55 protein-coding genes (1 of these 55 only partly in view) are annotated in these 56,499 nt (G+C 61.6%); 36 read left to right on the top strand and 19 right to left on the bottom strand.

Going from position 1 to position 56,499, the window contains the following annotated elements; translation table 11 throughout:
* The 17 genes from rpsN to FHS81_RS14145 form a co-directional block, all read left to right on the top strand.
* Window positions 1-126, top strand: partial view of a 30S ribosomal protein S14 gene (rpsN, locus tag FHS81_RS14225; protein ID WP_183754087.1) — the final stretch only. 180 nt of this gene lie to the left of the window's left edge; 126 of the gene's 306 nt are visible here — the last part of the coding sequence; the start codon falls outside the window, past its left edge; it ends in the stop codon at window positions 124-126.
* A gap of 13 nt (window positions 127-139) precedes the next feature.
* The gene (gene rpsH, locus FHS81_RS14220; protein WP_183754085.1) at window positions 140-538 is read left to right on the top strand and encodes a 30S ribosomal protein S8; all 399 of its coding nucleotides are present in this window, start codon (window positions 140-142) and stop codon (window positions 536-538) included.
* Between the two features lie 60 nt (window positions 539-598).
* Entirely contained in the window at window positions 599-1,132 is a 534-nt protein-coding gene (gene rplF / locus FHS81_RS14215) for a 50S ribosomal protein L6 (RefSeq protein ID WP_183754083.1), read from the top strand.
* A gap of 12 nt (window positions 1,133-1,144) precedes the next feature.
* On the top strand, window positions 1,145-1,507 hold the full coding sequence (rplR, locus tag FHS81_RS14210; protein WP_183754081.1) for a 50S ribosomal protein L18: 363 nt from the start codon (window positions 1,145-1,147) through the stop codon (window positions 1,505-1,507).
* A gap of 89 nt (window positions 1,508-1,596) precedes the next feature.
* A complete protein-coding gene (gene rpsE, locus FHS81_RS14205; protein ID WP_183754079.1) occupies window positions 1,597-2,166 on the top strand; it encodes a 30S ribosomal protein S5 in 570 nt (189 codons plus the stop codon).
* A gap of 11 nt (window positions 2,167-2,177) precedes the next feature.
* On the top strand, window positions 2,178-2,390 hold the full coding sequence (gene rpmD, locus FHS81_RS14200; protein WP_183754077.1) for a 50S ribosomal protein L30: 213 nt from the start codon (window positions 2,178-2,180) through the stop codon (window positions 2,388-2,390).
* 10 nt (window positions 2,391-2,400) lie between these two features.
* Window positions 2,401-2,880: a 50S ribosomal protein L15 gene (rplO, locus tag FHS81_RS14195; protein WP_183754075.1), complete on the top strand. Its 480-nt coding sequence runs from the start codon at window positions 2,401-2,403 to the stop codon at window positions 2,878-2,880.
* A 129-nt stretch (window positions 2,881-3,009) separates the two neighbouring features.
* A complete protein-coding gene (secY, locus tag FHS81_RS14190) occupies window positions 3,010-4,347 on the top strand; it encodes a preprotein translocase subunit SecY (RefSeq protein ID WP_183754073.1) in 1,338 nt (445 codons plus the stop codon).
* Window positions 4,344-4,940: an adenylate kinase gene (locus FHS81_RS14185; RefSeq protein ID WP_183754071.1), complete on the top strand. Its 597-nt coding sequence runs from the start codon at window positions 4,344-4,346 to the stop codon at window positions 4,938-4,940. The genes secY and FHS81_RS14185 overlap by 4 nt, the downstream gene beginning before the upstream one ends.
* Window positions 4,941-5,116: 176 nt before the next feature.
* On the top strand, window positions 5,117-5,485 hold the full coding sequence (rpsM, locus tag FHS81_RS14180; RefSeq protein ID WP_183754268.1) for a 30S ribosomal protein S13: 369 nt from the start codon (window positions 5,117-5,119) through the stop codon (window positions 5,483-5,485).
* 120 nt (window positions 5,486-5,605) lie between these two features.
* Entirely contained in the window at window positions 5,606-5,995 is a 390-nt protein-coding gene (gene rpsK / locus FHS81_RS14175; protein ID WP_183754069.1) for a 30S ribosomal protein S11, read from the top strand.
* 52 nt (window positions 5,996-6,047) lie between these two features.
* Window positions 6,048-7,121, top strand: a complete 1,074-nt coding sequence (locus FHS81_RS14170; RefSeq protein ID WP_343052498.1) for a DNA-directed RNA polymerase subunit alpha — start codon at window positions 6,048-6,050, stop codon at window positions 7,119-7,121.
* Window positions 7,122-7,270: 149 nt separating this feature from the next.
* Window positions 7,271-7,687 (top strand): 50S ribosomal protein L17, encoded by a 417-nt coding sequence (gene rplQ / locus FHS81_RS14165; protein WP_183754065.1) that lies wholly within the window; start codon window positions 7,271-7,273, stop codon window positions 7,685-7,687.
* A gap of 296 nt (window positions 7,688-7,983) precedes the next feature.
* Entirely contained in the window at window positions 7,984-9,420 is a 1,437-nt protein-coding gene (locus FHS81_RS14160) for a Do family serine endopeptidase (RefSeq protein WP_183754063.1), read from the top strand.
* 170 nt (window positions 9,421-9,590) lie between these two features.
* Window positions 9,591-10,904 (top strand): replication-associated recombination protein A, encoded by a 1,314-nt coding sequence (locus FHS81_RS14155; protein WP_183754061.1) that lies wholly within the window; start codon window positions 9,591-9,593, stop codon window positions 10,902-10,904.
* On the top strand, window positions 10,901-11,290 hold the full coding sequence (gene crcB / locus FHS81_RS14150; RefSeq protein ID WP_183754059.1) for a fluoride efflux transporter CrcB: 390 nt from the start codon (window positions 10,901-10,903) through the stop codon (window positions 11,288-11,290). Before FHS81_RS14155 ends, crcB begins: the two co-directional genes overlap by 4 nt.
* A gap of 311 nt (window positions 11,291-11,601) precedes the next feature.
* Window positions 11,602-12,813, top strand: coding sequence for an RluA family pseudouridine synthase (locus FHS81_RS14145; protein ID WP_183754057.1), 1,212 nt, complete (start codon window positions 11,602-11,604; stop codon window positions 12,811-12,813).
* A 63-nt stretch (window positions 12,814-12,876) separates the two neighbouring features.
* Here the strand turns inward: FHS81_RS14145 and metC are convergent, their stop codons facing one another.
* Window positions 12,877-14,070: a cystathionine beta-lyase gene (metC, locus tag FHS81_RS14140; RefSeq protein WP_183754055.1), complete on the bottom strand. Its 1,194-nt coding sequence runs from the start codon at window positions 14,068-14,070 to the stop codon at window positions 12,877-12,879.
* Window positions 14,071-14,332: 262 nt separating this feature from the next.
* Here metC and FHS81_RS14135 point away from each other — a divergent pair, with 262 nt between their 5' ends.
* Together FHS81_RS14135 and FHS81_RS14130 are read left to right on the top strand one after the other, a co-directional pair.
* The gene (locus FHS81_RS14135) at window positions 14,333-15,049 is read left to right on the top strand and encodes an amino acid ABC transporter ATP-binding protein (RefSeq protein ID WP_428982458.1); all 717 of its coding nucleotides are present in this window, start codon (window positions 14,333-14,335) and stop codon (window positions 15,047-15,049) included.
* Between the two features lie 101 nt (window positions 15,050-15,150).
* Window positions 15,151-15,657 carry a hypothetical protein gene (locus tag FHS81_RS14130; protein WP_183754051.1) on the top strand — a complete coding sequence of 169 codons (507 nt, stop codon included), beginning with the start codon at window positions 15,151-15,153 and terminating at the stop codon, window positions 15,655-15,657.
* 82 nt (window positions 15,658-15,739) lie between these two features.
* On the opposite strand, the gene FHS81_RS14125 is transcribed toward FHS81_RS14130, so the two are convergent.
* Window positions 15,740-16,726, bottom strand: a complete 987-nt coding sequence (locus FHS81_RS14125) for a lysylphosphatidylglycerol synthase transmembrane domain-containing protein (RefSeq protein WP_183754049.1) — start codon at window positions 16,724-16,726, stop codon at window positions 15,740-15,742.
* A gap of 585 nt (window positions 16,727-17,311) precedes the next feature.
* On the opposite strand from FHS81_RS14125, the gene FHS81_RS14120 reads away from it, so the two are divergent.
* The 8 genes from FHS81_RS14120 (at window position 17,312) to FHS81_RS14085 (ending at window position 25,244) form a co-directional block, all read left to right on the top strand.
* Window positions 17,312-18,226 carry an ABC transporter permease subunit gene (locus tag FHS81_RS14120; RefSeq protein WP_183754047.1) on the top strand — a complete coding sequence of 305 codons (915 nt, stop codon included), beginning with the start codon at window positions 17,312-17,314 and terminating at the stop codon, window positions 18,224-18,226.
* 164 nt (window positions 18,227-18,390) lie between these two features.
* On the top strand, window positions 18,391-19,527 hold the full coding sequence (locus FHS81_RS14115; protein WP_246375034.1) for an ABC transporter substrate-binding protein: 1,137 nt from the start codon (window positions 18,391-18,393) through the stop codon (window positions 19,525-19,527).
* Window positions 19,528-19,694: 167 nt separating this feature from the next.
* A complete protein-coding gene (gene livM / locus FHS81_RS14110; protein WP_281374514.1) occupies window positions 19,695-21,050 on the top strand; it encodes a high-affinity branched-chain amino acid ABC transporter permease LivM in 1,356 nt (451 codons plus the stop codon).
* A 59-nt stretch (window positions 21,051-21,109) separates the two neighbouring features.
* Window positions 21,110-22,078, top strand: coding sequence for an ABC transporter substrate-binding protein (locus tag FHS81_RS14105; protein ID WP_428982457.1), 969 nt, complete (start codon window positions 21,110-21,112; stop codon window positions 22,076-22,078).
* 114 nt (window positions 22,079-22,192) lie between these two features.
* Window positions 22,193-23,083, top strand: coding sequence for an ABC transporter permease (locus tag FHS81_RS14100; RefSeq protein WP_183754045.1), 891 nt, complete (start codon window positions 22,193-22,195; stop codon window positions 23,081-23,083).
* On the top strand, window positions 23,080-23,874 hold the full coding sequence (locus FHS81_RS14095; protein ID WP_183754043.1) for an ABC transporter ATP-binding protein: 795 nt from the start codon (window positions 23,080-23,082) through the stop codon (window positions 23,872-23,874). Before FHS81_RS14100 ends, FHS81_RS14095 begins: the two co-directional genes overlap by 4 nt.
* Entirely contained in the window at window positions 23,874-24,956 is a 1,083-nt protein-coding gene (locus tag FHS81_RS14090) for an acyltransferase family protein (protein ID WP_183754042.1), read from the top strand. Before FHS81_RS14095 ends, FHS81_RS14090 begins: the two co-directional genes overlap by 1 nt.
* On the top strand, window positions 24,957-25,244 hold the full coding sequence (locus FHS81_RS14085) for a hypothetical protein (protein WP_183754041.1): 288 nt from the start codon (window positions 24,957-24,959) through the stop codon (window positions 25,242-25,244). It begins immediately after the preceding gene.
* Here the strand turns inward: FHS81_RS14085 and FHS81_RS14080 are convergent.
* Window positions 25,237-26,124, bottom strand: a complete 888-nt coding sequence (locus FHS81_RS14080) for a metallophosphoesterase family protein (RefSeq protein ID WP_183754040.1) — start codon at window positions 26,122-26,124, stop codon at window positions 25,237-25,239. The genes FHS81_RS14085 and FHS81_RS14080 overlap by 8 nt on opposite strands.
* 357 nt (window positions 26,125-26,481) lie before the next feature.
* Between FHS81_RS14080 and FHS81_RS14075 the strand changes: the two genes are divergently transcribed.
* Entirely contained in the window at window positions 26,482-26,997 is a 516-nt protein-coding gene (locus FHS81_RS14075) for a GNAT family N-acetyltransferase (RefSeq protein WP_183754039.1), read from the top strand.
* A 22-nt stretch (window positions 26,998-27,019) separates the two neighbouring features.
* Here FHS81_RS14075 and FHS81_RS14070 read toward each other — a convergent pair whose 3' ends face one another.
* The 4 genes from FHS81_RS14070 to FHS81_RS14055 all read right to left on the bottom strand — a co-directional run bounded on the left by FHS81_RS14070 (window position 27,020) and on the right by FHS81_RS14055 (window position 34,012).
* A complete protein-coding gene (locus FHS81_RS14070) occupies window positions 27,020-29,104 on the bottom strand; it encodes a hypothetical protein (protein ID WP_183754261.1) in 2,085 nt (694 codons plus the stop codon).
* A 33-nt stretch (window positions 29,105-29,137) separates the two neighbouring features.
* The gene (locus FHS81_RS14065; RefSeq protein WP_246375033.1) at window positions 29,138-31,993 is read right to left on the bottom strand and encodes a DUF4159 domain-containing protein; all 2,856 of its coding nucleotides are present in this window, start codon (window positions 31,991-31,993) and stop codon (window positions 29,138-29,140) included.
* Between the two features lie 2 nt (window positions 31,994-31,995).
* Entirely contained in the window at window positions 31,996-32,913 is a 918-nt protein-coding gene (locus FHS81_RS14060) for a DUF58 domain-containing protein (protein ID WP_183754038.1), read from the bottom strand.
* A 73-nt stretch (window positions 32,914-32,986) separates the two neighbouring features.
* On the bottom strand, window positions 32,987-34,012 hold the full coding sequence (locus FHS81_RS14055; RefSeq protein ID WP_183754027.1) for an AAA family ATPase: 1,026 nt from the start codon (window positions 34,010-34,012) through the stop codon (window positions 32,987-32,989).
* Between the two features lie 310 nt (window positions 34,013-34,322).
* Between FHS81_RS14055 and FHS81_RS14050 the strand changes: the two genes are divergently transcribed.
* Genes FHS81_RS14050 through FHS81_RS14035 form a run of 4 tightly spaced genes read left to right on the top strand, consistent with a single transcriptional unit; the run spans window position 34,323 to window position 37,042 of the window.
* Window positions 34,323-34,868 carry a DUF1285 domain-containing protein gene (locus tag FHS81_RS14050; RefSeq protein WP_246375041.1) on the top strand — a complete coding sequence of 182 codons (546 nt, stop codon included), beginning with the start codon at window positions 34,323-34,325 and terminating at the stop codon, window positions 34,866-34,868.
* Window positions 34,865-35,515, top strand: coding sequence for a CoA pyrophosphatase (locus FHS81_RS14045; protein WP_343052496.1), 651 nt, complete (start codon window positions 34,865-34,867; stop codon window positions 35,513-35,515). Before FHS81_RS14050 ends, FHS81_RS14045 begins: the two co-directional genes overlap by 4 nt.
* A gap of 28 nt (window positions 35,516-35,543) precedes the next feature.
* Window positions 35,544-35,801, top strand: a complete 258-nt coding sequence (locus FHS81_RS14040; protein WP_183754025.1) for a DUF6111 family protein — start codon at window positions 35,544-35,546, stop codon at window positions 35,799-35,801.
* The gene (locus tag FHS81_RS14035) at window positions 35,798-37,042 is read left to right on the top strand and encodes a CCA tRNA nucleotidyltransferase (protein ID WP_246375032.1); all 1,245 of its coding nucleotides are present in this window, start codon (window positions 35,798-35,800) and stop codon (window positions 37,040-37,042) included. The genes FHS81_RS14040 and FHS81_RS14035 overlap by 4 nt, the downstream gene beginning before the upstream one ends.
* Here the strand turns inward: FHS81_RS14035 and FHS81_RS14030 are convergent.
* The 4 genes from FHS81_RS14030 to FHS81_RS14015 all read right to left on the bottom strand — a co-directional run bounded on the left by FHS81_RS14030 (window position 37,026) and on the right by FHS81_RS14015 (window position 41,447).
* Entirely contained in the window at window positions 37,026-38,186 is a 1,161-nt protein-coding gene (locus FHS81_RS14030) for an MFS transporter (protein WP_183754023.1), read from the bottom strand. The genes FHS81_RS14035 and FHS81_RS14030 overlap by 17 nt on opposite strands.
* A 192-nt stretch (window positions 38,187-38,378) precedes the next feature.
* Window positions 38,379-39,026 (bottom strand): TetR/AcrR family transcriptional regulator C-terminal domain-containing protein, encoded by a 648-nt coding sequence (locus FHS81_RS14025; RefSeq protein WP_183754021.1) that lies wholly within the window; start codon window positions 39,024-39,026, stop codon window positions 38,379-38,381.
* A 29-nt stretch (window positions 39,027-39,055) separates the two neighbouring features.
* On the bottom strand, window positions 39,056-40,009 hold the full coding sequence (locus tag FHS81_RS14020) for a cation diffusion facilitator family transporter (RefSeq protein ID WP_183754019.1): 954 nt from the start codon (window positions 40,007-40,009) through the stop codon (window positions 39,056-39,058).
* 25 nt (window positions 40,010-40,034) lie between these two features.
* A complete protein-coding gene (locus FHS81_RS14015) occupies window positions 40,035-41,447 on the bottom strand; it encodes an NAD(P)/FAD-dependent oxidoreductase (protein WP_183754018.1) in 1,413 nt (470 codons plus the stop codon).
* Between the two features lie 242 nt (window positions 41,448-41,689).
* Here FHS81_RS14015 and FHS81_RS14010 point away from each other — a divergent pair, with 242 nt between their 5' ends.
* The 4 genes from FHS81_RS14010 to FHS81_RS13995 all read left to right on the top strand — a co-directional run bounded on the left by FHS81_RS14010 (window position 41,690) and on the right by FHS81_RS13995 (window position 45,579).
* Complete coding sequence (locus FHS81_RS14010) at window positions 41,690-43,126, top strand: gamma-aminobutyraldehyde dehydrogenase (protein ID WP_183754015.1); 1,437 nt, start codon at window positions 41,690-41,692, stop codon at window positions 43,124-43,126.
* A gap of 14 nt (window positions 43,127-43,140) precedes the next feature.
* On the top strand, window positions 43,141-43,911 hold the full coding sequence (locus tag FHS81_RS14005) for a nuclear transport factor 2 family protein (RefSeq protein WP_183754013.1): 771 nt from the start codon (window positions 43,141-43,143) through the stop codon (window positions 43,909-43,911).
* Window positions 43,912-43,988: 77 nt separating this feature from the next.
* The gene (locus FHS81_RS14000; RefSeq protein ID WP_183754011.1) at window positions 43,989-44,732 is read left to right on the top strand and encodes a FadR/GntR family transcriptional regulator; all 744 of its coding nucleotides are present in this window, start codon (window positions 43,989-43,991) and stop codon (window positions 44,730-44,732) included.
* A 28-nt stretch (window positions 44,733-44,760) separates the two neighbouring features.
* A complete protein-coding gene (locus FHS81_RS13995; RefSeq protein ID WP_183754009.1) occupies window positions 44,761-45,579 on the top strand; it encodes a cache domain-containing protein in 819 nt (272 codons plus the stop codon).
* Window positions 45,580-45,625: 46 nt separating this feature from the next.
* On the opposite strand, the gene FHS81_RS13990 is transcribed toward FHS81_RS13995, so the two are convergent.
* From FHS81_RS13990 to FHS81_RS13955, 8 genes are all read right to left on the bottom strand, one after another.
* Window positions 45,626-47,062: a sigma 54-interacting transcriptional regulator gene (locus FHS81_RS13990; RefSeq protein WP_183754007.1), complete on the bottom strand. Its 1,437-nt coding sequence runs from the start codon at window positions 47,060-47,062 to the stop codon at window positions 45,626-45,628.
* Between the two features lie 22 nt (window positions 47,063-47,084).
* Entirely contained in the window at window positions 47,085-48,311 is a 1,227-nt protein-coding gene (locus FHS81_RS13985; protein ID WP_183754004.1) for a PAS domain-containing protein, read from the bottom strand.
* A 42-nt stretch (window positions 48,312-48,353) separates the two neighbouring features.
* The gene (locus FHS81_RS13980; RefSeq protein ID WP_183754002.1) at window positions 48,354-49,106 is read right to left on the bottom strand and encodes a gamma-glutamyl-gamma-aminobutyrate hydrolase family protein; all 753 of its coding nucleotides are present in this window, start codon (window positions 49,104-49,106) and stop codon (window positions 48,354-48,356) included.
* Window positions 49,107-49,108: 2 nt separating this feature from the next.
* Window positions 49,109-49,864 carry a type 1 glutamine amidotransferase gene (locus tag FHS81_RS13975; protein ID WP_183753999.1) on the bottom strand — a complete coding sequence of 252 codons (756 nt, stop codon included), beginning with the start codon at window positions 49,862-49,864 and terminating at the stop codon, window positions 49,109-49,111.
* A 93-nt stretch (window positions 49,865-49,957) separates the two neighbouring features.
* Window positions 49,958-51,484 carry an amino acid permease gene (locus FHS81_RS13970; RefSeq protein ID WP_210281714.1) on the bottom strand — a complete coding sequence of 509 codons (1,527 nt, stop codon included), beginning with the start codon at window positions 51,482-51,484 and terminating at the stop codon, window positions 49,958-49,960.
* 210 nt (window positions 51,485-51,694) lie between these two features.
* Window positions 51,695-53,215, bottom strand: coding sequence for an aldehyde dehydrogenase family protein (locus FHS81_RS13965; RefSeq protein WP_183753998.1), 1,521 nt, complete (start codon window positions 53,213-53,215; stop codon window positions 51,695-51,697).
* Window positions 53,216-53,288: 73 nt separating this feature from the next.
* The gene (locus FHS81_RS13960) at window positions 53,289-54,749 is read right to left on the bottom strand and encodes a glutamine synthetase family protein (RefSeq protein ID WP_246375031.1); all 1,461 of its coding nucleotides are present in this window, start codon (window positions 54,747-54,749) and stop codon (window positions 53,289-53,291) included.
* A 182-nt stretch (window positions 54,750-54,931) separates the two neighbouring features.
* Window positions 54,932-56,251, bottom strand: coding sequence for a type I glutamate--ammonia ligase (locus FHS81_RS13955; RefSeq protein ID WP_183753995.1), 1,320 nt, complete (start codon window positions 56,249-56,251; stop codon window positions 54,932-54,934).
* Between the last annotated feature and the right edge of the window lie 248 nt (window positions 56,252-56,499).

Below are 56,499 nucleotides of genomic sequence, written 5' to 3'. Positions count from 1 at the left end.
CGCAATCGCTGTGAAGTCACAGGTCGTCCGCGCGCTTACTACCGCAAGCTGCGGCTTTCTCGTATTGCATTGCGCGAATTGGGTTCACAGGGACAGATCCCTGGCCTCGTGAAGTCCAGCTGGTAAGGAGATCAGAAATATGGCGATCAATGATCCGCTTGGCGATCTGCTTACGCGCATTCGCAACGCTCAGCTTCGTCGTCGCGGCAAGTTGACAACACCCGGTTCCAAGCTTCGTGCACGTGTGCTTGAGGTGCTCAAGGAAGAAGGTTACATTCGCGGCTATACCACGACGGAATATGGCAATGGCCGTACCGAGTTCGAGGTGGAGCTCAAATACTTCGATGGTGAGCCGGTTATCCGCTCCATCCAGCGCGTTTCAAAGCCGGGACGTCGTGTCTACGCCTCCGTCGATAAGCTTCCGCGTGTTGCTGATGGTCTTGGTGTCGTCATTCTTTCTACGCCGAAGGGGGTCATGGCTGACCACACGGCTAGGGAAGTCAACGTAGGTGGCGAGGTGCTTCTTGAGGTGTTCTGAGAATTGCTTTGGCAATTCTGGTTCATCCAGAGCATTTGAATGAGAGCACGGGAGGCCATTATGTCTCGTATTGGTAAGAAGCCGGTTTCGGTTCCGGCAGGTGTGACGGCCACCGTTACCGGACAGGCTGTCAAGGTTAAGGGACCTAAAGGCGAATTGTCCTTTGTCGTTCCTGATGAAGTTAGCGTTGAATTGAAAGAAGGCGCCATTAAAGTTGATCCTCGCGATGACTCCAAAAAAGCACGCTCGCTTTGGGGTACGTCCAGGTCACAGGTGTCAAACTTGATACAAGGCGTCTCTCAGGGATTTGAGAAGAAGCTTGAAATCAACGGTGTGGGCTACAAGGCCGCAGTTCAGGGTAAGGTCCTCAAGTTGTCGCTTGGTTTTAGCCATGACGTCGATTTCGAGATTCCTGCAGGCATTCTGATTGCGACTCCTAAGCCTACAGAGATTGTTATCAGCGGTATTAACGCTCAGGTTGTGGGTCAAACTGCCGCCAAGATTCGCGATTACCGCCGCCCCGAGCCGTATAAAGGCAAGGGTGTTAAATACGCTGATGAATTTATCTTCCGCAAGGAAGGCAAGAAGAAGTAAGGATGCGCAGCGATGGCTGAAAAAATCAGTACCACGGATCGCCGGCGGGCCCGTGTTCGCCGTGCACTCCGTGCGGCGGCAAATGGCAGGGTTCGCCTTTCCGTTCACCGTTCTTCAAAGCAGATTTATGCGCAGATCATTGATGATGCACAGGGGCGCACCCTTGTTCATGCATCCACTCTTGAAAAAGATTTGCGCGAACAATTGAAGACTGGCGCCGATATCGAGGCTGCTAAGGTCGTTGGTAAGCTAATTGCTGAACGAGCAGTTGCTGCAGGCGTTACCGATGTGGTTTTCGACCGTGGTGCATTTATCTATCACGGCCGCGTCAAAGCCTTGGCTGACGCTGCACGTGAAGCGGGTCTGAATTTCTAACCATTTTTAGTGCCCGGTTGTTTTTAATATGACGGCGGCTTGTTAAAACATGCGAGCAGGGGCCGTCGCCCTGCGTTAGTGAGATTGATATGGCAAGAGAGCGTCAGCAACAACGTGATCGTGAAGAGCGTGATAGTGAATTTACGGACAAGCTCGTTCACATCAACCGTGTTGCAAAAGTCGTCAAGGGTGGCCGCCGTTTCGGATTTGCTGCTCTTGTTGTAATTGGTGACCAAAAGGGTCGCGTCGGGTTTGGACACGGTAAGGCGCGCGAAGTTCCGGAAGCTATTCGAAAGGCTACCGACGCTGCGAAGCGCGCCCTTGTGCGAATTCCTTTGAAGGAAGGCCGCACACTTCACCACGACGTTGCTGGTCGCTGGGGTGCAGGTAAAGTCATTTTGCGGGCAGCTCCTCCCGGTACCGGAATCATTGCTGGTGGTCCGATGCGTGCAGTATTCGAAACCCTGGGTGTTGCCGATGTTGTGGCTAAGTCTATCGGTTCTTCGAATCCGTATAACCTCGTGCGTGCTACGTTTGATGCCCTGAAGCGTGAGGACAGCCCTCGCTCGGTGGCGGCTCGCCGTGGTCTCAAGGTTTCTACTCTTCAGTCGCGTCGTCGTGATGCGGCCGAAGGTGAGAGCCTCGGCACGGATGCGTGAGGAGAGTGACCATGGCTAATACCACAAACAAAACATTGATCGTTGAGCAAACTGGCAGCCCTATTCGTCGTCCCGCTTATCAGCGTCAGACGCTTATTGGTCTCGGTCTTAACAAGATTCGTCGCCGTTCCGAACTGGAAGATACTCCTGCGGTTCGTGGTATGATCGAGAAGGTCAAACACCTCGTACGCGTCGTTTCGGACGCTTCCGAAGCTGGCAAGTAAGGAGGGCGCAATGGTCAAGTTGAACGAACTTTCGGATAATCCAGGCGCTGTCAAAGCGCGTACCCGTGTCGGTCGCGGCATTGGTTCTGGGAAGGGTAAGACGGGTGGTCGCGGCGTCAAGGGACAGAAGTCTCGTGCCGGTGTAGCTATCAAGGGCTTCGAGGGCGGTCAGATGCCCATTCATCGTCGTTTGCCCAAGCGTGGCTTCAATAATATCTTTGCCAAAGATTTCAATGAAATCAATCTTGGCAAAATCCAGGAAGCTGTTGATGCAGGTCGGATAGATGCATCGCAGACTATCACCAACGAAGCACTTGTTGCCGCTGGGATTTTGTCGAAGTTGCGTGATGGTGTCCGTATCCTTGGTGTCGGTGAGTTGACGGCAAAGCTGGCTTTTTCTGTAGCTGGCGCATCAAAGTCCGCAGCGGATGCAATCGAAAAAGCTGGTGGATCGTTGACGGTGCTGAACGCGAAGGTAGCGGAAGCGTAATTTAGCCTTTATATGAGGTGTTAGCAGTGGCGACACGGGGAGAAATCTCTGGCTGTCGCCATTGTTGTGTTAATGACCCTGATAGTGTTGATACTCAGGGTATGCGGCGCGCATAAGGATCTGATACTCATGGCTTCGGCAGCGGAACAGCTTGCGGCTAACCTCAATTTCAGCGCCTTCTCTAAGGCCGGGGAGCTCAAGAAGCGGATCTGGTTTACGCTCGGTGCGTTGATCATTTATCGTCTTGGCACTTACATTCCGCTTCCGGGCATCAATCCCCAGGCGCTTGCGGACATTTTCCAGCAGACCCAAGGCGGCGTGCTCGGACTTTTTAATATGTTCTCGGGCGGCGCCGTCAGCCGCATGGCTATTTTTGCCCTTAATATCATGCCGTATATCTCGGCTTCGATTATTATTCAGCTTCTTACCAGTGTTGTTCCGTCGCTTGAAACACTGAAGAAAGAAGGGGAAGCTGGACGCAAAATCATCAACCAGTACACCCGCTACCTGACTGTGGTTCTGGCCATTTTCCAAGCCTGGGGTATAGCGTTCGGGCTTGAGAGCTCGGGCAGTATCGTCCTTGATCCCGGACTGTTTTTCCGTATCTCAACGGTGATTACGCTTGTTGGGGGTACGATGTTCCTCATGTGGCTTGGTGAGCAGATCACCTCGCGCGGTATCGGGAATGGTATTTCTCTGATCATCTTTGCGGGTATTGTTGCCGAACTTCCAAGTGCGATCGGTGGAACGCTGGAGTTGGGACGGCAGGGTGCGCTTTCAACAGGTATCATTCTTGGTGTGATCCTGATGTCGGTGCTCGTGATTGCGTTCATTGTGTACATGGAGCGCGCTCAACGCCGGTTGTTGATCAATTATCCGAAGCGCCAGGTTGGCAATCGCCTTTATGAAGGCCAGACTTCGTTTCTGCCGCTCAAACTGAATACAGCTGGCGTCATTCCTCCAATTTTTGCTTCGTCGTTGCTGCTTCTGCCGACAACGATTGCCAGTTTCCAGCAAGCAGGAGGGGAAACAGGATTTCTTGGGACCATTGCATCGCACCTTGCCCATGGGCGGCCTGCGTTTATGGTGCTTTATGTCGCATTGATTGTGTTCTTTGCCTTCTTCTATACGGCGATTGTGTTCAATCCTGCTGAAACAGCCGACAATCTCAAGAAGCATGGCGGCTTCATTCCAGGTATCCGGCCGGGCGAGAGAACTGCGGATTATATCGATTACGTTCTCACCCGTATTACCACTGTGGGTGCGGCCTATATCGCATTTATCTGTTTGTTGCCCGAAGTGCTAATTTCCTACGCGGCTTTGCCGTTCTATTTTGGTGGTACGTCATTGCTGATTGTGGTCACCGTGACAATGGACACTGTCGCGCAGGTACACGGTCATCTGATGGCTCACCAGTATGAAGGGCTGGTCAAGAAATCGAGACTGAAGGGGGCAAAAAGACGATGAGATTGGTATTTCTGGGGCCGCCCGGCGCGGGTAAGGGGACGCAGGCCAAACGCCTTGTTGAGAAATATGGCATTCCTCAGCTGTCTACCGGCGACATGCTTCGTGCTGCGGTCGCGGCGGGTACGCCAATCGGTGCCAAGGCCAAGGCTGTCATGGAAGCCGGAGGCCTTGTCTCCGATGACATTGTTGTTGGGATTATCGTTGACCGCATTGAAGAGTCTGATGCTCAGCGTGGCTTCATTCTTGATGGTTTCCCACGGACCCTCGCACAAGCAGAGGCGCTTGATGCTGCATTGAAGTCAAAGGGCCTGAAAATCGATCTTGCTCTTGAACTCAAGGTTGATCATGAAAAGCTTGTAGACCGCATTGTGAACCGTGCCCAAGAAGCTCGGGATCGCGGAGAGGAAGTCCGCAAGGATGATGATCCTGAAGTCTTCAAGACTCGACTTGCTTCTTATGTTCGGGATACTGCAATAGTAGCCCCGCACTATAAGAAGCAGGGGCTCCTCGTTGAAGTCGATGGCCAGCAGCCGATCGACGCGGTGACGGATTCAATCGAGAATGCATTGTCATCAGGCTTGACGAAGAATTAAAATTCGTATAAGCGATCATCTTCCCTTGCATCGATTGGTCGCTACCGGCATCGAGCGGTTGCGGCCATTCGGTTTTTGATGCGCAGGGGCCGGACTCCACCGGACGCGTATCAGAAGTTCCGCCCGTATTTCGGGGCATTATCGAGTTGCCTTTTCAGGCATATATGGAGTTGAGCGTGGCTCGTATAGCAGGTGTTAATATTCCGACTGCCAAGCGTGTGGTGATTGCGCTGCAGTACATTCACGGTATCGGGCCTCAGAAGGCTCAGGAAATCATCGAGAAGGTCAATATTCCGGCAGAACGCCGTGTGAATGAGTTGACCGACGCCGAAGTTCTGCAGATCCGCGAAACCATCGACCGCGACTATGTCGTGGAGGGTGATCTGCGCCGTGAAGTGTCGATGAATATCAAGCGGCTTATGGATCTTGGTTGCTACCGCGGTCTTCGTCATCGCCGCAATCTTCCCGTTCGCGGTCAGCGCACGCATACCAATGCCCGTACCCGCAAGGGTAAGGCGAAGCCGATCGCCGGCAAGAAGAAGTAAGATCGGGCAATTCGCCTGCTTTGCTGTCGCCGTATTGATTCCACGGCGGCGGTCTCGTTCGTTCTATCAACTGTCCCGAGCGCCTGGAATGACGGGCGCGCCTGAAGGATCCGGAAAACTATGGCAAAAGAAGCAACCCGTATTCGCCGCCGCGAACGCAAGAACATCGCCTCGGGTGTTGTGCACGTTAACGCATCGTTCAACAATACGATGGTGACAATTACCGACGCCCAGGGCAACACCATCTCGTGGTCGTCTGCTGGTGCAATGGGGTTCAAGGGGTCGCGTAAGTCTACTCCTTATGCTGCGCAGGTGGCAGCGGAAGATGCAGCACGTAAGGCTGCGGACCACGGCATGCGGACCGTTGAAGTTGAAGTGACCGGCCCAGGCTCTGGCCGCGAGTCTGCTTTGCGCGCACTCCAGGCGGCAGGTTTCACCGTCACCTCGATTCGCGACGTCACTCCTATTCCTCACAATGGGTGCCGCCCGCGTAAGCGCCGCCGCGTCTGATGTTTTTTGTATCCCTGCCGCGCGGTTTTGATGCCGTGCGGCGATTTTGTCCATTGGCGCGGTTGTCTCACTCAATCCGCCAAGGTCGAGCACTCCGAGAGGTGCGGTCGTGATCCAGAAAAACTGGCAGGAACTCATCAAGCCCGGCAAGCTTCGGGTGACGCCCGGCGATGATCCGCGTCGTATTGCGACGATCGTTGCCGAGCCGCTGGAGCGCGGTTTCGGTTTGACACTCGGCAATGCCCTTCGTCGGGTCTTGTTGTCGTCGCTTCAGGGCGCTGCCGTGCAGGCTGTCCATATCGACGGCGTATTGCATGAGTTTTCCTCCATTCCTGGTGTGAGGGAAGATGTCACCGACATCATCCTGAACATCAAGGCTATCGCTATCAAGATGCAGGGCGAAGGCCCCAAGCGTCTTACGTTGCGCAAACAGGGACCTGCAGTGGTCACTGCCGGTGATATCGCCACAGTGGGTGATATCCAGGTTCTCAATCCCGAGTTGCCGCTGCTGACGCTGGACGATGGTGCTGAGATTCGCATCGAGTTCACTGTCAATACCGGCAAGGGTTATGTCCCCTCGGAGCGCAATCGTCCTGAAGATGCGCCGATTGGCTACATTGCCGTCGACAGCCTCTATAGTCCGGTCAAGAAGGTGTCTTATCGCGTTGAGAATACGCGTGAAGGCCAGATTCTGGACTATGACAAGCTGACCTTGGTCGTGGAGACGAATGGCTCCATCGCCCCTGATGATGCCGTTGCCTATGCTGCGCGTATCCTGCAGGATCAGTTGGCTGTGTTCGTCAACTTCGAGGAGCCGCGCCGCGAAGAGGCTGCCGTTACGACGCCGCAGCTGCCCTTCAATCCTGCTCTACTCAAGAAGGTCGATGAGCTTGAGTTGTCGGTTCGCTCGGCGAACTGCCTCAAGAACGATAACATCGTCTATATCGGTGATCTTATTCAGAAGACCGAGGCAGAGATGTTGCGCACACCGAACTTCGGCCGTAAGTCTCTGAACGAGATCAAGGAAGTGCTTGCATCCATGGGCTTGCACCTTGGCATGGAAGTCACCGGCTGGCCGCCAGAGAATATCGAAGAGCTGGCCAAGCGATTCGAAGAACATTATTGATCGGCATCTATGCCTGAAGCGTTGCTAGACGCTTTTCTGTTACGCCGGGCGACGTTGCCCGGCGTGATTTTTAACCCCACGAGCAATTAAAAACACAAAGTGGCGGCTGTTCCGTGGCACGGCGGTCGTCCAAGAACAAGGAGTTCGCCATGCGTCATGGTTTTGCCCATCGCCGTTTTAACCGTTCGTCCGCTCATCGTAAGGCGATGTTCGTCAATCTTGCTTCCGCGCTGATCAAGCACGAGCAGATTATTACGACCTTGCCGAAGGCCAAGGATCTTCGCCCGATTGTCGAGAAGCTGATCACGCTTGGTAAGCGCGGCGATCTGCATGCACGTCGTCAGGCGATTGCGCAACTTCGCGATCCGGTTCTCGTGCGCAAGCTGTTCGACGTTCTCGGTCCGCGCTATAAGGATCGTAACGGCGGTTATACGCGCGTGCTCAAGGCTGGCTTCCGGTACGGCGATAATGCACCGATCGGCGTTATCGAGTTCGTAGATCGCGACGTCAATGCACGCGGTCAGGACTCCGGCCCGGTGCAGGTTGAGGCCGATACCGAGGCGTGAGCTTCCGGCTGATTGTGTCTGAGTGATCGTGTGACGGGCGGCCATTGGCTGCCCGTTTTGCTTATCGGGGCGGGTTTGTTGGCGTGGCGCGCTTTCTCTGCATGACGGATTTTCGCCACGGTCTATTGTTTGTATCGTGCTGCCGCACCTATGTAGGGACGTGCTTTACGTCACAACCCTTGATAAGTTTTGACTGATAGATTTGCGTAGCTTCTTTCATGCGAGGCATGGGCGCGGTGTCGCGCGAAAGAGGCGATCATATCCGGGATTTTTCTATGACTGCGAGTCGGAGTCGAATGAGCGCTCTGTCCAGGGCGCTGACTGTTTCTGCAGCATTGCTGGTTGCTTCTGTATGGGCACCGTTGGCGTCTGCCCAGGGGGCAAATCAGGAAGCGGCCCAGACGAGGGTGGTGCCGGGGGCGCGCGAAGAGGTGCTGATGTCGCTGGCGCCTGTGGTTCGTGAAATTGCGCCATCGATCGTCAACGTCTATGGCTCGCGGGTCGAGCAGCGGCAGGCGCATCCGTTTCTTGATGATCCTTTCTTTGGTCAGTTTTTCGGTGAGCGTGGGTTCGGTGTGCCGCGTGATCGGGTGCAGCGTTCGGCTGGCTCTGGCGTGGTTGTCGATCCGTCCGGTTTGGTCATCACCAATCACCATGTGATTGCCGGCATGACGGAAGTGAAGGTGTCGCTTGCGGATCGGCGGGAGTACCCGGCCAAGGTGGTGATCAGCGATGAACGATCCGATCTTGCGGTATTGAAACTGGAAGGAGAGGGGCCTTTTCCTGCCGCGAGGCTGGGTGACTCCGAAGCGCTTGAGGTTGGGGATTTTGTGATTGCACTCGGCAATCCCTTCGGTGTCGGCCAAACGGTGACTCAGGGGATTGTGTCCGCGCTCGCCCGCACTCAGGCCGGCATCAGCGATTTTCAGTCTTTTATCCAGACGGATGCGGCGATCAATCCCGGTAATTCCGGCGGTCCGCTGGTGGACCTCAACGGCGATGTTGTTGGTATCAATACGGCGATCTTTACGCGCTCCGGCGGCAACCACGGAATTGGTTTTGCGGTGCCGTCGTCTGTCGCGCGGCTTGTGCTGGAGTCGGCGCGTGGGGGCAGTAGTGTCGTTCGCAGGCCTTGGCTCGGCGCGCGCTTGCAGACTGTAAGCCAGGATATTGCGCATGGTCTTGGGCTGCCACGCCCGCTTGGCGCTCTGGTGGCCTCGGTCGTCAATGACAGCCCTGCGATGAAGGCAGGGCTCGTGCCCGGTGACGTGATCACCTCTGTTTCCGGGAGACCTGTCGATGATCCGGATGGATTTGGTTATCACTTCTATTCACGGCCGGTCGACGGTGAGATATCGCTCGCTGTGCTGCGTGGGGGCGATACGGTGACGCTGACTCTGCCGCTGGCCGCTGCGCCGGAACGCCCTGCGCGCGATCCGGTGACGGCTGGGGAAAGGCCGCGTTCGCCGTTCATCGGGGCGACGGTGGTCAACCTTTCCCCGGCGGTTGCGGAGGAAATGGCCATTACCTATGCGGATAATGGTGTCGTGATTCTCGACCCCGGCGCATCGGCGCGTTTTGGTTTTCGGGCGGGCGATATTCTGCTCTCGATTAATGATCGGGACATCGCGAACACGGGCGATTTCGATACTGCGTGGCAGAGTGCGCCGCGGTTCTGGCGCGTCACGCTTAATCGGCAGGGGCGTGTGCTGCGGACGGAGTTTGGCGGTTAATACGGCAGGTTTTTCTGGCTGCTTGGGTGCGCGGTTTGTCGGGGAGCGGAACGCAATAAAAGTTATGGATTCCGACAAATCCCGTTCGGCTGGATGATGCTATTTGATGGAAAACCGCATCGGCGGCGTCTAGTTTGACGTTTGTTTCTACATGAGGATGGCTGGTCGTCATGCCGAACCTTTTTGACGCTGCTGGTTTAGATCGTGACGTGCCACGCCCGCTGGCGGACAGGTTGCGCCCGGCGCGGTTGGAAGATGTTGTCGGGCAAGAGCATCTGACAGGCCCGGATGGGGCTTTGACGCGGCTGCTGCGCTCGGGCTCTGTGGGGAGTCTTGTTTTCTGGGGGCCTCCCGGCACGGGCAAGACGACTGTCGCGCGCCTGCTGGCTGGCGAGACGGATCTTGTCTTTGAGCAGATGTCGGCGATTTTCTCCGGTGTTGCAGACCTGAAGAAGGCGTTCGAGGCGGCGCGCGCGCGCCGGCAGACGGGCAAGGGCACGCTTCTGTTCGTGGATGAGATCCATCGTTTCAATCGCGCGCAGCTCGATGCGTTCCTGCCGGTTATGGAGGATGGCACGATCACGCTCGTGGGGGCGACGACGGAAAATCCGTCGTTTGCACTCAATGCGGCGCTGCTGTCGCGGGCGCGGGTGATGACTTTCCATGCGCTCGATGAAACGGCTTTGCAGGCTTTGCTGTCACGCGCTGAGGAGGTTGAAGGGCGCCCGCTGCCGCTTGATGAAGAAGCACGGCTTTCGTTAGTGCGCATGGCCGATGGTGATGGGCGGGCCGCGCTGACGCTTATCGAGGAGCTGTGGCGCGCTGCAGGTGAGGGGGAGGTGTTTTCCGCCGCGCAATTGCAGGAGGTGTTGCAACGCCGCGCGCCGATTTACGACAAATCGCAGGATGGACATTACAACCTGATTTCGGCGCTGCACAAAACCGTGCGCGGCTCCGATCCCGACGCGGCGCTGTATTATCTGGCGCGTATGCTCGATGCGGGTGAAGACCCGCTTTATCTTGGCCGGCGCCTAGTGCGCATGGCGGTGGAGGATATCGGGCTGGCCGATCCGCAGGCCTTGGTGATCGCGAATGCCGCCAAGGATGCTTATGATTTTCTCGGCTCTCCGGAGGGGGAACTGGCGCTGGCGCAGGCGGTGATTTATCTCGCCACGGCGCCGAAGTCCAACGCCGCCTATGTCGCTTACAAGCAGGCGCGCAGGGTGGCGAAGGAGGGTGGATCGGCGATGCCGCCGAAGGTCATTCTGAATGCGCCGACGAAGTTCATGAAATCCGAGGGGTATGGCGATGGCTACGCCTATGACCACGATCAGCCGGATGCCTTCTCGGGGCAGGATTATTGGCCGGAAGCCATCGGGCGGCAGAGTTTCTATGCCCCCGTGGAACGGGGGTTCGAGCGGGAAATCGGCAAACGTCTGGCATGGTGGCAAAAGCTGCGGGCAGAACGGCAGGACGAGCAATGAACGCGGGGCTGGCGTTGGCGGTGTTCGTTGGCGCCGGGCTAGGCGGTGTTCTGCGCTGGCAGGTTGGCGCATTGGTGGCGCGCTGGCTGGGAGCCTCCTTCCCATGGGGGACGTTGATCGTCAATGTCAGCGGATCGGCCGTCATGGGGGTGCTCGCCGCGCTATTTATGACGCGCACCGATGAGGGGCTGTGGCAAACGGCGCGTCTGTTCATGCTTACCGGCGTGCTGGGAGGCTATACGACGTTTTCGACATTCTCGCTGGAAACGATTGCGCTATGGGAGCGCGGCGCGTTCACGGCCGCGGCGGCCTATTGTTTCGGCTCGGTTGTCTTATCGTTCGCGGGACTATGGATCGGCCTGGTTGTTGCCCGCAGCTTTTCTTGAGGCGGCAAGGCTGAACAGAATAGGGCGCGGGATGTTCTGACGGAATCGGAACAGACGCTTTGAATGCTATATCTTACAGCGGCTTGCGTTCGATTTGATGGATCGATTTGAATACAGACGGCGGCAAGAGTGCAGTTGCGTCCCGTCGCCGATGCTGTATGGATTTGTCAATCGTGCGTTTTCCTGCCAGATGGAATCATCCGGGCGACAGGAATTCGTTTAAAATCAGAAAGTTGGACCGTTTTTCGCTTTTTCGGCGAAATGTTGAACGGTGTGAAGGCGCGCTGTTCAGGCGTCGGATGGAGTATAGGATGAGCACTTCTCGCGGCGGCGGACGTGTGCGCGGATCGTCTGGGGCAGGTCGCAGCGCCCAGCCGGCCCGGCAGTTTCGCAGCGGTAAGCCAACGCGGCCGGGAGCATCCCCGGCGGCGGTGCGTCGGGATGGGCCGGTGACAAAAACCGCTGATGCGCCTGTGGCCAAGCCATCCCGCGCCGAACAAAAAGCGGAGGCGAGCGCCGTGCTCGCTACCGGCGTGCAGACGCTGACCGTGACAGCCGACGAAGCGGATATGCGTCTTGATCGCTTTCTGACGGCGCGTTTTCCGCAACTGCCGTTTACCCACATTCAGCGTATCGTGCGCAAGGGTGAGCTGCGTGTGGACGGCAAGCGGGTCAAGCCGAATGATCGCCTGCTCGAAGGGCAGAGCGTGCGCGTGCCGCCGCTCAAGATCGAGGAGCGTGCGCCCGCGCCGCGCAGTCTCAAGCACGGCGGCGACGATCTGGCGTTTCTGAAGTCGATCACGCTTTATGAGGACAAGGATGTGCTGGTCCTCAACAAGCCGATGGGGCTTGCCGTGCAGGGCGGTTCCGGCACGACGCGGCACGTTGACGGGTTGCTGGAGGCGATGCGCGATGCTGACGGGCAAAAGCCGCGCCTTGTGCACAGGCTCGACAAGGATACGGCTGGTTGCCTCGTGATCGCCAAGACGCGTTTTGCCGCCACGACGCTGGCAAAAAGCTTCCGCTCGCGCACGGCGCGCAAGATCTACTGGGCGCTGGTCGCCGGTGTGCCGCGTGTCAAACAGGGGCGCATTTCCACCTATCTGGCGCGCGAGGAGCAGCAGGATGGCGATGCGCGCATGGCGGTGGCGCAACATGGTGATGATGGCGCAAGCCACGCCGTCACCTATTACGCGCTTGTCGATAACGTGGCGCAGAAGCTTGCGTGGCTGTCGCTGAAGCCGGTGACCGGCCGCACGCATCAGTTGCGCGCTCATACGGCGCATATCGGTCACCCCATCGTTGGCGATCCGAAATATTTCAATGTCGAGAATTGGGAACTGCCGGGCGGCATCCAGAAGAAGCTGCATCTGCTGGCGCGGCGCATCGTGATTGCACACCCGCGCACCGGCAAGCCGCTGGATATCACCGCGCCGCTGCCGCCGCATATGAAGCAATCCTGGAACCTGCTGGGCTTCGATGCCGAGCGCTTCGACCCGATTATCGACGCGCCGGAAGAATAAGCGCCCAATCCGGTTGACCGGACTGGGCGCAAGCAGCGTCTGTTCGGTGTCCTGCCGGCCTGCCTATTCCGCCGCGGCTGCGTTGAGGCGGGCAAATCCTTCTTCCAGATCTGCCTTGAGGTCACGCACGTCTTCAAGGCCAATCTGGAAGCGGATGGTCGGGCCTTCCGGCTCCCAGCGCGTGGCCGTGCGATAGGGCGTTGCGCGGAAAGGAATCGCCAGGCTCTCGAAGCCGCCCCACGAATAACCCAGCCCGAAAAACTTCAGATGATCGAGGAAAGCCGCGACTGCCTTGTGCGGAACGGATTTCAGCACCACGGAAAACAGGCCCGTCGAGCCAAGGAAGTCGCGCTTCCAGATGGCGTGGCCGGGATGGCTTTCCAGCGCGGGATGCAGGACGCGCGATACCTCGGGCCGCGTTTCGAGCCAGCGCGCCAGTTCCAGCGCCGATTTCTGATGGGCCTCAAGCCGCACGGCGAGAGTGCGCAAGCCGCGCAGGGCGAGATAAACATCGTCCGGCCCAACGCACATACCCGTGTCGCCATGGGTTTTGGCCAGCGCACGCCAAGCCCGCGCGTTGGCCGACACCGTACCGAACAGGATATCGGAGTGGCCGGACAGATATTTGGTGCCGGACCATATCGAAATATCCGCGCCGCGTGCGTGGGCCGGGAAGTAAAGCGGCGTCGCCCAGGTGTTGTCGAGCAGAACAAGAATATCCCGCGCATGTGCGGCCTCGGCGATGGCCGGAATATCCTGCACCTCGAAGGTGAGCGAGCCGGGTGATTCGGTGAACACCGCGCGCGTGTTGGGTTTGAACAGGCTGGCGATGTCGCCGCCGATCAGGGGATCGTAATATGTGATCTCGACGCCGAAGCGCGCCAGCACATTGTCGCAGAACGTCCGGATGGGGTCATAGGCCGAATCGGTCATGAGCAGATGATCGCCGGCCTTGAGCACGGCCAGCAGCGCCGTCGACACCGCCGACAGGCCGGAGGGACACAGCACCACGCCCACACCACCCTCAATGGCGCCGATGGCCTCCTGCAAGGCGCTCATGGTGGGCGAGCCGCGCCTGCCGTAGCCGTAGCGATTGGTGCGCTCCGCCATGTCCTTCACGGATGGGAACAGCACCGTGGAGCCATGATAGACCGGCGGGTTGACGAAGCCGAATGCCTCCTCGGGATGGCTCCCCGCGACCGAAAGGCGCGTTGCGGGCTGGAAATCAGCGATTTCGTCAGTGGAAAATTTGCGCATGGTCCATTACCGTTCCAACAATGATGAATAAACACCAACTTTGCCGCGCCAAACCTGACGACGCAAGCCCGGCGGTGGGAACCTGCCCCGGCATGGCTGTGGCCGCATCGCGGATTGTTGTGTCGCGCTGTTGATATTGCTTCTTATTCTATATTATTAATACGATGGATGTGCTGTTGCGGCCATCACGGACAGGGAACAGGACATGACGACCTTAGCACCGGAAGCAGCCCGCGAACCAAAGGATACGCCGGCTATCCGCATGGTGGACGTGAACAAGTGGTACGGGGAGTTTCAGGTGCTGCGCGACATCAACCTCGATGTCGCCCGGGGTGAGCGTATCGTCATCTGCGGCCCGTCCGGGTCCGGCAAGTCGACGCTGATCCGCTGCATCAACCGGCTGGAGGAATACCAGAAGGGCCGTATCATCGTCGATGACGTCGAGCTGACCAACAACAGCAAGCGCATCGAGGAAATCCGCCGCGAAGTCGGCATGGTGTTCCAGCACTTCAACCTGTTCCCGCATCTGACGATCCTGGAGAACTGCACGCTCGCGCCCATCTGGGTTCGGAAGTTGCCCAAGAAGGAAGCCGAGGCCATTGCCATGCGCTATCTGGAGCGGGTGAAGATCCCGGAGCAGGCGAACAAGTATCCGGGCCAGCTCTCCGGCGGGCAGCAGCAGCGTGTGGCGATAGCGCGCTCGCTGTGCATGAACCCCAAGATCATGCTGTTCGATGAGCCGACATCCGCGCTCGATCCGGAAATGGTCAAGGAAGTGCTCGACACCATGGTAACGCTGGCGGAAGAGGGGATGACGATGCTCGTCGTTACCCACGAGATGGGCTTCGCCCGGCAGGTGGCGGATCGCGTGATCTTTATGGATCAGGGCCAGATCGTGGAAATGAACACGCCGGACGAGTTCTTCTCCAACGCCCGGAACGAGCGGACGAAAATCTTCCTCGGCCAGATCCTGCATTGATCTTCCGCGGCCAAGCTGCCAAACAGGATCGAGTCTGAACGGGAGAGCGCGGCCTGGTCCCGCCGCCCGTTCGTCGAGGCGGGCGATCCGGGGGAGCGGGCATGTTGTTCTTCATTTTCGTGGTTATTCTGGCGCTGATCGGCGCGGTAGCGTTGTCGTCCGTTCTGGGCCGGCAGGGCGTTTATGTCGCGTGGATCGCGCTGCTGGGCGGCACGGGTATTGCGCTGCTTGGACCCATCATCACCTCATGCCGCCTCTGCTGGACCGAGGTGATGAGCATCGCGGCGTTCCTGTCCTCGCCGTTCTTCATCGTGGGTTGGATCGCGCTGGCGCAGATCAATGTGCTGCACGTGCCGCAGCGGCTGCTTTATGGTCTCGGCGGCCTGATGCTGGTGCAGGTTCTGTGGGCCTCGCGCGTGACGATCTTCGCGACATTGGAGGGCAATTGCCCCTGTGGTTCGGCGCTGGCCGGGTTCGTATCCACCGAACTGTCGGCTTCGGGCTTTGATCGTATTGCCGGTCCGCTGTTCCTGATGCAGGCCATTGTGACGCTTGCCATCCTCGTCAGCATCTGGCGCCGCGCGCGCACCCGGCCTTCGTACGCTTGATAATTGTCTCAGCCATTCCCGCGTCTCGTTAGATCGCGGGAATGGTTTGATGCTCCGGTTTCAAAGGGCAGCTGCTATGGCGTCACTCCGCCGTGCCGGTGCCGCTCTTGGTGTTCTTCTCTGCCGCCTGTGCCGCCAGCGTTGCTGAAAGCCGTGAGCGTTCGAAGAGAACCACGACGATAATGGCGAACCCCAGCGGGATGATGAGATACAGCAAGCGGAACACCAGCAGCGCCGCCAACACATCCGATTGCGAGAGCGTGTCGCTCGCCATCGCGTTGAGAAACACGAACTCCAGAACGCCAAGCCCGCCCGGTGCATGCGACACCAGTGCCAGCGAGAATGACGCGAGAAACACGCCCAGCACGACGAAGTAGCCGGGGTTGCCGGCTTCCGGCAGGGCAAAATAGATGATGCCGGCGGCGCCGATCAGTTCGAGCGGAGCGGCGAAGATCTGGCGGAAGGTGACGGGCAGGCGCGGATAGTAGACGGCGAATTTGCCGATGACCAGCGGCTTGAACTCCCGCCACGAGCCGAGCACATAAAGCACGACAAGCCCAAGCAGGCCGAAGCCGGTCAGCCTGATAAGCCATATCGGCGCATCGATCATGCGCAGCATGACCTCCGGCTCTCCCACGAGCACCAGCCCGCCGAGCAGAACGGTGCCCAGCCCGAACGTGAACGAGCACAAGGCCACGAGCACGCCAATTTCGCCGATGCTGAGGCCCAGCGTTCCATAGGCACGAAAGCGCACCATGGCTCCGGACAGCACGGACGCGCCGATGTTGTGGGACAGCGCATAGGTCGTGAAGGAAATCAGCGATACCGCCGTCCACGATATCTTGCGGCCAAGATGCAACAGGGCGATGCGGTCATACCAGGCCAGCGCGGCGTAGGCGACAAAAGTGGCCAGCACGCACAACAGCCACTGCACGGAGCTGATGTTGGTGAGGCTCACCCACACATCATCCGCCGAAATGCCCTTTAGCTCCTTGTACAGCAGCCAGAACGAAAAAACGACGGCGGCGAGGCCGATGACCGGCCACACATATTCAAGCTTTTTTTTCATTGGCATTCTGGCGTCTGGTAAGGGGGCAGGGAGGTGCTGACAGTCATCCATGGCACCCGTGAGGACGGCGCATACGGCCGGTGCAGGTATCGCAGGATTGGCACGACGATGGCAAGGGGGCGCAAGACACCTTATTGCCATAAATCCCCGTAAAGGGCGTCTGCTCGCGTTATTTTCATCTCGGTCGGACTCCCGCGAGAAGCAGGAGGATCGGCGCAGGTTTGCCTTTTCCACGGGCAGGCCGCCCACCCTGCGCCTCAATTAAGAGCGCTCGGCGATGCGTTTTTAACATCTGACGCGTTGCTGAAGCTTGCCGAGTGCGCGAGGGCGTCGTATCCATTCGCTGGGTGCATAGCCGACGTGATAGCAGCTTCAGATGTTTCACTGAAACGCCCGTCAGCCGTAACCTTCTGATTGAATGCGTTTTTCGGGGCAAGCGGCCTCACTGTGGCCAAAATATCCGTGCCGAAAACGTTTTGATGCCGAATCTTGCGTGCAGGCGTAGTCTGCCGCACGATAACCACGAGGGGCGAGGCGGTTGCGCAATCATCGCGATGCGTGACCTGTTCGGGGAGAGAAGCGGCCTTGGCGTATTTTGTCGACCAGTTCTTCAACGGGCTGACACTTGGCGCGGTCTATGGGCTGATAGCCATCGGCTACACCATGGTCTACGGCATCATCGGCATGATCAACTTCGCTCACGGCGAGGTGTTCATGATCGGCGCGTTCATCTCCCTCATCGTGCTTCTGCTGCTGGCGCAGATCGGGATTGCAGCGGTGCCCGTGGCGATTCTGGTCACGCTGGTTCTCTCGGCGGTGTTCACCGCGTTGTGGGGATATGTCGTTGAACGTATCGCCTACCGCCCGTTGCGCGGCGCGACCCGGCTTGCACCGCTCATTTCCGCCATCGGTATGTCGATTCTGCTGCAAAGCCTCGTCCAGCTCGCGCAGGGGGCAGGGCAGAAGTCTCTACCGCCGCTGATCACCGGACGCATTACCTTGGGCGAAATCGACGGGCAGACAGTGGAGGTGGCGGTGGTGCGGGTGGTCATCATCGCCGTAACGCTGGTGCTGATGGCGGCTTTCAGCATTTTCGTCGCCAAAACCAGCTTTGGCCGCGCGCAGCGCGCCTGTGAGCAGGACCGGAAAATGGCCGAGCTGCTTGGCGTCAACGTCGACAAGGTGATCTCGCTCACCTTCGTATCGGGCGCGGTGCTCGCGGCTGTCGCAGGGCTGCTTTACACGGTCTACTACGGCTCGATAGACTTCTTCATCGGCTTCCTCGCGGGGCTGAAGGCGTTTACGGCGGCCGTTCTTGGCGGTATCGGCTCGCTGCCGGGCGCGATGCTTGGCGGGCTGCTGATCGGGCTGATCGAGGTTTTCTGGGCGGGCTATGCCTCCGCCGAATACAAGGATGTTGCAGTCTTCGCCATCCTCGTGCTCGTGCTGCTTTTCAGGCCCACCGGCCTGCTCGGCCGCGCCGTTGTGGAGAAGGTTTGACGGCGGGACGAATGATCTGCCCCGCTCGCACGTCACAAAGCGTGCAAGCGGTCGTTACAAGCGGTCGTTACAACCGGAAGTCTGCGATGATGTGTCGCGCGGGTGGCATCCGGTATCGCTGCGGGAAATCGTCTTTGGTGCACATGCGAATCGGGAGAGGGACAATGAAGCTGAACAAAAACTTTTTCTCCATGAAGGGGCGTTCAGGAAAGTTTCTGGCCGGCGTTGCCGTGTTGGCGATGCTGACGGGGGCGAGCGCGGCCCGTGCCGACGTCGACATCGCCCTCGGCATTCCCGCAACGGGTGGCCAGATCGCCGCGCTCGGTGCGCAGGCGCGTCTGGGCGCCGAAACGGCCGTCGCTGCCATCAATGCGCAGGGCGGCATCAACGGCGAAAAGATCAATCTCCAGATCGTCGATGACCAGTGCGATCCCAAAAATGCCGTTTCTGCCGCCAACCAGGTGGTGTCGCGCGGCATCAAGTTCGTGCTCGGGCATCTGTGCTCGGGTGCTTCCATCGCGGCATCCGACGTTTACAACGATGAAGGGGTGCTGGCGCTCACTGCTTCCGCAACCGCCCCTGAACTGACCGAACGCGGCTATCCGCTGATTTTCCGTGCCAACGGCCGTGACGATCAGCAGGGTGTCGTCGGCGGGAAGTTTGTCGCCGACAAGTTCAAGGACAAGCGCATCGCCATCATCGACGACCGTCAGGTGTATGGCCAGGGCCTCGCGCGCGAGGCTGGCAAGGTGCTGACCGAAGCCGGCATCAAGCCGGTCTATGTTGGCACGGTGAACGCCGGCGAACGCGATTACTCCGCGCTGGTCAGCCGCCTGAAGAGCGAGAACATCGATATCGTCTATTTCGGCGGGTATCACACCGAGCTTGGGCTTATCGTCCGGCAGGCGCGTCAGGCGGGGCTCAACACCCGCTTCATCGGCGCGGATGGTCTTGCGGCGAACGAGTTCTGGTCCGTCGCCGGTGACGGCGGTGCTGGCACGCTCTTCACGTTCTCTGCCTCCGCCAAGGATCTGCCGAGCGCGCAGGAAGCCTATGCCGAGTTGAGGAAGGGCGGCGAGCCGGATAACTTCGCGTTCTATTACTACGCTGCCGTCCAGACGCTGGCGAAGGCCATTGCCGAAGCGGGGCAGGATCCGGAAAAGGTCGCAGAAGCGTTGAAGGCCGGCAGCTTCGATACCATCGTCGGCACCTTCCGGTTCGACGACAAGGGCGATCTGGTCGATCCTGACTATGTCATCTTCGAGTGGAACGACGGCACGTACGCGCCGACGAAACTCTAAATCCTGTCTGGCATCGCGGCTTGCGTTCGCATCAAAACGCAAGCCGCACAAAAGTTCTTCCCGATCGGACGGCATCGCCTGATCGGGAGGGAGTAGAACACAATCAGCCGGTTGGGTGATGCGACGCTTCGTGGTTTGCGGAGGTTTCGTATCGGCTTAAACAACGCATGGAAGACGGGAACGGGCCGTTCATGGTTCAATACGCAGCGTCAGACGCATCCGGTGGCCAGTTTCGGGGCGCATTGCGCGAAGCGGCCATCGCTGGCGTGATCATGGTCGGCCTTGCGCTGCCGCTGGTGGGCTTTCAGCTTGAAAACCAGACGGGCGGCGGCGTTGCCATCAGATACCGCTTCGACTGGGTGGTGATTGCGGCGTTGGTCACGTTCTTCGGCCGCTTCGCGATTGCGATGGCGCGTCCATGGCTGGCTGGCGCTTTCGGCGGCGCGAGTGCCGGAGCATCCGGCGTGCGCACGCAGCGTGAGCGGGCCGCCTCCCGGGTCACGTCGGCCCGCCTCGGGCTGGCCATCGGTCTCGTGGCGCTGGTGTTGCCGTTTCTGCCGATAGCCGACCGCTATGTCGTCGACACGGCAACGACGGTCATGATTTACGTGATGCTCGGTTTGGGCCTGAATATCGTTGTCGGCCTCGCCGGTCTGCTCGATCTGGGCTATGTGGCCTTCTATGCGGTGGGGGCCTACGCTTTTGCGTTGCTGTCGACCACCTATGGCCTGTCGTTCTGGATCTGCCTGCCGCTGGCCGGGATCATGGCGGCGTTCTTCGGCATCCTGCTCGGGTTCCCGGTGTTGCGGCTGCGCGGCGATTATCTGGCCATCGTCACGCTGGGATTCGGTGAAATCATCCGCGTCGTTCTGATCAACTTCGATGCGCTGACGGGCGGCCCGAACGGCATCGGCGGCATTCCGCGTCTGACGTTTTTCGGCTACCCCTTCATCAATCGTGCTCCGGAGGGCGTGACGGCGTTTCATGAGCTGTTTGGCATTCCGTTTGCGCCCATCCACCGCGTGATCTTTCTGTATTACGTCATCTTCGCGCTGGTGCTGATTACGGCAGTCGTGTCGATGCGGCTGCGGCGGTTGCCCATCGGCCGTGCGTGGGAGGCGTTGCGCGAGGATGAGATCGCCTGCCGTTCGCTGGGCATCAACGTCACCATGGTCAAGCTATCGGCGTTCGCCATCGGCGCTACGTTCGGCGGTTTTGCGGGGACGTTCTTCGCCGCGCGCCAGGGGCTGGTCAGCCCCGAGAGCTTCACCTTCTGGGAATCGGCGCTGGTGCTGATGATCGTTGTGCTTGGCGGCCTTGGCAGCCAGGTGGGGGTGGTGATCGCCGCTATCGCCGTTGTGGCCCTGCCGGAGTTTTCGCGCGATCTGGCGCAATTCCGGATGCTGGCTTTCGGTGCGGCGATGGTTGCACTCATGGTATGGCGTCCCGGCGGCATCATTGGCGCACGCGCACCAAGCCTGCGCCTGGGACGAACCCCTGCGCGCACGGCGCGGGAAGCCTGAAATCACCGTCGCTGCGCATGCGCGACACGTTGAGATTTGTACGACTGCGAGGGCGAGTTATGTTGAAGACTTCTCTGGGGGCTACCGCCGCACTGCTGCTTGGCATTTGCGCTCCCGTGGGCGCTGTCATGGCGCAGACGCCTGTTGTGGCTGTCACGTCCATCGTTGACCACCCTGCTCTGAACGCCGTTTACGAAGGCGCGCGGGAAGCGCTGGAGCGGGCCGGGTTCAAGGATGGCGAGCAAATCCGCATCGTGTTTGAAAACGCACAGGGGCAACCGGCGACCGCCGTGCAGATTGCACGCAAATTCGTGGGCGAGAAGCCGGATGTGATCATTGCCATTTCCACGCCATCCGCGCAGGCGGCAGCGGCGGCGACACGGACGATCCCGGTGGTATTCAGCGCCGTCACGGATCCGGTCGGCGCGCAGCTCGTCGCTTCCATCGATAACCCTGGCGGCAACGTGACCGGCGTGTCGGACCGCGCGCCCGTTGACGATCAGGTCGCGCTGATCCGCGAACTGACGCCGGACGTCAAGACAATCGGCGTGCTGTTCAATCCGGGTGAGCCGAACTCTGTCAGCTCCGTCAGGGAGTTGAAGGAAGCGGCGGCCAAGGTGGGGCTGTCCGTTGTCGATGCGCCCGCAACCAAGACCGCCGAGGTGCAAGGTGCTGCGCGCTCGCTGGTTGGCAAGGCGGATGCGGCTTTCGTGCCGACCGACAATACGATCGTGTCGGCTCTTGAGGCTGCTGCGGGCGCGCTGACGGCGGCGAAAATCCCGCTCTATGCGGCCGATACCGATAGCGTGCCGCGCGGGGCGCTGGCTGCGGTTGGCTTCAACTACCGGCAGGTGGGCGAGCAGACGGGGGATCTGGCCGTGCGCGTCCTGAAGGGTGAGAAGCCGGCAGAGCTGCCGGTGCGTTTTGCCGAGGGCAGCGATCTGCACCTCAACAAGGGCGTGGCGGAAAAAATCGGCCTGACCCTGCCTGAAGCGGCGCTCTCGCGCGCGGTGAAGGTGGTCGACTGATTGCAGTTGGCTGATTTTAGTTGACATGTCGGATATGGGCGTGCACTCGCACGCCCATATCCGTTTTCGGCGATTCCCGTCGCCCCGCTTATCACGACAGGTTTTTGCAGCATCATGAGCAGTATCGCCTTTCTGGGCGCAGTCGAGCTTGGTCTGATTTACGCCCTTGTCAGCCTTGGCGTTTATCTGTCCTTCCGCGTGCTCGATTTTCCCGACTTGACGGTGGACGGCTCGTTCCCGCTGGGAGCGGCAGTCACGGCTGTTCTGCTCATCTCCGACATCAACCCGTGGGTTGCCACCGCTGCCGGGGTTCTGGCCGGTGCGGCGGCAGGGTTCGTCACGGCTTTCGTTTCAGTGCGTTTTGGTGTGCTGAACCTGCTCGCGTCCATCCTGACGATGATCGCGCTGTTCTCCGTCAATCTGCGGATCATGGGCCGCCCCAACGTTGCTTTGCTGAATGAGGACACCGTGCTGACGCCCTATCTGGGCGGCGCGATGCCGGATGAATATGCAAGGCCGCTGTTTCTGCTGGCGGTCGTCATTGCCGCCACGGCGCTCGTGGCGCTGTTCCTGCGCTCCGAGATCGGCCTTGCCATGCGGGCCACCGGGGCCAATGCGCGGATGGCGCGCGCGCAGGGTGTGCGTACCGGCGCGCAGATTATCCTCGGGGTCATGGTGTCGAACGGCCTCGTCGGCCTTGCGGGGTCGCTGTTCGCGCAGACGAGCGGCTTCGCCGACGTGACCTCTGGCGTCGGCACCATCGTCGTTGGCCTTGCCGCCGTGATCATCGGGGAGACGCTCGTGCCCGGCCGCCGACTGGTGTGGGCGCTGGTGGGATGCATTATCGGCGCGGTGCTGTACCGCCTTGCCGTGCAGGCTGCGTTGTCGCTCGATTTTCTTGGCTTCGAGCCTTCCGATCTCAATCTGGCCACGGCGCTTCTGGTGCTGGTGGCGCTCATCCTGCCCAAGATCAGGCAGCGCGTGCGGGGGAGGGCTTCCGCATGATCGAAGTTGATAACATCGTCGTCACCTTCAATGCGGGAACGCCGCTAGAGCGGCAGGCCCTGCGCGGTGTCTCGCTGCGGCTTGAGGAAGGCGAATTCGTATCCGTGATCGGCTCCAACGGTGCCGGCAAATCGACCTTGCTGGGCGCGATTGCTGGCGATGTATTGCCATCGTCCGGGCGGGTGCTGCTGTCGGATGCGGATGTCACGCGGGTATCGGCGCAGAAGCGGGCGCGCTATGTCGCGCGGGTGTTTCAGGATCCGCTGGCCGGCAGCTGCGGCAACCTCTCCATTGCGGAAAACCTCGCGCTCGCGGCGTCACGCGGGCGGGGGCGGTCGTTCCTTCCCGCTCTGCGGCACTCCCGCTTGTCCAGTATCCGCGCGCGCATCGAGGAATTGAACCTCAAGCTTGAGGATCGGCTTGATCAGCCGATGGGGTCGCTGTCCGGCGGGCAACGGCAGGCGCTGTCGCTTGTTATGGCGACGCTTGCGCCATCGAGCATCCTGCTGCTCGACGAGCATACGGCGGCGCTCGATCCGCGCAATGCCGAATTCGTTCTCGATCTGACGCGCGATCTCGCGGCACGCTTCAACCTGACGGTGCTGATGGTGACGCACTCGATGCGCCATGCGCTCGACACCGGCAGCCGCACGGTGATGCTGCACGAAGGGCGCATCCTGCTCGACGTGACCGGCGAGAAACGCGCTGGCCTGACTATTGAGGATCTCCTCGACGAGTTCCGCAAGGCGCGCGGGGAAGAGCTTGCCGAGGACAGGCTGTTGACGGCCTGATGGCGTGGCGCGCTTCGCCTCCGTCAGCCTCACAGCCGCGCAGCGTGCCGATGCTCGTGCTGGTGCAGGCGCTTCGCGCGGCGGCGGCGCTGTTTATCGTTTTTTTGCATGCGCAATTCGACGCCACGCACTTTGCCGCCCCTGGCGCGTTCGAGGCCATGCGCCCCGTGCCGTGGGAAGTGGGCGTCGATATTTTCTTCGTCATCTCCGGTTTTATCATCGTGCATGCCACGCGCGGACAGTTCGGTGAAAGCGGCGCGGCGCGGGCGTTCTTTGCACGACGGATGATCCGCATCGTCCCGCTTTATTGGCTGGCTACCGCGTTGTTCCTGCTGGCGGCGCTTGTCCTGCCGGGAGCGCTGAACAGTTCGCCGCCATCGGTATGGCAGATCGCCGCTTCATTCCTGTTTTTTCCCTACGTCAACGATGTCGGGGCGGCGCAGCCGGTGTTCACTCTGGGCTGGACGCTGAACTATGAAATGGCGTTCTACCTCGTCTTCGCCGCAGCGATGGCTGCCGCGTGGCCGCGTCGGCAGACTGTGCTGGCGGTGGCGGGGTTTTTCGGGGCGCTGACGCTGCTCGGCCTGCTGGTGCCGCTGCCGATGCCGCTGTCGTTTTGGGCCAGTCCCATCGTGCTGGAATTTGTGATCGGCATGGGCATCGCGCTGCTGCGCGAAACCGGCGCCCGCCCCGGCATCGTGCTGCGTACAGTGCTGGCGGCTGTGGCGATCCGCATGCTCCACGACGATCTGACGCAGGACGGCGTCGAGCGCGCGCTGGCGCTCGGTGTGCCGGCGGCCATGCTGGTGATGGCAGCCGTGCTGGGGCCGGAGCCGCGCCTTCCGGGCTGGCTGTCTCGCTCGCTCGTGCTGCTCGGCGATGCATCCTATGCGCTTTATCTGTTTCATCCGTTTGCGCTGCGGACGGCACGGATTATGCTGTCCTCAACGGCCATCTCGCCGTTGGCTTACATCGTCATTGCCACGGTCGCGTCTGTGGTGCTGGCGATAGCCGTCCACCTCCTGTTTGAACGGCCGGTGATGCAATTTTTCCGCCGGCGACTGGCGCAGAGGACGCAATGAATGGCGATATCCGGGAATGGCGATATCCCGAACGAGCCGGACATTCCCGTTGTCGGTCTGCGGGCGGTGATCGCACCGCCTGTCACCCCTGCAGAGGAAAAGCCTGTCGGGGTAGATAGCGCCAGCGAAGAGGCCGCGCCATCGGCTTCGATGACGTCATCGCCGAGTCCGGTTTCACAGCAGCCACGGCGGCAAAATGCCAGCGGCTGGATCGTGCCTTTTCTGGCTGGCGTGCTCGTTGGCGCGGCCGCGTTCTACGCGCTTTTATGGGCGCAGGCGCTTATCTGAGCGGTCGTTCGTCCAGTGTCACGATATCGTCCGCTGCAGCGTCGTATCCGCGCGTGACGAGGGTGATTGCCGAGCGTTCGCCATCGGGGGCGATGGTCAGCAGGTGATAACCCGCGCGATGATCGAGCGTGCCGCTGATAGCCGATGCCGAGGGTGCGCCGAGAATCACGGCCGGCCGGCCCGTGCGGGTCGGTATTTCTGCGAGCATGGTGCGGTGGTTGTGACCGTGCAGAACGATCTCGGCACCTGCGTCGGCGATCACGCGCTCGAAATCGGCAGCGTCGGTCAGGCCACGGCTGGGTTTGGCCCCCGCCTTGTAGGGGGGATGGTGGATCAGCACCACGCGGCACAAACCTTCCCGGCCCAGCGCCGCGAGCGTGGTTTCAAGTGCGGACAGTTGCTCCCTTCCAAGAGTGCCCGAGGCCAGAAACGGCAATGTCGGCACGCCGGATGACAGGCCGATCAGCGCGACGCCGCCGCGCTTTCGCACATAGGGGAAAGCTGGCGCCGTGTCCCCGTCGCCGCACATCCATGGGCCAAGTTCCCGCCGCATCGGCAGCAGCGCCTGGCGGACGTAGGCATCGTGGTTGCCGGGCACGAAGGACACCTGCTCTGGCGTGCCCAGCCGTTCCAGAAAACGGCGTGCGGGAGGGAATTCGCTGGCGAGGCCGATGTTGACGATGTCTCCGGTCATCGCGACATGATCGGGCGCGTGGGCGGCGATGTCGTCGAGAATGCGGGCCAGCAGGGCCATGTCATGCGTGCGGAACCGTCCCCGCCGCCAGTTTGTGAAGCCGGTGATGCGCTTGCCAAGCAACTCGTGCACGCGCGGGCGCGGCAGCGGGCCGATGTGGGCGTCAGACAGATGGGCGATGCGCATGGAGCCTCGATAGGATGGCGCGGATACAACGCCTTGATGTCGTGGTGCGATGCGATGGTCAAGCGCCCGGGCCGAGAATACCGTCACGCGCAGGAATTATGTGGCAGCCGCGCATCTTGGTGGCGATGGACACGCCTGCGCAGGGGTGATAAGGGGCGTGACGGAAGGATAATGACAATGGTCGGATTCGGCATGACAGAGCGACGACGACGCGGGTGCGCGCGCACCTTCTGCGCGGTCGCGGGCTTGCCGATGTCGCACACGGCGGGCCTGTGCTGAATTTCGTGTTTGATGCCCAACCGTCGCCACGGCCATCGTCCGAGCTGTCGCACGGCCTTTATCCGGTAACGTTCTTCCATGACCTCACTTGCACTGACCATCCGCCGGGAACATCCCTCTGACCGGGATGCCATCGAACGTATGCACGAACGGGCATTCGGCCCCGGGCGTTTCGCGCGCACCGCCTATCGCCTGCGCGAGGGCGTGGCGCCGCTGGATGATCTGTCTTTCGTCTCGCTGGTGGGCACGCTGATCGTCGGTTCGGTGCGGCTGACGGCTGTGCGGGCCGGGGGGCAGCCAGCGCTGATGCTTGGGCCGCTCACGGTGGAGCCGGCTTTCATGGGACGCGGTATCGGCGGAGCGCTGATGCGCGCATCTCTGGATGCTGCCCGCGACGCGGGGCACGCCGTGGTGCTGCTGGTGGGCGATGAGCCTTATTACAGCCGATTTGGCTTCAGGGTCGTGCCCGGTGGGCAGCTGACGTTGCCGGGGCCTGTCGACACCCGGCGCTTTCTCTATCTGGAACTGAATGAGGGGGCATTTGCCGGCATTTCCGGCGCGGTCATGCCCGTGCAGGCGGCGCTATCCGCTTGAGAAATAGCGGATAGCGCTACGCTTATCTGCGGCGTCTGCGACCTTCCACGAGCCACGCGCCGATGACGGCCCAGATCACAAGGGCAAGTCCGATCAGGCCGACGCCCAGTGGTAATTCGCGCACGCCGCGAATTACCGCGGTGTCGCCGGGACGCAGGCCGATCCAGCCGTTGCCCGCGAAGCTGGAACCGGCGCGCACCAGATCGATGCGCGGCACGGTCGGCGTCGTGTTGCCGGAATCGATGCGTACCACGGAGCCGCCGCTGTCCGTTGCCAGACCGGCGAGGCGTTGCGTGTCGCTGAAGACATCGGCAAGTTCACGCGGGTTGTCGGGGCCGGCGTTGACGAAGGCCGAGAGCGTGCCATCCGTCAGCCGGTAGAGACCCTGCTGATCGTTGACGACGATGGCCGAAAACAGCCCTGGCTTCACCTGTTCCAGCGTCACGGTCTGCACGCTGCCATCCGGCGCGGTCAGCGTCACGGGCGCGGCCGAGTCGGCCATCGTTTGACGCTCGATGGAGATGGAACCGTCGCGGGAGAAGGCGCGTAGCGCCTCTTCTTCCAGCGCGGGTTCGAGCATCAGCCAATGCGACAGACGGCGCAGCAGATCGACATGCGGGCCGCCGCCGTCGAAACCGCGCGCCCACAGCCAGGTGTGGTCTGATAGCAGCAGCGCGATGCGTCCTTCCTCGAAACGGGAAAGAACGAGCAGCGGCAGGCCGTCTGCGCCGTCCATCAATGTTTCGCCGCCGCTGACATCCGCGCCGATCTGGCGCAGCCACGTTCCCCAATCAGGGGCGTCGTCGGGGTTGGAATTGCTGCCGGGCAGATCGCGCGTCACCGGATGGCGGTTGCCGCGTGCGGAAATTTCCGGGCGGAAGGGCGTTTCATGGACGCGCCCGTCCGGCGTTGCCGGCAGCACCTCGCCAAGCGAGGTTCGCGCCACGCTGGACGCGCCTGCGAATTCCGGTCCGGCTGACAGCAACAGCGCGCCGCCCTCGCGGACATAGCGGGCGATGTTGTCGTAATACACCGGCGGCAGCACTGTCAGGTTGGCGTAACGGTCGAAAATGATCAGGTCGAAATCCTGAATACGCTCCTGGAACAGTGCGCGCGTGGGGAAGGCGATCAGCGACAGTTCGTTGATCGGCGTCCCGTCCTGCTTTTCCGGTGGCCGCAGAATGGTGAAATGAACCAGGTCGACGTTGGCGTCCGAGGTGAGCAGGTTGCGCCATGTGCGCTCGCCCGGATGCGGCTCACCGGACACCAGCAGCACGCGCAGCTTGTCGCGCACGCCTTCAACTGTCAGAACGGCGCGGTTGTTGGCTTCCGTGAGTTCGCCCGCCAGCGGCTCGACTTCCAGCTCCAGCACGTTGGGGCCGGGATGCTCGACGGGAATCGTCAGCGGCACGGGCTGGCCTGTCGGCGCATTGATGGAGCCAAGCTCCTTGCCGTCGCGGCGGACGGTGAGCCGGGCCGTGCCGGGACCATCCCGTTCATCCACGAGCACGCGCATGGTCAAGTTTCGCCCCACGATGCCGAAGCGGGGCGCATCGACCAGCGCCACGCGCCGATCGCGCTCCTGACGTTCGCCCGTGATGAGCGCATGCAGCGGAGCCGTCAGACCCAGCGCAGCGGCGGAAGGAGGCACGTCATGCACGACGCCATCTGTGATGACGATGACGCCGGCGACGCGCTCTGCCGGAACATCTGCCAAGGCACGTCCCAGCGCGCCGAACAGGCGTGTACCATCGCCGCCGTCACCTTCCGAGACGTCGATGACGCGCGTTTCAAGGCCGGGCAACGCTTCGAGCTGGCGCTCGACTTCAGCCTTCACATTGTCCGTCTGCTCCTCGCGCGGGCCAAGTTTTTGTGATGCGCTGCGGTCGACGATGACGGCGACGATGTCATCGAGCGGTTCGCGCTCCAGCGAAACCAGCGCCGGATTGGCGAGCGCACCGATCATCAGCGCCATCGCCACGCCGCGCAGCAGGCCAGCAAACCATCCGCGCCGCCAGATCGCTGCAAGCATCAGCACGACAGCCGCCGCGCCCAGACCGGCAAGAACCGTTGGCGGCACGAGGGGCGAGAACGAGAGCGACGGCAAATCCGTGAACATCATCTATCCTATGACCTGAGCCTATTGCCCAAGCCGGTCGAGCAGCGCGGGAACGTGCACCTGATCCGCCTTATAGCTGCCGGTCAACACATACATCACCATATTCATACCGCCGCGCGCGGCCATTTCGTGCTGATCCGGGTCGGAGCCGACAGTCGGCAGCAGCGGGTTGCCGAAATCGTCGGAAGCCCAGGCCGCCGCCAGATCGTTGCTGGTGATGATAATGGGCGATACGTTGTCGCCGCCCCGCGCAGGGCGCGGTTCGCCCTCGGGCACGGGCGGCAGGGCTTCCACCCATGTTTCTCCCGTGGCATAACGGCCGGGGAAATGATCCATCAGAAAAAATGTCTTGGTCAGGACGTGGTCAGCCGGCACGGGCTCAAGCCCCGGAATGTCGAGCCCGGCGAGAATCTGGCGCAGGCGCAGGGTTTCGGCAGTGGGCGACGCGTCCGACGAGGCGTTCTGGAGCCATGCGTCACGCGTGTCGAAGATCATCGTGCCGCCAGACTTCATGAATGCGTCGATTTTCCGCAGCGCCGTGCCGGACGGCATCGGCCTTTCGGCAACGACCGGCCAATAAATCAGTGGGTAAAAGGCGAGTTCATCCGTCGCCGGATCGACGCCGACAGGATCGCCGGGCTCGAATGACGTGCGATAGGACAATTCCTGACTGAGGCCAGCCAATCCCGCGCGGCTGATCTCGTCGACTTCGTCATTGCCGGTGATGACGTAGGCAAGGCGGGTTTGCAGCGCTGCCTGCCGGTCGACATCGGATATGGTCGGAAGCTGTCGCTTGTCCGCTGGCGCCGCGTGCGCCGGGGCGGCGAGCGGGAAGCCGCCGTGAATGACAACGCCCACGAGCAGCAATGAGGCGGCGACTCCCGCAGCGCGGGGGCGCACCCGCCGCCGTCCGCGTCCTGAAATCGCGCTGATGATCGTGTCCAGCATGAAAAGCACCAGCGCGGCGAGCAGCAGCGGCTGGCGCAGATCGATGTTTTGCATGGATGCCAGCGGTTGCACTGTCGTCTCCAGCGCGGATATGTCGAGCGCTACCGGGCGGTCGCCCGGTGCGAGGGCATTGATGGCCACTGGCGCTTCGTTTGCACCGTAAAACCCGGCCGGATGCTCCATGGAGGCTCTCTCCGTCGCGCCGCGCGCCACCGGGCGGGCCGTCGGCGGCGGGCTCTGGAAGGAACCAAAACCGTCCAGCACGCGCTGTGGCGACACGGTTTCCGTGGTTACCACCGCATCGCCGTTGTCCGTCGGGCCGGCGGTTTCCGACAAGGCGATGATGCGGCGCAGGATCTCGACGAACGTGCCCGAAAGCGGCAGGTTGGACCACGTTGCATCCGCCGTGACATGCACGAGCACAATAAAGCCTTCGCCCAGCCGGTTGGCCGTGATGACGGGGGTGCCGTCCGTCAGGGTTGCCCACGTGCGACGGGGCAGGTTGGCATCCGGCTCCGCCAGAATTTGCCGGCTGACGGTGATCTCGTCCGAAACGGGCAGGCCGTGCAGGGGGCTGGTTTCGGGGAAGGGCGCGAAGGTGCGCGGCGTATCCCAGGACAGCGCGCCGCCAATGGTGCGCTCGCCCTGACGCAGGCGAACCGGCACGAACGCCTCATCGCTGTTGGCCATGCGCGGGCCGGAGAACCGCAGCAAGATGCCGCCGCGCCTGACGAATTCCTCAAGCCGCCCCGCTGTGCGAGGGTCGATCACGCCGACGTCCGTCAGAACGATGACGGTGGCCTGCTCGTCGATAAGCCTGTCAACCGCCTCCGATACCGTGCCGCGAGGCTCGCGAAGTTCGGCGTAAGGCTCGAGCGCACGCGTCAGATAGAAGGTCGGCGAAAGCAGTGGCTGGCTAGCGGTATCCGCGCCTGCGCCGGACACCAGACCAACGCGATGGCGACGCTGACGGCCATCGATCAGCGCAACCGCCCCCGCCGACGATTCGCCGGCGACATCGATACGCGCGACGGCGTTGCGGATCTCCACCGGCAAATCGAAACGCGCTTCCGTTTCCAGCGCGCCGGGCGGGAAAGCGAAGCCCGTTTCACCAAGCGTCAGGCCCTTGAGATCGGTCGCGCGCAGACGCCCCTCCGATGTCGCGCGTGGATCGGCGCGGCGGACGCGAACGGTCAGGCCATCGCGTGCGTTGGCGGTGTCTGCGAGGGTCACCCCTGCGGGGAAAGCCGTGCCGCGAACCTCAACGTCCCGCTCGCCGGCCAGCGTGCGCAGCCGGGTGGCGAAATCGTCGTTGGCGCGGGTATTCACGTTTTCGAGTGCGGTGCGATCCGTAATCCATATGATGGTGGAATCCGGGTTTTGCTCCAGAAATCGCTCGATGGTTGGCAGATGCGCCGCGCGCTCGGGCAGGTATGATACGGGCCGCAGCGTGCGCAGCCGCTCGATGGCTTCGGTTGCTCCACCCGGCGATATGTCGCCGGCCGGTTGCGCAAGCCCCACGACGGCTGCCGGACGACCATCGCGGACCGCTGCCTCAAGCGTTTCGCGAGCACTGGCCTGACGTTCCTCCCAATCGCCTGCCGAGGCAAATCCGTTGTCGATCAGCAGCAGAACCGGCCCGCTGCCCGGCGACGCAGGCAGCGGATTCCATGCCGGCCATGCGCAGGCAACGATGACGAGCGCGGCGATGAGAAGACGCAGCAGCAGCAGCCACCACGGCGTGCGTGCGGGTGTCTGGCGCTTCGGAGCCAGATCGAGCGCCAGCCCTAGCGGCGGAAAAGCCACCTGCCGGGGCGAGGGTGGCGTCACGCGCAGCAGCACCCACAGCGCCGGCAACGCCGCCAGCGCAAGCAGAACGAACGGAGCGGTGAAGGCGAGCGGCGTGCCGAACAGCGTCAGTCCTCCCATAGTCAGGCTTTTCCGTCACGGCGGCTGGCGATGAGCGATAGCACACGCAATGCGGCTTCGCTGGCGGGGCGGTCGGTGTGATGGGTTGTCAGCGTCAGGCCGCGTCGGGTCATGATATCCTGCAATCCTGCGCGGTGGCTTGCGATGCGCTGCCGATAACTGTCGCGCCAGGCGGCGGCCTCGCCGAGGCGCAGGCGCTCGCCGGTCTGCGGGTCGATCAGTTCGGTCTGCCCGGCGAAGGGAAAGGTTTCCTCGACGGGATCGACAATCATGATCGCGTGGCCGCCCGCGCCGTTCGAGGTGATGGTGGACACGACACGCTCGATATCCGCCAGCGGCGACAGGAAATCGCCGATCAGCAGGGTTTCATCGCGGCGCTTGAGCGGAATGGCGGGGGGCAGATCGTTTGCCGCCCCAGTGGCATCTGCCGCCAGCACCTGCGCGATCTGTTCGCCGATCTGTCGGTTAGCGCGGGGGCTGAGCGCCCCGGCGTAACCGACACGCTCGCCGGCCAGCACCAGCGTTTCCGCCAGCGCAAGGCCGAGCACGATGGCGCGTTCCACCTTTGGTGCCAGGGCGAGCGAGGATGCGAAGGCCATGGACAGGGAGCGGTCGATCCATAATTGCATGGTCTGGGCGGCTTCCCACTCGCGCTCGCGCACGTAGAGCCGGCCATCGCGGGCAGAACGCCGCCAGTCGACATTGCCGGCGGACTCGCCGGAGTAGAACGGGCGGAACTGCCAGAAGTTCTCGCCCGGTCCCGCGCGTCCGCGTCCGTGGATGCCGTGGGCAAGGCTGGCCGATACCCGGCGCGACTCGAGCACGAGGCGCGGCAGGCGGGCGGCGAGATCGTGCGCGGCCTCCGCTTCCGCGAGACCCGGGAAGCGGCTTCGATCAGGCTGGGTCGCCACGTGAACCATCGGCAGGCTTTCGGCTATGCATCATCCGGACAGGGTACGGAATGAATAAACTGTGGTGATTGTGTGCCGCTTGTCAGATTCTCTCGACGAGCTTTGCGATGATGCCTTCCACCGTGTCACCTTCAGCGCGTGCGGCGAAGGTCAGCGCGATGCGGTGTTTCAGCACTGGCTCTGCCAATGCGCGCACATCATCGACGGACGGCGCCAGACGCCCTTGAATAAGCGCCCGGGCGCGGGCCGCCAGCGTCAGCGCCTGGCTGGCGCGCGGGCCTGGCCCCCACGACAGCTTGCTGGCCGGATCGTCCGCGCTGCGGTTTTCGCCGGGGCGGGCGGAGCGCACGAGATCGAGAATCGCTTCCACGACGCTGTCACCCACTGGCAGGCGCCGCACGAGCCGCTGGATCGCGGCAAGCGTATCGGCGTTGATGGCCGTCAGGTGGGGCTGCTTTTCCGCGCCGGTGGTTTCCAGCAGGATGCGGCGTTCGGCATCGCGATCGGGGTAGGTGATGTCGATCTGGAGCAGGAACCGGTCGAGCTGCGCCTCCGGCAGGGGATAGGTGCCCTCCTGCTCGATGGGGTTCTGGGTCGCGAGAACGTGAAAAGGTTGCGGCAGGTCATAGCGCGTGCCGGCGATGGTGACATGATGCTCCTGCATCGCCTGCAACAGCGCCGACTGCGTGCGCGGACTGGCGCGGTTGATCTCGTCCGCCATCAAAAGCTGGGTGAAGATGGGGCCGTGCACGAAGCGGAAGCTGCGCTGCCCGCCGGTACTTTCGTCGAGGATTTCGGTGCCGAGGATGTCGGACGGCATCAGATCGGGCGTGAACTGGATGCGTTGGCTGGCAAGGCCCAGCACCGCGCCCATGGCTTCCACGAGGCGCGTCTTGGCAAGGCCGGGCACGCCGACCAGCAGGCCGTGGCCGCCGGAAAGCACCGTGACAAGAGCGAGTTCGACGACGCGCTCCTGCCCGAAGATGACGGAACCGATGGCCTCGCGTGCTTTGCCGATGGCCGTCAGCGCGGCTTCGGCCTGGGCTACGAGAGCGGTGGCGGCGATGGTGACGTCGTCTGGCGTCTGGCCGGGCGCTTGGGCTGTCATCAATCCGGTTCCTGTTATAATGAACGGGCTGCGGCGGCATGATCGCCGCCGGCAGGATTCAGGCAGAAAATATGGTTCCCAGTTTTGGGACGCCGACAGGCCGTCCGTCAAGCCACACAACGGCATTGGTTGGGACAAAGCACATCAACGACTATGTTATAGGCATGCATCGTGACATGAGTCTGGCCGGGAGGGAAACATGGGAACGGCATCGCGCGACACGGTATCTTCACCCGCCAGGCAGGCAGAGGACCGCGGACCCGCCGGGCAGGCGGGGGATCACGGCGCACCGGGATCGCTCGCGAGCCTGATGGCGTCTGCCTCCGGCGCAGGGGCGCGGGCCGGGCTGGAGACGTGGAATCCGCCTGATTGCGGCGATATCGACATGCGCATCGCCGATGACGGGACGTGGCTTCATGAGGGCACGACCATCGGACGGCCGGCGCTGGTGAAGCTGTTCGCGTCCATTCTGCGGCGCGAGGGTGATCGCTATGTATTGGTGACGCCTGTCGAAAAGGTGGGGATAAAGGTGGACGACGTTCCCTTCCTCGCCGTGGAAATGACACACGATCCCGCTTCCGGGCGACTCTTCTTTCGCACCAATGTCGATGACGTCGTGGCCGCCGGGGCGGATGCGCCGCTGCGTTTCGAGGTCGATGCGGCTGGCGGCTTCCGGCCTTACGTCAAGGTGCGGGGTGAATTGTGGGCGCGTCTGACGCGGGCGCTGGTGCCGGATCTGCTCGCCCTGGCGCAGGAACGCGACATCGATGGCCGCACTGTTATCGGAATCGCTTCCGGGGACAGTTTCTTCCCCGTGGCTGAAAGTGCCGACTTCTATCGCGAGGACGATGCGTGACGCGGTTCGGCAACGGAAACGCCCTTGCGGCGCGCCTGGCCGCGCGGCTGTTTCACGAACCGCCGGTCGTGAGGACGATGCAGGATTATGTCACCGGCGATCACGCGCTGGGCAACGCCTTGCCGGATATTGCGCCGGCGCGTCCTGCCGCCGTGCTTGTGCCGCTGGTGATGCGCCCCGCACAGAGCGGCGGCGAGCGCTTTTCGATGGTGCTGACGCAGCGCGCCGCGACGTTACGCCAGCATGCGGCGCAAATTGCCTTTCCCGGCGGCAAGATTGATCCGGAGGATGCGTCCCCGGTCGCAGCGGCGCTGCGCGAGGCGCAGGAGGAAATCGGCTTGCCTGCTGGGCTCGTGCAGCCGCTGGGATATCTGGACGGCTACCTCTCCGCCACGGGCTACAGCATTCAGCCGGTGGTCGGGCTGGTCGATCCGGCGTTTTCGCCCGTGCCCAATCCCGATGAGGTGGATGAGGTTTTCGAGGTGCCACTCGATTTTCTCATGGATGCCAATCACCACGAGCGCCACGCCCGTGAATGGCAGGGAACGTTGCGGCACTATTATGCGATGCCCTATGGCAAGCGTTACATCTGGGGTGCGACGGCCGGCATTATTCGAAACCTTTATGAAAGAGTGTATGCGGAATGAGACATCGAAGCGCCGGGAGGAGGCCGTTATGACCAGAGCCGTATTCGAGGCGCTCGTTCTGTTTCTAAGTCCGTTCGTGCTGTTCGGCATCTATCTTTATGCGCGGCGGCGCAACCCGCTCACGAAAGAGGCGTGGGATGGGCATGTGTCCTGGCTGGTGCTGGCGGGGCTGCTCGTTGCCATTCTGGGCCTGCTGATCACCGGGCTGACGGCGGAGCGCCACACCGGCGCTTATGTGCCGACCCATATCGAGGACGGCAAGCTCGTTCCCGGCCGTTTCCAATGACGCCGTTTCCAATGACACATGCACAGGTAGCCGGGCTTCTGGCCGATCCCGCCTTGATGCGGGTGCTGACGGCCATCGACGCGGGCGGTTCGGAAACCCGCGTCGTGGGCGGCGCGGTGCGCAACGCCCTGATGGGCTGCCCCGTGAACGACATAGACTGCGCCACCACCGCGTTGCCCGCCGAGGTTGCGGAGCGTGCTGTCGCTGCCGGGCTGAAGGCCGTGCCGACCGGCATCGACCACGGCACCGTCACCGTTGTCTGCAATGGCAGACCATTCGAGATCACGACCCTGCGCCGTGACGTCGCCACCGATGGACGGCATGCGCAGGTGGCCTTCGGTAATGACTTTGCCGAGGACGCGCGCCGGCGCGATTTCACCATCAACGCGCTTTATCTCGACAAGGCAGGGGTGGTGCACGACTTCACCGGCGGCCTGGCCGATATTACGGCGCGGCGCGTGCGTTTCATCGGCGATGCAGGCCAGCGCATCCGCGAGGACTATCTGCGGATCATGCGGTTCTTCCGCTTTTCCGCCGGGTATGGCGAGGGGCCGCTCGATGCAGCGGGCCTGTCCGCCTGCATCCGTGAGCGGCATGGCCTGTCGCGGTTGTCGCGGGAGCGTATTCGTTCCGAGCTGCTGCGCCTGCTTGTGGCGCGTCGAGCGGTGGAGGTTGTCGGCCTGTTGGCGGATACGGGGATCGTGTCGATGCTGACGGCGGGTGTCGCCGACATCGGGCGCTTCACGCGCGCCGCCGTGCGGAGTGATGATGCGATGACGCGTCTGGCGGGGCTGGCGGTGGTGCTTCCCGAAGATGCCGACCGCCTGCGCGAGCGCCTGCGACTGTCGAACGGTGAGCACGCCCGGCTGCATGCCGCAGGCACGTTGATCGAGCATCTGCATGGCTGGCAGCGGCCCGTCGATGCACGGGCAGTGCGGCGTCTGGTCGTGCTGCACGGTTTGCAGCCTGTTGCGGATGCGCTGGCGGTCGTTTCAGGAGAGCCCGTCCCGGGCGTTACCGAGGAGGCGCGGTCGCAACTCGATGCTTACGGCGACGGGCACGAGTCGGTGCCGGTCTTCCCGCTCACCGGGCGGCAGGTGGCGCGGGCGGGCGTGGAAACCGGCCCACGCATGGGGCGGGTGCTCGCGTATGCGCGCCGCCTGTGGATTGAGGCCGACATGCCGCTGGATGACGCGAGCATCCAATCGCTGTTGGCAGAGGCGATCAGGCGGGAAGTGTGACCGGGCGGCGTTCGAGAGCTTGCGACCAGATGCAGAGCGCCAGCCCCACAGCGGCCAGCGCTGCCGCCACAAACGGCAGATCCTGATAGCCCATGCCGAAAGTCAGGGCCGCGCCGCCGATCCATGCGCCCCCGGCGTTGCCGAGGTTGAACGCGGCCTGATTGAGGCTAGACGCCAGATTGGGGGCGTCGTTGGCGGTGTCCACCACCCGCACCTGAAGCGGCGGGCAGATGGCAAAGGCGACGATACCCCACAGAAAAATCACCGCCACAGTGGCCTGCCATATCGGGGCCGCGAAGTGCAGCGCCACCAGCAGCACGATGATGCCGACGAATATGCCGATCACCGAAGCCAGCAATCGCCAGTCCGCCAGCCGGCCGCCAACGAAATTGCCGATGGTCAGGCCCACGCCGAACAGCAGCAGCACCCAGGTAACGTGGTGCGGCTCCAGCCCCGACACCTCGCGCAGCATCGGCGCGATATAGGTGAACACGCAGAACAGCGCCGCCGAAGCGAGGACACTCATGCCCATGGCCAGAAGAACCTGCGGCTTGCCCAGAACCTTGAACTCGCTGACGATGCTTGCCTTGGGGTTGGGGATGTTGCGCGGCACCAGCAGGATGAGCGCCAGCACGGCGGCGACGCCGATCAGCGACACCGCCCAGAAGGTGGAGCGCCAGCCGAACTGTTGTCCCAGTGCGGTGCCAGCCGGCACGCCGAGCACGTTGGCCAGAGTGAGGCCGCCGAACATCAGCGCCACGGCCTGCGCACGCTTGTTCCGTTCCACGAGGCTGGCGGCGACGACGGCGCCGATGCCGAAATAGGCCCCGTGGCAGAAGGCGGTGACGACGCGCGCCCCCATCAGCAGCCAATAAGTGGGGGAAAGTGCGCACAACACGTTGCCGACGATGAACACGCATGTCAGCCCGATCAGCGTGGCCTTGCGCGGCAGGCCGTTTGTGGCGATGGCAACGATGGGCGCACCCACAACGACGCCCAGCGCATATCCCGACACGAGATGCCCGGCGGAGGGAATGCTGACGCCAAGATCTGCCGCGACTTCAGGCAGCAGCCCCATGATGACGAATTCTGTCGTGCCTATGCAAAACGAAGCGGCGGCGAGGGCGAGCAGTGATAGCGGCATGGCGGGGTTTCCTTGCGCAAATTTCCTGCACACGTCAGGGGTGCTGTGATAGGGCGGGCAGCGTTACCGGAAACCTTCAAAAGAACAATCCATGCATGATGCATCGCAGCCATGCTTCTCATTCAGCCCCTCGCCGGATGCTGAGGCACAGCCTGTCCACCACGGCAAGGAGAGTTCATTGGCGATATTGGACTATTCCGACTGGATACGAATACCGTGGAGCAAAATGTCGTTGGCGGTCTCGAACACGGCTTCCGCGTCGAGTTCGCGGTAGGACGGAGCCAGTTTTCTCATGATCGGGAAGCTATCGGCAGGCAGCCGCTCGATTTCGGCGATCTCGGTTTCCCGCGCCGGTCGTATCAATCCCCCGATCTCGGCCATGCACAGGCCGATGACGCTGGCGTACCATGCAAGGCATACTGCCGGCACAGCCGCGTCAGGGATGCCCGCGTCCTTGAGGGCGCGATGGACCATCTCGATATGCGCAAAGTCCGATACCCCGGTGTTCAGGAATTTTTGCGTGAGCGCGAAGGTATTTGGGTGGCCGAGCGCCAGCGCCCGGTAGTCCCGGGCATGAAGCCGCAGCCGGTCCTCCCAGCGCCGATCTTCGTCGACCGGCGAGAGCCTGGCGGTGATCGCGTCGGCCATGGCGCGATAGAGCCCATCCTTGTTTTTGAAATGATAGAGAATCGCCATCGGATCGCAGCCGATGCGCTCGCCAAGCTTGCGCAGGCTGAAGCCGGCATCCCCCGTCTCTTCCAGCAGGATGACTGCTGCCCCGGTAATGACGTCCTTGGAGAGGCCGCGCGGGCCGGCAGGCAAGCGGACGGTATTGGGCACTATGGCGCACTTTCTTTATGAGATAGATGTCATTCGGCCCATTCTGGATCGCCGGTAAACACGACGGTAAGCCAGCGGTCCGGGCTTTTGTCACCCACAAGATCGCCAATCTCGTCGCGCAGCGCATCCCATTCGGCGATGGTGCGCGCCGGGCCGTCGGCCGGGGCGATGAAGTAAAGCTCGATCTCGCGGGACCGGCCGACGCGCGCCACGTAGGCGCGATAGGAGATGAAGCCGTGCTTCTCGACAAAGGCTTGCGCGACGGTGTCGACATGCTCTTTGAGGTCCACCGGAGTAACGAGGAAGATGTCGGCAAGTGCTTGCCGGACGGTCGAGACCGGAAGCGGGATGATAAGCAGGCAGACGATCGCCAGCACCGCCGGGTCGATATAGGGGGAAATCCATTGCCATTGCGTTCCCTGAACGGCAAAACCGATGAGGAAGGCGATCAGCAGCGCGCCGGTGATGCCGGTCGACATGATCCAGCCCTTGATGTCGAGCCGGACGAATTCCGAGTTGATCCTGTGGTTGGCGCGGGCTTCGACGATGGCGATCGAGGCGCAGGCGATGACGGTGATGACGGCATAGACGATCGCCCAGCCGAATTCGAGGTCGCGGCCGCCTTCCAGCAGGCTGCCGATCGCCGTGACGAAGGCATAGACTGCCGCGCTGATCAGCAATGTACCGTTGAGCCCCAGAACCATGGGTTCCAGATGCCAGAAGCCCATGGAGAAACGCTCCCTGAGCTTGCGGGACAGCCCCTTCGTGGTGGCGTAGGACATGATGAGGTTGACGGCGACCAGCGACAGAAGGCTCATGCTGGCGTCGATCAGCGAGTAAACGCCGTCGAAGACGATGGAGAAGGAGCCGGAGAAAAGGCCGAAGCCGATGCCGAGGCTGGAAATGACCAGCGTGACGGCGATCGACGTTCTCAATACGCCGCGCTCGTCGGTCAGTTCAAAGATGCGGGTGCGCATGCTCATTTTTCTCTTTCCACCGGCCTCCCTGTCAGAAGGACACGAGCTTGCCCGGATTGATCGCCGTGCCGACGCCGAAGGCGGCCTTGGCCGCGGGAATGGCGAACGGCGAAAGCTGGCGGCCGAGCGGGATTGGCTTGTGCTGGATCGCCAGCAGCATCTCCAGATCCTCGCTGTGCCCCGACAGGTCGTCGGCAATGGCCTTGCCGATCCGCACTGTCTGCGCAACCCCGTGGCCGCTCCAGCCATGCACCATGTAGACGGGTGCCGTGCCCTCGATCCGGCGCGTCTCGGTCGCTCCGTTCAGCGTGAAGTCGCTGATGCCGCTCCACGAATAATCCAGCGCCACGCCTTCATATTGCGGGAACACGGTGCGGAAGCGCCCGAGCAGATAGTCGTTGATGCGCTCGGCCGACCAGTTCGTTCCCGTGCCCTGGCCGCCAAACAGGATGCGGTCCTTGCGCACGGGGCGGTAGTAGTCGATCTGGAACTGGGTATCATAAACCGGCATGCCCGTGGGCAGCAGTTGCTCCGTCCCGCCGTCGATCGGCTTGGTCACGCTGACATAGGTGAAGAACGGGATCGTCTTCGGCAGAAGCTGCGAATCGAACATGTGAGTAAGGTCGTGAACGGCCAGCACCACGCCTTTTCGGGCCGTGATCGTGCCGCTGGCGGTGCAGGCCACCACACCGGCCGGGGTCTGTTCGATCCTGGCGATCTCGGTGCCCTCGAAGATGCGCCCGCCATTGAGCAGGAAGCCATGAGCGAGCGTGCGCACCAGAGCGAGCGGATGCGCCTGTCCACCGATCCGGTCGATCAGCGCGCCATGATAAAGCTCCGACGCGATGTGCTCGCGGACCTGATGGCGGCCGACGACTTCAACGGCGTTGTCGCCGAGATGATAGCGGGCGTCAGCGCCTTCGATCAGCGACGCCATATGGCCGGGATGGATCGCAGCGGTGATGTGGCCGTACTGCCGGTCGAGGCCAACATCGTAGCGCGCGGCGATCTCGTCCACGAGATCCATCGCCTCATGGGCGCAGAAGCGCCACAGGCGTTTCGCTTCGTCGGGCGAGAAATGTTCAAGGATGTCCCCGGCCTCCCAGCGGGCGAGGCCGGGCGTGAGCTGGCCGCCGTTGCGGCCTGAAGCGGCTGAACCGATGCTGCCCTTTTCGACCAGCACCGTCTCGATGCCGGCCTCGGACAGATGCAACGCCGTCGAGGAGCCGAGAAGACCGCCGCCTATCACCAGTACGTCGCAGACAAGATCGTTTTCGAGCGTGGGCAGGGCGGGCCAAGGATTGAGCGAGGCTTCATAATAGTTGGCGGGGCTGTCAAGGGCGCCACGTCCGGGGTCAATCCAGTTCCAGTTGGTCGAACCTTTCTTCAGATGCGACTCCATGAACACGGAGTCGTTGAGCAAGACCGGCTTGTGGGCCGACATGATAGTCTCCAGATCGAATGCTTCCCTTGGATGGGGGACAGATGTCCAGCGTAGCCGCCGGACGTTTGACCGGCACAGGGAGAGGCACCCGCATTGAGTTTTTTCTACGCTGTAGAAAATCTACGGCGTAGAACGATTGGTGTCAAGGCTGCAACGAGCGGATCTCCACCTTGGCCTGAGATTGACATATAACCTATGATATCATATGTTTTAAGCAAGGCCAAAAAATGGGAGGATACATTATGGCTAATAACGCAAGAATTTTGCGGAACTATATCAATGGAGGGTATGTAGACTCGGCCAGTTCCGAGTATTTCGACCTGATAAGCCCGGTGACGGGCGAGGTTGTTGCGCGATCTCCGAATTCCAGTTCGGAAGACGTCGATGCGGCCTACCGTGCTGCGGCAGCCGCTTTCAAGGTGTGGGGTCGCACCACGCCCTCGACGCGTCAGAAGGCGCTCCTCGGACTGGCGGATGCGGTCGAGAGGAATGCCGAACGGTTGGTCGAGGCGCAAAGCCGCAACACCGGACAACCGAAATACCTGATCGCTTCCGAAGAAGTGGCGACCTCGGTGGATCAGATCCGTTTCTTTGCGGGGGCCGCGCGGTTTCTCGAAGGGCGTGCGACGGCTGAATATATGGAAGACCTCACATCCTCCATCCGCCGTGAGCCGGTTGGCGTGGTTGGGCAGGTCACGCCCTGGAACTATCCGTTGATGATGGCCGTCTGGAAGATCGCGCCTGCGCTTGCGGCCGGTGATACCGTCGTGCTCAAGCCGAGCGATACCACTCCCGAAAGCACCCTGCTGCTTGCCGAAATTGCCGGCGAGTTCTTCCCGGCGGGCGCGTTCAACGTTGTGCTCGGCAAAGCCGATACCGGCGCGCATGTTGTGTCGCACAAGACCCCGGCGCTGGTCTCGATCACTGGTTCGGTTCGCGCGGGTTTGCAGGTGGCGGCATCCGCAGCGGCAAATCTCACCAAGGCGCATCTCGAACTCGGCGGCAAGGCTCCTGTGGTGGTGTTCGCGGATGCTGATCTCGACGTTGCCGTGGAAAGCATCGGAACGACGGGTTATTTCAATGCCGGGCAGGATTGCACCGCAGCAGCCCGCATCATCGTGGCCGAATCGATCCATGACGAGTTCGTCTCTCGCCTCGTGGCCTTTGCGAAGGAAGTGAAGTTCGGCGATCCGGACAGCACGGACATTCTCTATGGCCCGGTAAACAATGCCGGCCAGCTCGAACGCATCAAGGGATTCATCGAGCGCCTTCCGGCCCACGCGAAGATCGAAACGGGTGGCAGGCAGGCCGACCGGACGGGCCTCTTCTTCGAGCCGACTGTCATCACCGGCCTTGAACAGCACGACGAAGCGATCCAGACCGAGATTTTCGGGCCGGTCATCACCGTCCAGAAGTTCACCGACGAAGCGGACGCCATCGAGAAGGCAAACGATGTCGAGTATGGTCTCGCATCAAGCGTCTGGACCCGCGATCACGCCCGCGCCCAACGCCTCTCGCGTGAACTGGATTTCGGCACGGTCTGGATCAACACCCATATTCCCCTGACCGGCGAGATGCCCCATGGCGGCTTCAAGAACTCCGGTTACGGCAAGGATCTGTCGGCATACGGGTTCGAGGAATACACGCGCGTCAAGCACGTCATGAGCTCGAACAAGTGAGCGGAGGGCATTTCATGAGCGAGCTGGAAAGCAATCGCGCACTGGTCTCCCGTGCTCATCAGGAACTGTTCAGCGAGCGCGACGTCGCTGCGCTGGACAGGTATTTCGCCGCTGACTTCATCGAGCATTCGCCGCTGGTCAAGGACGGCCTGTCTGGACTGCGGGAACTGGTGGAAAGCCGTCCTGATCTGCGCCACGAGGCTGTCAGGATGCTGGCGGATGGCGATCTTGTCGCGATCCACGGACGCTTCACCGGCCTCGACGAGCACCCTTTGGTCGGGTTCGACATATACCGGGTGAAGGACGGAAAGATCGTCGAGCATTGGGACGGTCTGGTTCCGGAGGCTGTCCCGAATGAGAGCGGGCGCACGCAGCTCGACGGGCCAACCGATCCCGGCGATGCCGACAAGGAAGCCAACCGCGCTTTCATTGCGGAATACTTCACAAGAACGTTGATCGAAGGTAACTACGACGGCTTCGATCGCTACGCGGCCGGTGAAAATTTCAAGCAACACAGTCCCGATATCGCCGATGGCGTCGTCGCGGTGAAAGCCTTCCTCAACAAGCTCCGCGACGATGATCAGGGATTGGTTTATGATTGCGTCCACCGCACAGTTGCGGAAGGCAAGTTCGTCCTCACCCACTCCGAGGGAAGCATCGGCGGGACGCGCCATGCCTATTTCGAGTTGTGGTATGTGGAGGACGGCAGGCTGACTGAAATGTGGGACGCCATCACACCTGTTCCTGCTGACAATGAAGCCCTGCATCCGCACGGCATCTTCTGATCGACACGACGAAATCGCCGGCACAGCGGACAATGCGTCCCCTGTGCCGGCTTTCGGCCAGAGCCAGCAGAAAGGTCATGATCACGCATTCCGTTGTTTATTCCCAGATCGGGCAGGCCAGCCGAGCCGAGCAGGTCGTCGAGCGGTTGAGCAACGCCATCGTTTGTGGGCTGCTCGAAGCTGAAGAGCAGTTGCCGAGCGAAAGCGAACTGGCGCGTCTGTTCGGCGTCTCCACCGTGACGGTGCGCGAGGCTTTGAACACGCTACGGGAGCGTCGGTTCATCGACACGCGAAGAGGTCGCAACGGCGGCAGCTTTGTTTGCCACGTGCCCGCTGACCTCGCCTTTTCCAGTCATCCCCTGCGGAGCGTGTCCACGGACTACCTCGCCGATCTTGGCGAACTCCAGTGCGCGATCACCGGCCGAAGCGTGTGGTTGGCATCGCAACGCTCGACGGCGCAGGATTGTCAGCGGCTCGCAGGATTGCGGGACGACTTCGTGTCGGCAGGACAGGCCGAAGCCCGTGTTCAGGCCGACATGCGGTATCAGCTTGCCCTGGCCGCCAATGCACAGTCGGCCCGTTTGGCGAACATGGTTCTGGAAATCCAGGCCGAGTGGGTTCCGCTGGCGGTCGCGATCTATCAGGACGACGCTGTCCACGCCGAGACGGCACGTGCTCATAGCGAAATTTTCGAAGCATTGCAGGCGACCGATGCCCGTGGAGGCCGCGCGGTTGCCGAGAGCTGGATCAAATCGCTGACCGATCATCTGATCGGCTGCAAGCACAGAATGCAAACGACACCGGCGAAAGAGCGGGAATAGCCCGCCAAAGCTATGGGAGGAGGCGAGAATGCAAACGGATTCGTCCCTTTGGGACGCAGACCATCCGTCGAACCTTATAGATGCCTGCAACAGCCGGCTCGAAGCCCTGTTCTGCGACCTTCAGGAGGTGGCGGCACGGATCGCTGCCTACCTGACTCAGGTCATCGCGAAAGAGGGTGCCGATGTTGAGCATCTTCGCCTGAGCGAAGAGGCCCGGGCTCTGCTCCAGCGGGAAATTATCGACAGGCTCGGCGATGCCCGGTGGTGCGACGGCGCCGGATTTGCAAACTACAGCGCGCCATCCGGCGCCGTTCTGCCCATCGCGACTGGAGGGGAAGTGGCTGCGCTCCAGGATAGCGAGTATTGGACGCTTGAATGGTGGGTTTCCGAAGCGGGGGATGTCCGGCAAGTCCCGCTTGAAAGCGATCAGGGACGGCAGCGTCGCGTTGATTTTCGTTCATTCGACTGGTTCCGCGAGCCAGCGGATCGCGGCAGGGCGCATGTCGCGGGGCCTTACGTTGATTACGTCTGCAACGGTTCCTACACTGTCACCGCAGCCCATCCGGTCTTCATCGACGGCCGGTTTGCGGGCGTAGGCGTCGCCGATATTCTCGTGTCGACGATCGAGCGGGAGATGTCGCAATTATTGCGCAGGCTCGCGGGTCCGGCTGTGATCGTCAACCCCGATGGGCGGGTCGTCGTCTCCACAGAACCGTCAGTTCGGCCCGGTGCGCTCTGGCCGGTCGATGATCAATGGCAGGTGATTGTCAGCCCAAACCATCCCTTCCGCCTGGCGGTCAGCCCGCCGAAACCGTCTTCCCTGAGCCGTGACCGGGATCTACGCTGAACGCGCCGCGAATGCGGAACTCCGGGACGCTCTATGGCAGGCCATGTCATGAAGCGGTGCGTGTCGTCTTACGGACCAACGTTGCGATATCGATCCCCAGACGACGAGCGGTCTCACGTTTTGAACCGTAACGATCGAGAAAGACCTTGATGATGTGATCTTCGAACGCACGGCTGAGATCCTTCAGCGTCGTGCCTTCGCTCGTATCCAGACTGTCGACGATGCCGGCTGGAAAGTTCAGCGGAATCGTCGAATCCTCGAACGGTGCTGTACTGAGTCCTTCGGGGAGATCGGACGTTTCGGCCAGTTCATCGGCGACGATGTCAAGGTACTCCACGATGCTGCGCAACTCGCGCAGGTTGCCGGGAAAGGAATGGGCCAGAATGGTGGCGCGGCAGTCCGGCGAAAGGCGCAGCAGGCGTCCGCGTTCCTGATTGGCGCGGGCAATCAGGGCGTCGAGGATGATGTCCTTGTCTTCCCGCTCGCGCAGCGGTGGAATATTGACCGGAAAGGTGGCGAGGCGAAAGTAGAGATCCTTGCGGAATGTTCCCTCGCTCATCATGCTGTGGAGATCGCGGTTCGTCGCCGCGACCACATTCGTTTCGACGCGCCGGCTGACCGCCGAACCCACCGACTGAATGGTGCTATCTTCGAGGAATTTCAGCAGCTTCGCCTGACTGGCGAGCGGGATCTCGCCGACTTCGTCCAAAAAAAGTGTGCCGCCGCCGGCGCTTTCGATGTAGCCGCGCTTTCCGGCCTGAAGCGCGCCGGTGAACGCGCCGCGTTCGTAGCCGAACATCTCGGATTCGAACAGCGTCTCCGGAATGCTGCCACAGTTGACGTGAACGAACGGCCGCGCTGGATCGCCTGCCGACGCATGGATATGCTTTGCTATCGCCGTCTTGCCGACGCCAGACTCTCCCAAAAGCAGAATGCGGAAACTGCGTGCATAAGCTTTCAGCGCCCGATCGATCTGGCTTCTAAGGTCACTTGGAAATGAAAGGGTCTCTCCGTTTTCCTGATGAGATCGTCCGCCGGAGCGCGTGCCTGTGCCACGCCTGTTGCGGTCCCAGCCTTCCGGATCGTGCAGCCAGTAGAGGTGATAACCCCGCGTATCCGTTCCCACGCTAAGTGCCCGGCGCAGCACCCGATAGAAGCGCCCTGTGGAACGGGCGCGCACTTGCCCTTGCGCCTGCCCTTTTTCCGCTGCGGCGAGAAAGTCGTCCAGATCGAGATTGGACTGTTGAAGAAAGGTGGCGAACGTGGCTCCCGATCGGGAATCGGACCATCCTGCCAGCTTATGTGCGGCATCGTTGAGAAACAGCACTGTGTCTTCCGGGCTGACGACGAGAAAGGGGTCCGGTGACAGGTCCGCCACGGTGCGAAACTCGCGTGCTGCGAAAAGCGCTTCGATCTGACTTCGGTCGATGGCTGCAGAAGCCTTCAATTCGACGTGGAAGGATTGGAACTTGGCTGTTTCCATCACGAATGTTTCACCTATTCTCCTACGGAGCATCCGTCCGTTGCGGATGGGTGCTCGCTGTCCAGGTCGGTACCGTCACGATGGTCCAGACGGTGCCAATGTCATCATTCACTTTGGCCAGGTGGATAGGGGGCAATGTCAGTGCTTCTTCTGCGGGCAGCGCTTGCCAGCCGACGTGGGTCTCGCCGTTCCGCAACTGCTCCGCAAGGCGGCGTTCCAGTGCCTCGGCCTTTTCGCCGGCATGGACGAAGGCTTCGCTCCGCGCAACGGAATTGCCGCGCTCATCCAGCACGATCACGCCCATCGGCAGGGCTTCCACCATACGCTGTATCAGGTGGATACTGCCCTCGAACTCCAGGCCGGTGACATCCCGTCCATTGCCCCAAAGACGCAGGAGGAAGCCGTCGACAATGTCGGCGCGCACGTCATTACGCATGTAGAAATGCTTGCGATCGTGGCTGAGGTCGACGCTGAGCGCGTTATCAATATGATATCCAGAGTCGATAATCTGGGCGACAAACCGCTCGTTCGCGGCGCTCCGGGGCCAGTAAAGGCGCACCCCCTGGGCATTGAGATCCATATCGTCCGGCAGATGATAAAGCTTGGCCATTGCTTTATTGCACATCCGCCAGACAGACTGGTTCTCGAAGATCTGGCGTATGATCTCCTCCCTGGGCAGCGTGACATTCACTGGCTCCAGGAACACGATTGCCCAGTGGGCTTCGGTCGAGTGCTCGACGATATTGGATAGGAGCCGTACGTCGTCCTCGACCGTGGCGTGCCTCAAACCGACCGAGCCGTAATCCATCTTCACGAGTGCCAGCGCATCGTTGCCGAACCATTTCACGTATCGCGGTCTGGCGATGGTGGCGATGAGCCGACCACGGCGGCCGACGAGGGTCAGTTCGCTGGTTGGAATTGGCTTCCCCCCGTCCAGGCCGCGCAGCCAACTCTCTATCGCCGACACAGACTGTGGGGCGTAAAGGCTTTCGAAGGGAAGCCCGTCGACTGCATCAGACGAGAGGCCAAGCCTGGCATTCTGGTTGCCGTTGGCCCATAACATCCGCCCGTCCGCGCCGATGACGTCGATCAGCAGGTCATCCACGCCGTCGCGAACGATGGCCTGTCCCTGCTGCTCGACCTCCGTCACAGCCGCGTTTAGCTGTTCCGAACTCGTGCAGCCCGCTTCCTCGACGTCGAGGGTTTGCCGGTTCGGGGATTGCGGATTGAACTCGATGGGCGGAAACATGTCCCTTGGTCCTTTTTTGCAGTGCGCCTGTCGGGCGTTGTTTTATGTCCTCCCGGCTCTGCGCTGTGTGGCTGCCGCGCCGAAGGTGGCCAGCAGCCGTGCGTTTGGTGGCGAAAGCTCGGGGCGGTATTCCGCATGCCACTGTACGCCGATCGCGAATGGATGGTCGAGCACACGAACTGCCTCCGGGGTCCCATCAGGTGCGGCAGCTTCGACCTTTAGGCTACGCCCGATCCTTTCCAGGCCCTGATAATGCAGGGAATTAACCAGAAATCGCTTGGCCCCGAACACGTTTTCAAGGGACGAGCCGTCTACCAGCTCCACCTCGTGCAGCGGTTCGTAGAGTTCCTCCAAGGGTGCCTCTTCGGGCGCATGGTGCTCGATGCGGCCGGGCAGTTTGCGCAACTCCGGTACGAGGCTGCCGCCCAGCGCTACGTTCAACTCCTGAAAGCCACGGCAAATGAAGAGCGCCGGTATCCGTTTCGCGACAATGGCCTCTATGAGCGTCAGCGCGAGGTCGTCGCGCGTGGCGTCGAACGGTCCAGGTGTGTCTTGCGGGCCACCCCAGCGATCCGGGTGGATGTTCGACGGGCTGCCGGTAAACAGAAATCCGTCGAAATATTCGATCAGCGCGCCAATGTCGCCTTCATGTAAAACCGGCAGCAAAAGCGTTGGAATGCCATTCGCGAAGTCGCGAATGCTGCGCGCGTACTTATCGCCGGTGACGTGGTAAGGCATCTGCGAAAGTTCACGGACATCGCCGACGAGGGCAATCAGCGGTAGATCGGTCATCATTCTCACTCCCTGTCCGTGTTACCCGCATCGCTGACAAGGCCGGCGAAGCGCGCGAAGTTGAGCACCATCCGTTCACAGCCGGGCACGAAACGGTAATGCGCCGCATTAGCCGGGTTCAGTTCTGCCCAGCAGGTTGCCATGCGATCGCAGGTCGCTTCGGGGTGAAACTGCACCGAGAGCCAATTGCCGCCGTGGTCGACGGCTGCAGCCGGCAGATTCGGGCGGGTGCCGAGCACCACGTCGTCCGGTGCCAGCTCGATTACGCGCTCGGAGTTGGCGAAGTAGAAGTGCGAGTCGTCGTCAAAACCGTCGAACAATGGGTGTGATGCGCCAGCTTCGGTGCGCGACACGGGCAGCGATCCGATCTCTGGACCATGTGGCGAACGTTCAACCCGTCCGCCCAGCACGGTTGTCATCAACTGGTGGCCGCCGCAGATGCCGAACAGCGGCTTGCCGGTTCGCCGCCAGGCTCCGAGGAACCGGCTGATCTCGTGCTGCCATTCATAGCCGTCCGAGACGAAGGCGAAGCTGCCGCCGAGGATGATCGCGTCTATCGAGCCAAGATCCTCCGGCAACAGTTCGCCCTCATGCGCGCGCACGGCTCTATATTCGACATGGGGCGTGACGCCGATTGCGTCCAGCAAGGCCCCGACGGGCACCGTTTCATCATCCTCGCCTTGCACACGCCGCCATTTCGACCTGTCGTAGCTGCCGGGGTTGGCGAACTGGGATATGAAGAGAAGCGTTGGCCGTGTCATGTCATTATCTTTCTGGCTTTAGTCTCAAGGGTGTCGGAAACGGCGGTCCGGGGCCGTTTCCGGATTCTTGGGATTGAGGTGGCGCCGGCGCGTTTACGCAGGACGCGAAGTGACGGGCACCGCCGCCTGCTCCTCCTCGCTGTTGAGCTTCCATGCGTCGGCGTAGGGCGCCGTTCCGCGCTCGTGGGAGCGGAACAGCACCATGTAAAGCAGGCCCGCTCCCACCACGATCGAGGACGTCAGCAGCATGCTGTAGTTCACGAACCATGGCTCCTCCGGTGCCCGCGGCCACATCATGTTGATGACCGCGCCGATGCCGTAAGTGAGCGCCAGGATATTGACGATCGGCCCCCATGCGCCGAGCCGGAACTTTCCGGCTGGCACCCAACCGCGAGAACGTGCGTAGAGGGCCCCGATCACCACCATCTGGAACGACACGTAGATGCCTACGACGGCAAAACTGATGATCGTCGTCAGAGCATCCTCCACCAACAGGCCGAGCACGACGATCAGAGCCGGAACGATACCTGCAAGCACCAGCGCGGCAGAGGGAACGTGCTGACCTTCGGAAAGGCGCGACAACATCCCGGAGCCGAAGATCATCCGGTCCCGCCCATAGGAAAAGAGCAGCCGGCTGACTGCCGCCTGCAACGACAACACACAGGACAGAAACGACACCATCACCACGATGATGACCGCCTTCGAGCCCCATGGTCCGAACGTCGTCAGCAGGATCTGTTCCAATGGGTCAGTGACCGCGCCGGAGATGACCGCGCCGATGTCCGGGACGGCCAGAATAAGGGCGTAGCAGACGAAAGCAGACGCGCCGACGCCGATGTAAATCGTCATGCGCATGGCCATGGGAATACGGCGGCCGGGGTCCGGCGTCTCCTCGGCTACGTCGCCGCATGCTTCGAAGCCATAGCAGGAGAACAGGCCCACGAGCGCTGCGGTGAGGAAGGCGGGCAGATAGGAACCCGCGCCCTCGGCACCGAGTGTGTGGAACACGATGTCGAACGGCTGCTCGCGGTGAAACGCCAGCAGGTAAACTCCGACGACCAGCGCGCCGACCAACTCACAGATGAAGCCGAACATGGCAACCTTGGCCAGCGTTTGCGTTCCGCCCAGGTTGAGCAAGGTCGAAGTCAGCAGAACCGCAAGAGCGATCAGGGTGATAACGACAGGCGACGGCTCGAAGCCGAGCAGCAGCGCCAGGAACGGACCTGCACCGACCGCGACTGCCGCGATGGTGGTGAACAGCGCCCAAGCATAGATCCAGCCTGCCATCCAGGCCCAGCTCCGTCCCACAAGCCGCCGCGACCACGGATAGAGGCCGCCGGAGATCGGGAACTGAGACACCACCTCACCGAAGATGAGCGCGACGAGAAGCTGCCCGAAGCCGGCGATGAAATAAGCCCACAGCATGGGCGGCCCGCCGGAAGCGAGGCCGAACGCGAAGACCGAGTAGACGCCAACCACCGGCGACAGATAGGTGAAGCCGAGCGCAAAGTTCTCCCATAACGACATGGAACGGTCGAAGTTCGACGTATAGCCCAGCGCCTTTAGTTGCTGTTCGTCGTCGGACAGGCCGGATGAAACGGCATTGATTTCATGATTCACGGTTGTTCCCCTTTTTTAGATTTGAACCGTATCTTCCGGCGCTGCTATGCGGCGTTCCCCAAGCAGGCCGTCGTTACGGATTTCGCGGATGCCGTCCGCGCGAGCCTGCCGGGCTTTTGCCTCATGCAAACTCCGTGCCGTTCTTGATATCCTCCCGGTCTGGTGGATGGGGCAGGCCGGCGCCGCTCTCCCTGCGGCCCGGCTGCAGCCTCATCCGATATGCATCCACACGGATTTCGTCTGGCTGTATTGGGTCAGCGCCTCCAGACACTTGTCGCGGCCGTTACCCGATCGCTTGAAGCCGCCCCACGGAGCTGTGGCGTCGTAGTCGAAATAAGTGTTGACCCAGATGATGCCCGCTGCCGCCTCGCGGGCGAAGCGATGGGCTGTGCTCACGTCCCGTGTCCAGATCGAGGCGGCGAGGCCGTAATCTGTATCGTTTGCCACCGCGATGGCCTCATCCACGTCCTTCACTGGAATGACGGTTGTCACGGGACCGAAGATTTCCTCCCGCGCTATGGTCATGCGGTTGTGTACATTGGTGAAGAGGGTGGGCTCGACGTAATTGCCCTCATTGAGGTGACGCGGTGGATGTCCGCCGAAGGCGAGACTTGCGCCCTCGCGCACGCCGGTCTCGATGTAATCGAGCACCTTGTTCCGATGGCCGCCGTCCACCAGCGGTCCCATTGTCGTCGCCGGGTCGAGCGGATCGCCAGGCTGGAACAGCGCGCGGGTCTGGTCCTCGAACCGCGCTACGAAGGCGTCGTGGACTGCCTCTTCCACCAGCAGGCGGGAACTGGCGGCGCAGACTTCCCCCTGGTTGGCAAAACTGCCGATCACGGCGTTGCGTACGGCGGCATTGAGATCGCAGTCGGCGAGTACAACCTGGGGGGATTTGCCACCGCATTCCAGCGTGACGTGCTTGAGATTGGACTCGCCTGCGTATCGCATGATCAGGCCACCGACGCCGGCAGAGCCGGTGAAGCCGATCTTGTCGACGTCCTGATGCAGCGCCAGTGCCTTGCCGACCTCCTCACCGGGGCCGGAGACGACGTTGAGAACGCCGTCCGGGCCACCGGCCTCCGAGAACAAACGAGCGAGCAACAGGGCTGACAGCGAACTCTGCTCGGCAGGCTTTAATACGACGCTGTTGCCGGTGGCGAGCGCCGGACCGAGTTTCCAGCAGGCCATCATCAGCGGATAGTTCCACGGCACAATGAGGCCCACCACGCCGAGCGGCTCGCGCCTGACGAAATGAAACGTCTCCTGCGCCGTATTCGTCACCACGCCCTCGATCTTGTCGATCGCCTCGGCGGCAAAGCGCAGGTTGGTCGCGGCGCAAGGAATGTCGAAGCCCGTCAGCGACGACACTGGCTTTCCCATTTCGAGGCTGTCGAGCAAAGCGAGTTCGGCGGTATGTTCTTCGATGAGGTCTGCGAACCGTTGCAGTACGGCCATGCGCGACCGCGGCGCCAGCCGTGACCATACGCCGGAGCGGAATGCCCGGCGCGCCGCTGCGACTGCCAGATCGATATCGGCTGCCGTGCCCCTTGCCACTTCCGCGATGGGCCGTTCGGTAGCGGGGTTGACTGTCACGAAGCGGCCTTCGCCAGTTGCCGGGCGAAATGTCCCGTCGATAAAGAGGCGGGTTTCGAAGAAGAGGTTTGCGGCGCGCTCGCGCCAGTCCTCTGCCGACCACGCGCCGACCGGCTTTTGATTGAAACTGCTCATGGGGATGGCTCCTGTGTGCGCTGGTTGGATGGAATGCCCCGGCGCATAACGCGCACGGGGCCGCCTTGCCGCCTCACGGGAAGTAGTCCATGTAACGTTCGATATCCCAGCCGGAGATTTCCTTCATGAAGCGCTGCCACTCGTCCCGTTTCAGCTTGTCGTAAAGCTCGTGCAGCCGGCCGGGCATGGCCTCCAGGATGAAGTCGTCGGCCTTCAGCGCCTCCAGCGCCTCGTGCAGGTTGAGCGGGATCGTGGCGATATCCTCGACACCAGCGTTCAGCACGTCGACAACATTGCGCTTCTCAGGCGGGCCGGGGTCGATCTGGTTCGAGATCCCATCATCAAGGGCCTTCAGCAACGCCGAGCAGAACAAGTGCTGGTTCACCATGGCGTCGACGGCGCGGAACTCGAAGCGGTCAGGAGCGGAAATACGGATCGAGCACGACCGGTTCTGCAAGCCCCAGTTGGCGCCTACAGGTGCCCACAAGCCGATATCCGCAAATCGACGGTAGGAGTTGACCGTCGTCGCGCCCAATGCCGTCAGCGCGCCGATATGTTTGAGCGCGCCGCCCAGCGCGTGACGACCGAGTTCCGTCGGAATCCAGCCTCCCTCGGTATTCTCAAATGCATTCTCGCCACCCTTATTGTAGCTGAATACCTCGTCCATACCGGGCAGCGTGCCTTCCGCCAGCCGCACAACCTTTTGCTCCCCTCCATACCAGATGGAGCAATTGTGGTGGCAGCCATTGGCGGGCACGCCCATCATGGGCTTGGCCATGAAACAGGCTACGAGGCCGTTCTGGCGGGCGACCTCGGCGCAGATCTGCCGATACGTGGTCAAGCGATCGCAGGTGGCAAGCACATCGTCGAAGGCGAAGTTCAGTTCGAGCAATCCGGGAGCGTCCTCCACATCGCCCTGGATCATGTCAAGACCCATGGCTTGCCCGTATTCGTAGACCTTCATCCAGACGTGCCGCGCTGTTTCGAATTGGTCGATGTGATAGGCGGATGCCTTGGTGATGCCCTCGTAAGGACGCTTTACATCGCCCGTAGGACGTAGCCAGAGCATTTCCGGTTCGGTGCCCACGCGCAGGTGCAGGCCGTTGTGCTTTTCCCGGAACTGGCGGTCAAAACGCTTGAGATTGCCGCGCGTGTCGCATTCGTAGTACGCGCCGGGCTTGTTTTCGTCTTCCAGGCTGTAGAACAGGGTGCAGAACACCCGCGCGATCTTCTTTTCCCATGGCAGTTGGCAAAACGTTTCGGGATCTGGAAGGGCGAGGCACTCGCCGTCGTTGGCGGAAAAGCCGATCATGTTGCCACGGATGTCGACCGTGAGATTTGCGACGCCGCCGATCCATGTCTGAATGCCTTTATGAGCATTCTGCTCCCAATGGCGGGCCGGTACGGATTTGCCGAGCACACGCCCGGTGATCGTCACGTATTGATAGTAAATGTATTCGATCCCAAGCTGATCGATCTTTTCTCGCACACGGGCAACGCGCTCCTGCCGCAATGGATCTGCGATCTCGCGCATGACGTCGGTATCGGCAAATCTTGCTTTTCCAGTGACCGCGGGCGCGCGTACCTGGGGCCGTTCAAGCATGCTTATATCTACGTTGCCAGTAATGGCCGCACCGGTATCACGAAGCAGGTTGGAGTTCTGAAGTACCTTCATCTTTATTCCCTCTGTTTTTGAATTATTGTTTCGTTGAGTGTTCAGGCTTCCAGATAACGTTTGACCTCCTGCGAACTGACCGCGCGGGCAAGGCTGGCATTTTCGACCTCGCAGGTTTTAGTGAAGTGCGTGACAAAGCGGTCGCCGAAGAGCCGGCGGGCGTGATCGCTTTCCGCGAGCCTTTCTGCTGCCTCGGCAAGGCTTGCCGGCAGGCGAATGCCGCCTTCGGGAATGTCGTCGGGACCATTGTCCGGTGAGGCGGGCGGGGCGGGCAGCTTCTCTTCAAGTCCGTCCAAGCCAGCGCCCAGCAAGAGCGCCAGCGCGAGGTAGGGGTTACAATCTGCGCCAGGCAGACGGAACTCCAGTCGCGCGGAATCGTGTTTTGAGGGCACGGAACGGATAGCCGTGGTGAAAGTGAATTCCGCCCAACTCACCGATTTCGGTGCCCAGGAACCTGGAGCAAACCGGCGATAGGCGTTTACAGTGTGAGCGCATAGAGCGAACGCCTGCGGCACGGTGTGAGTGAGGCCGCCGATGAAGTGCTGCGCAGTGGCGTTCGTTCTGCCTGTTGTATCGCTGAAGAGATTCAGGCCAGTAGCGCTGTCCCACAGGGAGATGCTGATGTGTCCGCCTATGCCGGGGAAACCCGCTCCGAGATACGGCATGAAACTGGCTGTCTTGCCCAGGCTGCGCGCATAGGCGCGGGTTGCCAACCGAAAAAATGCGGCGTCGTCAGCTGCCTTTAACGGCTCCTCTGCGCCAAGCGTTGCTTCGAAGCAGCCCGGCCCAAGCTCGCCGCCCACGCCGAACACAGCGATATCCGTCGCTCGCAGGATCGCTTCGAGACCGGCAACGAAGGAGCCATGGTTGGCGCCAGTTTGCCCGGACCAACATTTGTTGTCTGGCGCAAACGGGCGCAGCCCGGCAAACTGCGATGTCCGCAGGCTTTCAGCCGTCTCGTCAAGGATCAGCACCTCGAATTCGAATGCAGCGCGCACCTCGATGCCCAGTGCCTTGGCACGCTCGATTTGTCGGCGCAGGACAGCGCGCGGCATGATTTCTGCGGTGGGGCCTGAGAATTCCGCGATTACCACACTTGCATTCGGCTCAAAAGGATATTGGCGCAGCGACGACACGTCGATAGCGACATCTTCCGTGAGATAAGGCCCACTTCCAAATAGAGTGTCTGCTGAATCCCAGAGAGCGATAGTATTGGCAAATTGTGGTTCTCGTGCCCAGGCGATAAATGAATCGCGCGGAAGTCGCCGCTCCCGGAATGTGCCAGCGTGATCGAACTGACCGGCATGAACCACCTCGACGTGGTTCTCTTCAAGTAAATGGGCAAGTTTCTCCGTTCCCATGAGGTGCTCCCTGCTGGGTTGAATGGATATGAGGGTCTTAAATAATCAGCCGACGTCGGCAGCCCTCACGGGCAGTCTGCCGTTCCGCGACGGATCATGATCGTAGTAGAATGTTGAGTTTGAAGCGTTGCCCGGTCTTACAGCGCCCGACGACTAGGCTCAGGACTCATTGATTGAGATAGAATGTTACGGCTGCTGCGATGCATATGGCCGAAAAGAAGGTGTGGGCGCATCGGTCGTATCGTGTT

Origin of the sequence: Pseudochelatococcus contaminans, assembly GCF_014195635.1 — a bacterium.
GTDB lineage: Bacteria > Pseudomonadota > Alphaproteobacteria > Rhizobiales > Beijerinckiaceae > Pseudochelatococcus > Pseudochelatococcus contaminans.
This window is presented reverse-complemented; position numbering and strand designations above follow the sequence as displayed.

Coding starts and splice junctions, on each gene's coding strand:
- rpsH (WP_183754085.1), top strand. CDS start 140: ATGGCGATCAATGATCCGCTTGGCGATCTGCTTACGCGCATTCGCAAC.
- rplF (WP_183754083.1), top strand. CDS start 599: ATGTCTCGTATTGGTAAGAAGCCGGTTTCGGTTCCGGCAGGTGTGACG.
- rplR (WP_183754081.1), top strand. CDS start 1,145: ATGGCTGAAAAAATCAGTACCACGGATCGCCGGCGGGCCCGTGTTCGC.
- rpsE (WP_183754079.1), top strand. CDS start 1,597: ATGGCAAGAGAGCGTCAGCAACAACGTGATCGTGAAGAGCGTGATAGT.
- rpmD (WP_183754077.1), top strand. CDS start 2,178: ATGGCTAATACCACAAACAAAACATTGATCGTTGAGCAAACTGGCAGC.
- rplO (WP_183754075.1), top strand. CDS start 2,401: ATGGTCAAGTTGAACGAACTTTCGGATAATCCAGGCGCTGTCAAAGCG.
- secY (WP_183754073.1), top strand. CDS start 3,010: ATGGCTTCGGCAGCGGAACAGCTTGCGGCTAACCTCAATTTCAGCGCC.
- FHS81_RS14185 (WP_183754071.1), top strand. CDS start 4,344: ATGAGATTGGTATTTCTGGGGCCGCCCGGCGCGGGTAAGGGGACGCAG.
- rpsK (WP_183754069.1), top strand. CDS start 5,606: ATGGCAAAAGAAGCAACCCGTATTCGCCGCCGCGAACGCAAGAACATC.
- rplQ (WP_183754065.1), top strand. CDS start 7,271: ATGCGTCATGGTTTTGCCCATCGCCGTTTTAACCGTTCGTCCGCTCAT.
- FHS81_RS14160 (WP_183754063.1), top strand. CDS start 7,984: ATGAGCGCTCTGTCCAGGGCGCTGACTGTTTCTGCAGCATTGCTGGTT.
- FHS81_RS14155 (WP_183754061.1), top strand. CDS start 9,591: ATGCCGAACCTTTTTGACGCTGCTGGTTTAGATCGTGACGTGCCACGC.
- crcB (WP_183754059.1), top strand. CDS start 10,901: ATGAACGCGGGGCTGGCGTTGGCGGTGTTCGTTGGCGCCGGGCTAGGC.
- FHS81_RS14145 (WP_183754057.1), top strand. CDS start 11,602: ATGAGCACTTCTCGCGGCGGCGGACGTGTGCGCGGATCGTCTGGGGCA.
- metC (WP_183754055.1), bottom strand. CDS start 14,070: ATGCGCAAATTTTCCACTGACGAAATCGCTGATTTCCAGCCCGCAACG.
- FHS81_RS14135 (WP_428982458.1), top strand. CDS start 14,333: ATGGTGGACGTGAACAAGTGGTACGGGGAGTTTCAGGTGCTGCGCGAC.
- FHS81_RS14130 (WP_183754051.1), top strand. CDS start 15,151: ATGTTGTTCTTCATTTTCGTGGTTATTCTGGCGCTGATCGGCGCGGTA.
- FHS81_RS14125 (WP_183754049.1), bottom strand. CDS start 16,726: ATGAAAAAAAAGCTTGAATATGTGTGGCCGGTCATCGGCCTCGCCGCC.
- FHS81_RS14115 (WP_246375034.1), top strand. CDS start 18,391: ATGAAGCTGAACAAAAACTTTTTCTCCATGAAGGGGCGTTCAGGAAAG.
- livM (WP_281374514.1), top strand. CDS start 19,695: ATGGAAGACGGGAACGGGCCGTTCATGGTTCAATACGCAGCGTCAGAC.
- FHS81_RS14105 (WP_428982457.1), top strand. CDS start 21,110: ATGTTGAAGACTTCTCTGGGGGCTACCGCCGCACTGCTGCTTGGCATT.
- FHS81_RS14100 (WP_183754045.1), top strand. CDS start 22,193: ATGAGCAGTATCGCCTTTCTGGGCGCAGTCGAGCTTGGTCTGATTTAC.
- FHS81_RS14095 (WP_183754043.1), top strand. CDS start 23,080: ATGATCGAAGTTGATAACATCGTCGTCACCTTCAATGCGGGAACGCCG.
- FHS81_RS14090 (WP_183754042.1), top strand. CDS start 23,874: ATGGCGTGGCGCGCTTCGCCTCCGTCAGCCTCACAGCCGCGCAGCGTG.
- FHS81_RS14085 (WP_183754041.1), top strand. CDS start 24,957: ATGGCGATATCCGGGAATGGCGATATCCCGAACGAGCCGGACATTCCC.
- FHS81_RS14080 (WP_183754040.1), bottom strand. CDS start 26,124: ATGCGCATCGCCCATCTGTCTGACGCCCACATCGGCCCGCTGCCGCGC.
- FHS81_RS14075 (WP_183754039.1), top strand. CDS start 26,482: ATGACCTCACTTGCACTGACCATCCGCCGGGAACATCCCTCTGACCGG.
- FHS81_RS14065 (WP_246375033.1), bottom strand. CDS start 31,993: ATGGGAGGACTGACGCTGTTCGGCACGCCGCTCGCCTTCACCGCTCCG.
- FHS81_RS14060 (WP_183754038.1), bottom strand. CDS start 32,913: ATGGTTCACGTGGCGACCCAGCCTGATCGAAGCCGCTTCCCGGGTCTC.
- FHS81_RS14055 (WP_183754027.1), bottom strand. CDS start 34,012: ATGACAGCCCAAGCGCCCGGCCAGACGCCAGACGACGTCACCATCGCC.
- FHS81_RS14050 (WP_246375041.1), top strand. CDS start 34,323: ATGGCGTCTGCCTCCGGCGCAGGGGCGCGGGCCGGGCTGGAGACGTGG.
- FHS81_RS14040 (WP_183754025.1), top strand. CDS start 35,544: ATGACCAGAGCCGTATTCGAGGCGCTCGTTCTGTTTCTAAGTCCGTTC.
- FHS81_RS14035 (WP_246375032.1), top strand. CDS start 35,798: ATGACGCCGTTTCCAATGACACATGCACAGGTAGCCGGGCTTCTGGCC.
- FHS81_RS14030 (WP_183754023.1), bottom strand. CDS start 38,186: ATGCCGCTATCACTGCTCGCCCTCGCCGCCGCTTCGTTTTGCATAGGC.
- FHS81_RS14020 (WP_183754019.1), bottom strand. CDS start 40,009: ATGAGCATGCGCACCCGCATCTTTGAACTGACCGACGAGCGCGGCGTA.
- FHS81_RS14015 (WP_183754018.1), bottom strand. CDS start 41,447: ATGTCGGCCCACAAGCCGGTCTTGCTCAACGACTCCGTGTTCATGGAG.
- FHS81_RS14010 (WP_183754015.1), top strand. CDS start 41,690: ATGGCTAATAACGCAAGAATTTTGCGGAACTATATCAATGGAGGGTAT.
- FHS81_RS14005 (WP_183754013.1), top strand. CDS start 43,141: ATGAGCGAGCTGGAAAGCAATCGCGCACTGGTCTCCCGTGCTCATCAG.
- FHS81_RS14000 (WP_183754011.1), top strand. CDS start 43,989: ATGATCACGCATTCCGTTGTTTATTCCCAGATCGGGCAGGCCAGCCGA.
- FHS81_RS13995 (WP_183754009.1), top strand. CDS start 44,761: ATGCAAACGGATTCGTCCCTTTGGGACGCAGACCATCCGTCGAACCTT.
- FHS81_RS13990 (WP_183754007.1), bottom strand. CDS start 47,062: ATGGAAACAGCCAAGTTCCAATCCTTCCACGTCGAATTGAAGGCTTCT.
- FHS81_RS13985 (WP_183754004.1), bottom strand. CDS start 48,311: ATGTTTCCGCCCATCGAGTTCAATCCGCAATCCCCGAACCGGCAAACC.
- FHS81_RS13980 (WP_183754002.1), bottom strand. CDS start 49,106: ATGATGACCGATCTACCGCTGATTGCCCTCGTCGGCGATGTCCGTGAA.
- FHS81_RS13975 (WP_183753999.1), bottom strand. CDS start 49,864: ATGACACGGCCAACGCTTCTCTTCATATCCCAGTTCGCCAACCCCGGC.
- FHS81_RS13965 (WP_183753998.1), bottom strand. CDS start 53,215: ATGAGCAGTTTCAATCAAAAGCCGGTCGGCGCGTGGTCGGCAGAGGAC.
- FHS81_RS13960 (WP_246375031.1), bottom strand. CDS start 54,749: ATGCGCGAGATCGCAGATCCATTGCGGCAGGAGCGCGTTGCCCGTGTG.
- FHS81_RS13955 (WP_183753995.1), bottom strand. CDS start 56,251: ATGGGAACGGAGAAACTTGCCCATTTACTTGAAGAGAACCACGTCGAG.